The sequence below is a fragment of the Kocuria sp. CH-021 genome, from assembly GCF_049716185.1.
GTDB classification, from domain to species: Bacteria; Actinomycetota; Actinomycetes; order Actinomycetales; family Micrococcaceae; genus Kocuria; species Kocuria cellulosilytica.
In genome coordinates this window covers 57,672-113,553 of the sequence record NZ_JBNAFK010000007.1, presented here as the reverse complement: position 1 = coordinate 113,553, position 55,882 = coordinate 57,672, and the positions used below count along the sequence as shown (strand labels likewise).

Below are 55,882 nucleotides of genomic sequence, written 5' to 3'. Positions count from 1 at the left end.
CGTCGGGGTCCCCGGTGGCCGCCGCGGCGGCCTTGACGAGGGCGCCGCCGGCGATCAGCGACTCCTTGTTCGCCAGCGCGAGCTTGTGCCCGGCCCGCAGCGCCGCCAGCGTGGGCGCGAGCCCGATGGAGCCGGTGATGCCGTTGAGGACCAGGTCCGCGCCGGGGTGGGCGGCGGCCGCGGACGCCGCGGCGGGCCCGTGCTCGATCTCGGGGCGGTAGTCCCCCGCCCCGGCGGCCGCGGCCCGCTCCGCGATCAGCCGGGCCAGCCGGGCGGCGTCCTGGCCGGTGCCGCTCGTGGCCACGAGCGCGGCGCGGGTCTCGACGGCCTGCTCGGCCAGCAGCTCGAGGTGGTTCCGCCCGGCGGCGAGGGCGACCACGGTGAACGGGGCCCGGCCCTCGAGCTCGCGGGCCGCCCGCACGACGTCGAGGGCCTGGGTGCCGATCGAGCCGGTCGAGCCGAGGACGCTGATCCTGCGGGGACCGGCGGCGACCAGGGCCGCCAGCTCGGGCGTCTGCCGGGTGCGGGGCGAGGAGGCGGGGGGCGTCATGGCCCCAGTATCCCCCGGATCACCCCGCGGGCCCGCCCCGGGCGCGGACGCCGGCCCGGGCTCGGACGCCACGAGGCCCCGTCCACCGGGAACGGTGGACGGGGCCTCGGGGACCGGTGGGGCCGGGTCAGTGCGTGCGGCCCTTGCGGCCGGTGACCGCGCCCCAGATGAAGAGCACGATGAGCGCTCCCACGACGGCCGTGATGATGGTGCCGATGTCGAACACGGACTCCAGGTCGCCGATGCCGATCAGCGACCCCAGGAAGCCTCCGAGGAGGGCTCCGACGATGCCGAGGACCATGGTGACGAGAATGCCGCCGCCCTGGTTGCCCGGCATGATGAGCTTGGCGAGAGCACCGGCGATGAGGCCGAGGACGATCCAGCTGATGATTCCCATGATTGCTCCTTATCCGTCCCGGGAGGGACTTTCATTGTAAGCAACCGGCGAGTTCCCCAGGAATACCCTGAGCCGGCTTCGTCGCCAACCCTAGCGGACGCTCAGCCTCCTGTCCTTTTACTTCAGTGAATACGCGGGTGTCCGCCGGACACGGACCGGCCCGCCGGAAGCCGAGGCTTCGGGCGGGCCGGGGATCGTCCCAGGTGGGAGCGGAGATCGCGTCAGTGCGCGACGGGCTTCTCCGCACCGATGCCTGTGAGGGAGCGCACCTCCATCTCGGACTGCTTGACCGGGTCCTCGAGACGGCGCTCCGTCATGGAGCCGATGAAGCCGAGGAGGAAGGAGGCCGGGATCGAGACGATGCCCGGGTTCTGCAGCGGGAACCACGCGAAGTCGGCGGTCGGGATCATCGACGTCTCGGTGCCGGACATGACCGGGGAGAAGACGATGAGGCCCACGGAGATGATCAGGCCGCCGTACATGGACCAGACCGCGCCGCGGGTGGTGAAGCGGCGCCAGTACAGGGAGTACAGGATGGTCGGCAGGTTCGCCGAGGCCGCGACCGCGAAGGCGAGCGCCACGAGGAACGCGACGTTCTGGCCCTGCGCGCCGATGCCGCCCGCGATGGAGACGAGGCCGATGACCACCACGGTGGTCTTGGCGACCTTCAGCTCCTTGCGGGGGTCCGAGTCGCCCTTCTTGATGACGCTGGTGTAGATGTCGTGCGCGAAGGACGCCGAGGCGGTGATGGCCAGGCCGGCGACGACCGCGAGGATCGTGGCGAAGGCCACGGCCGCGATGATGCCCATCAGCAGCGAGCCGCCGAGCTCGAACGCCAGCAGCGGGGCCGCGGAGTTCACGCCGCCGGGGGCCGCCTGGATCCGCTCGGCGCCGATGAGGGCCGCCGCGCCGAAGCCCAGGATCAGGGTGAAGAGGTAGAACAGGCCGATCAGCGAGATGGCCCAGACCACGGAGGTGCGGGCCTCCTTGGCGGTCGGCACCGTGTAGAAGCGCATCAGCACGTGGGGCAGGCCCGCGGCGCCGAAGACGAGGGCCAGGCCCAGGGAGATGAAGTCCAGCTTGCTGGTCTCGCTCACGCCGTACTTCAGGCCCGGCTCGAGGATGGCCGGGTTGCCGGAGACGGCGACGGCGTCACCGAGCAGGGACGAGAAGTTGAAGCCGTACAGCGCCAGGATCCAGACGGTCATGACCGCCACGCCGGAGACCAGGAGCACGGCCTTGATGATCTGCACGTAGGTGGTGCCCTTCATGCCGCCCACGAGGACGTAGACGATCATGAGCACGCCCACGACCACGATCACGAGGGACTGCCCGGCCCGGGAGCCGATGCCCAGCAGCAGGGACACCAGGGCGCCGGCGCCGGCCATCTGCGCCAGCAGGTAGAACGCGGACACGGCGAGGGTGGAGATGGACGCCGCCACGCGCACGGGGCGCTGGCGCAGCCGGAAGGACAGCACGTCCGCCATCGTGAACTTGCCGGTGTTGCGCAGGAGCTCCGCGATCAGCAGCAGCGCCACGAGCCAGGCCACGAGGAAGCCGATCGAGTACAGGAACCCGTCGTAGCCCTGGATGGCGATCGCGCCCACGATGCCCAGGAAGGACGCCGCCGAGAGGTAGTCGCCGGCGATGGCCAGGCCGTTCTGGGTGCCGCTGAAGCCGCGGCCGCCGGCGTAGTAGTCGGCCGCCGTGGCCGTGGACTTCGAGGCCCGCAGGACGATGACCATCGTGACGACGACGAACGCGCCGAAGATGGAGATGTTGATCCAGGGCGTGCCGACCGTCTCCGTGGTGCCGGCCGCCATGGGCACGAGCGCGGAGTGCAGAGGATTCATCGATCAGTTCTCCTGTCCGTGGGCGCCGCCGGGGAGGTCGAGAGCGGGCTCGAGGCGCTCCCGGATGGCCGTGGCTTTCGGGTCCAGCTTGCGGTTGGCGAAGGACACGTAGGCGCCCGTGATCGCGAAGGTCGTGACGAACTGGAGCAGGCCCAGGACGACGCCGAGGTTGACGTTGCCGATGACCTGGATGGCGAACAGCTGCGGCACGTACATGGCGAGCACCACGTACAGCAGGTACCAGACCAGGAACACGACGGCGAGCGGGAAGACGAAACCGCGGTGGGCTTTCCGCAGCTCCTGGAACTCTGGCGACCGCTGGGCCGCGGGGAAGTCGACGTCGGCGACGAGGTCGTCGGCGTCGATGGGTGGCTGGTTGGCCATGGGCTACCTCCTCATGTGATGTGGCCCACACTAGGCCGTTGTATGCACAGGAGCAAGACGCTACGCCCAAAAGTTCCTATTCAGCGGCAAAACATGACATGCATCGGCGTTTCTGGACGTTGCCTGGTCCAGCATGTATACACAGGACCGCTGGACGGCTCGGTTCAGCGGACGGCCAGGAGCAGCTGGACGGCGCGGTCCAGGAAGGCGTCCACCTGCTGCTCCTCGTAGCTGCGCTCGCCCTGCGCGGGCGGGAAGACGGCCCGCCGCAGCTCGGCCGGCTCCAGGGGGGCCGCGCCCGCGAGCCGGGCGCCGAGGCGCTCGCACAGGACGTCCACGTGCGCCGCGGAGTAGCCCTGGGCCCGGGGCCGGGAGGGGCGCCGGAAGCGCTGGGTGCGCGGGCGGTCGAGGCGGTTCCGGAGCAGCCGCGCCAGGGCGTCGACGTGCTCCTGCCAGGCCTCGGGGCCCCGGGCGCGCAGGCACTGCTCGCGCTCCGCCGCGGCGAGCGCGTCCTCGGCGGCCTCCAGGAGCTCGTCCACGGCCTCCGGCCGGTAGCCGCCCCGGGCGGCGGCAAAGACGACCGCGCGGACCTGGGTGCTCGTCAGGGCCCGGGGATCCTCTCCGGCGGCGGGCCCGTCCGGGGCGGACCCATCCGGGGCGAACCCGTCCGGGGCGCCTCCGAGGGCCGCTCGCACGCCGGCCAGGACGTCGTCGACCTGCTCGACGTCGTAGCCCCGTTCGGCCGGGCTGCACCGGGGGATGCGGGCGGTGGGAGGCCGGGCTCCCGGGGGTTCGGAGGGCATGTGCTGCGGGTCCTGGATGCCCGGCTCAGGCGCCCGCGGCGAACAGCTCGAAGAGCAGGTACCCGGCGGGGACGGCGAAGAGGATGGAGTCGATCCGGTCCATCACTCCCCCGTGGCCGGGCAGCAGGGTGCCCATGTCCTTGATCCCCAGCTCCCGCTTGACCATGGACTCGGAGAAGTCGCCGAGGGTGGCGGCCAGAACGAGGACCGCGGCCAGCACGGCGCCCTCCCACCAGGCGTGGTCGAGCAGCAGGACGGCGCACAGCACGCCGATGACCACCGAGCCGCCGAGCGAACCGGCGAAGCCCTCCCAGGACTTCTTGGGACTGATCCGCGGCGCCATGGGGTGGCGGCCCCAGACCACTCCCACGGCGTAGCCGCACGTGTCGGAGCCGATGGCCAGCAGGATCACGGTGAGCACCTTCAGCGGGCCCGCCTCGGTGTGGTAGAGCAGCAGGGCGATGCTGAGCAGGAAGCCAACCCACACCAGGGCGAAGACCGAGCCCATGATCGACAGGACCATGCCGTCCCGGTCCCCCAGGGCCCGCCACACGATGACGAGCGTCAGTCCCACGATCACGGCCATCATGAGCGCCTCGCCCCCGCCGGCGAAGGCGGCGACCGGCATCAGCACGCCCGCCGTCACCGCCGGCACGCGCGGGATCGCGATGTCGCGGTAGCGCAGCGACCGGCCGACCTCCCAGACCCCGATCCCCGCGGCCGTCCCGGCGAAGAGCGCCAGGACGAGGGGCTGGACGAACAGCCCGACGAGGAGGGTCCCGATGAGCACCGCGGCGACGCCCACGGCCGCCGGCAGGTTCCGCCCGGCGCGGGAGGGCGCGGTGTGCCGGCGTCCCGGGGCCGGCACGGCGCCGTCCGGGACGGGCTCGGCCCGGGTCCGCGAGGAGAAGGCCCCCCCGGCGGTGCCGGGGGAAGCCTTCGTCTCCTGGTGCGGTCGTCGCTGGTGCGGCATCAGACCTGCAGCAGCTCGGCTTCCTTGTTCTTGAGCATCTCGTCGATCTGGTCGATGTGCTTCTTGGTGGAGGCGTCGAGGTCCTTCTCGGCGCGCTTGCCCTCGTCCTCGCCGATGTCGCCGTCCTTGACGGCCTTCTCGATCAGGTCCTTGGCGTGCCGGCGGATGTTCCGCACGGAGACGCGCGCCTCCTCGGCCTTGTGCCCCACGACCTTGACGTACTCCTTGCGCCGCTCCTGCGTCAGCTCCGGCATGACCACCCGGATGACGTTGCCGTCGTTGGCGGGGTTCGCCCCGATGTCCGAGTTGCGCAGCGCCTTCTCGATGTCGTTCAGGGCGGAGCGGTCGTACGGCGTGATGAGCAGGGTGCGGGCCTCGGGGTTCTGGAAGGAGGCCAGCTGCTGGAGCGGGGTGGGAGTGCCGTAGTACTCGACCAGCACGCCCGAGAAGAGGGAGGGGTTGGCCCGGCCCGTGCGGACCGCGGCGAAGTCCTCCTTGGCGCCGTCCACGGCCTTGCCCATCTTGGTCTTCGCTTCGGACATGGTCTCTGAGATCACGTAGGGGCTCCTTCGTCGTGTCGCACGGAGTCCTCCGCGCGGGGTCGGTCCGGCCGGTCGCTGCGCGGTGACCGCGCGGCCCGGCCGTGCTGGCCCCAGTCTAACCGGGGGCCGTCCCGCACCGGCTCACGCGGTGACGAGGGTGCCGATCTGCTCCCCGAGGATGGCGCGGGTGACGTTGCCCTCGCCCTCCATGCCGAACACGCGCATCGTCACGTCGTTGTCGCGGCACAGGCTGAAGGCGGTCTGGTCCATGACCCGGATGTCGCGGGCCAGGGCTTCGCCGTAGGTGAGGGTGGACAGCCGCTGGGCGTCCGGGTTCGTGCGGGGGTCCGCGGTGTAGACGCCGTCCACCCCGTTCTTCGCCATGAGCACCTCGTCCGCGTGCACCTCGAGGGCGCGCTGGGCGGCGACGGTGTCGGTCGAGAAGTAGGGCAGCCCGGCGCCGGCGCCGAAGATCACGACGCGGTCCTTCTCCATGTGGCGGATGGCCCGGCGGGGGATGTAGACCTCGGCCACCTGCTCCATCTTGATCGCGGACTGCACCCGGGTGTCCACTCCGCACTGCTCGAGGAAGTCCTGCAGCGCCAGGCAGTTCATGACGGTGCCGAGCATCCCCATGTAGTCCGCCCGGGACCGGTCCATGCCGGCCTGGGAGAGCTCCGCGCCGCGGAAGAAGTTGCCGCCCCCCACCACGACGGCGGTCTCGACCTGGCCCACGGTGGCGGCGATCTGCTCGGCGATGTCGCGGACCACGCGCGTGTCCACCCCGATGGAGCCGCCGCCGAACACCTCGCCCGAGAGCTTGAGGAGCACCCGGCGGCGGGTGGGGGCGACCCGGGGGTCCCTGCTCAGGCGCAGGGCCTCGTCCTTGATCTCGGAGGCAGAAGTGGTGGGCATGGTTCCTCCCGGCGACGACGGAGCTGCGTGGACTGCTCGACCCCGCGAGGGTGCAGCTGGCTCGGGGCCGGGCCTCCCTCAGCATACAGAACACGTCCGCCCGCCGACGTCGCCCCGAGGGGCGCTGGGAGCGTCGCCGCAGGTCGGAGCGGGAACGACGAAGGAGGCGCCCCTGCGGTGCAGGGGCGCCTCCTCGGCTCGGGCGCGGGGCGCCCTGACGGGACCAGTCAGGCGCCGACGCGGAAGCGGGCGAAGGCCGTGGCGGTCGCACCGGCCTCCTCGAGCACCTTGCCGACGGTCTTCTTCGAGTCCTTGGCGAAGTCCTGGTCGAGCAGGACGACGTCCTTGAAGTAGCCCTTGAGCCGGCCGTTGATGATGTTCGGCAGGATCTTCTCCGGCTTGCCCTCGGCGCGGGCGGTCTCCTCGGCCACGCGCTTCTCCGACTCGACGGTCTCGGCGGGCACGTCCTCCTGGGAGAGGAACGTCGGGGACAGCGCGGCGATGTGCACGGCGACGTCGTGGGCGACCTGGCCCGCGTCGGCGCCGGCGACGGCCAGCAGCACGCCGACCTGGGCCGGGAGGTCCTTGGAGGTCTTGTGCAGGTAGACGGCCACGTTCTCGCCCTCGACCCGGGCGATGCGGCGGACGACGACCTTCTCGCCGAGCAGCGCACCGGTCTCGGTGACGAGCTCGGAGACGGCCTTGCCGTCGACCTGGGCGTCCAGGAGGGCCTCGAGCGTGGTGGCGTCGGCGGCCACGGCGGCGTCGAGCACCTTGTTGCCGAACTCGACGAACGGGGCGGACTTCGCCACGAAGTCGGTCTCGGAGTTGACCTCGACCATGTACCCGACGGTGCCCTCGACGCGCGCGGCGACGAGGCCCTCGGCCGTGGCCCGGCCCTCGCGCTTGGTGACGCCCTTGAGGCCCTTGACGCGGATGATCTCCTGGGCCTTCTGGAGGTCGCCGTCGGCCTCGTCGAGCGCCTTCTTGACGTCGAGCATGCCCGCGCCGGTGCGCTCGCGCAGGGCCTTGATCTCAGCGGCGGTGTAGTTCGCCATGGAAACTCCTCACGTAGTCGGTGGTGCCGGGCGGGGCGGGCGCGGGCCCCGCCCCGCCCGCCCCCGGGGGGGGCCGCGCCCCCCCCCGGGGGGGGGGGGGGGGGGGGGGGGGGGGGGGGGGGCCCCCCCCCCCCCCCCCGGCCCCGGGCGGGGACGGCGCCCCGACCGGGGGGAACGAACGGTGGACGGAGACTACTCGGCGGCGGTCTCGGTCTCGGCCGGGGCGGCGGCCTCGGCGGGGGCCTCGGTCGCGGCGGCGGTCTCGGCGGGAGCGGCGGTCTCGGCCGGGGCCTCGGCCGCGGCGGTCTGCTCGGCGGCGTGCTGCTCGAGCAGCTCGCGCTCCCACTCGGCCATCGGCTCGGCGGCCTGGTCGGCGCCGCCGGACTTCTTGTTGTGGCGCTCCATGAGGCCCTCGGCCACGGCGTCGGCGATCACGCGGGTCAGCAGGTTGACGGAGCGGATGGCGTCGTCGTTGCCCGGGATCGGGAAGGCGACCTCGTCGGGGTCGCAGTTGGTGTCGAGGATCGCGACGACGGGGATGCCCAGCTTCTGGGCCTCGTCCACCGCGAGGTGCTCCTTCTTGGTGTCCACGATCCAGATCAGGGACGGGGCCTTGGTCAGGTTGCGGATGCCGCCGAGGGTGCGCTCCAGCTTCTCCTTCTCACGGCGCAGGAGCAGGAGCTCCTTCTTCGTGTACTGCGAGCCGGCGACGTCGTCGAAGTCGATCTCCTCGAGCTCCTTCATGCGCTCGATGCGCTTGGAGACCGTGGCGAAGTTGGTGAGCATGCCGCCGAGCCAGCGGTGGTTCACGTAGGGCATGCCCACGCGGGTGGCCTGCTCGGCGATGGCCTCCTGGGCCTGCTTCTTGGTGCCGACGAAGAGGATGGTGCCGCCGTGGGCCACGGTGGTCTTCACGGCCTCGTAGGCGCGGTCGATGAAGGACAGCGACTGCTGGAGGTCGATGATGTAGATGCCGTTGCGCTCGGTGAAGATGAAGCGCTTCATCTTCGGGTTCCAGCGGCGGGTCTGGTGGCCGAAGTGCACGCCGCTGTCGAGGAGCTGGCGCATGGTAACGACAGACATGTCGTCTCCTTGTTCTCGTGCGGGAGGGCGTGCGACGACGCCCGGCCCGCGGGTACGGTTCTCGGCTGCGTCCGGCGGACGAGCCCCTGGCGCAGCGGTGGGCGGACCCTGCGGGTCCGTCTCCCGGCCGCCGTGCCGCACCCCGCCGGGACGGGGAACGCGGACCGGGGCGGCCGGGCCGGGACGGGAGGTCCCGGCGGCGCTGCGCGCGAAGTCAGCTGCTCGCCACCGCGCCGCCGGCTCCGGCGTCGGGGCCGGGTCCGGGGAGGTCGCGAAGGCACGCCACGGAGGGCGCGGCAGAGCACACTGCGGGCCCCAGTGTACTACAGGGCCTCGTCCGTCCTGCACATCCCCGGGGGCCGGCGATCGCGCTCGGGATGCGTCCACAGCACGGGGCCGGAGCCGCCCGCCGCCCGGGGCGCGGGCCGACAGTGGGAGCATGCTCCTCCGACGCGACCGGCCCCTCCGGGCCTCCCGCCCTGCACGTCCGGGACACCCCTGGACGGTGCGGGCCGCGGCGCTGGGGCTCGTGCTCGCCCTCGGGGCCGCCGCCCCCTCCCCCGGCTCGGCGGCGCCGGGGTGGACGTGGCCGCTGGCGCCGCGACCGGCCGTGGTGGGCGACTGGGTCCCGCCCGCCCAGCGGTGGGCGCGGGGTCACCGGGGAGTGGACCTCGGGGCCGCCCCGGGCGCGACCGTGCGCGCCCCCGCGGCGGGGACGGTGAGCTTCGTGGGGTTCGTGGTGGACCGGCCCGTGCTGACGCTCGACCACGGCCGGGGCGTGCGCTCGAGCTTCGAGCCCGTCGAGTCGGACCTCGCCGCCGGGGACCGGGTGCGCCGCGGGCAGGCGGTGGGCGTGCTGGGCGGCCGCGACCACTGCGGTGCGGGCACCTGTCTGCACTGGGGCGTGCGCCGGGACGGCGACTACGTCAATCCGCTCGGGTTCGTCGGCGCGCTCGGCCCGTCGGTGCTGCTGCCCGTGCCCGAGGAGCGGCGGCGGGCGGCCGCTCAGCCCTCGCCGCCCTGCACGTCCTCGACGCCCTGCTCGACCTCCTGCTGGAGCTGGTCGGCGCCCTCCTGCAGCTGACCGGCGCCCTCCTCCACCTCCTGCTGGACCTGGTCGGCCCCCTCCTGGAGCTGGTCGGCGCCCTGCTCGAGCTCCTGCTGGACCTGGTCGGCGCCCTGCTCGACGTCCTCGGCGGTGGTGTCGCAGCCGGTCAGCGCGGCGGCCCCCAGGGCGGCGACGGACAGGAGGCTCCACGTCGTGCGGCGGCTCATCTCGGGGTCCTTACGGTGGGCGGAACTCGGATCGGACCACCAGTGCACCACATCCGCGGCGGACGCGCACCCGGTGGCGGCGTGGTCCGGCGGGAGCGTCCCCGCCACCGGGAGAACAACGGTGACAGGGACGGGGAGTAGGGCCGGTGGGGCTTGAACCCACGACCGAAGGATTATGAGTCCTCTGCTCTGACCAGCTGAGCTACGGCCCCGCGCCGGGCCGGGCCCGGCGGCGCAGCACCACGTTACCGCACGAGCGAGGCGAGCCGGCTGCGCAGCCGCCCCGGGCCTGCGGCGCGGGCGCGCACCGGTTCCGGGTACTGCCCGCGGTAGAGCCGCAGAAACGTCTCGAGGGTCCGCGGGAAGCTGTGCTGGGCGACCTTGCGGCGGCTCTCCCGGCCCATCCGTGCGCGCTCCTCGGGCGGGGCGCCCAGGACGAGGGCGAGCTTGCGCGCCAGGTCCTGCGCGTCGCCGGGGGCGAAGAGCCAGCCGTTGACCCCGTCCTCGGCCAGGTGCGGCAGGGCCCGCGCGTTCGCCAGGACGACGGGCCGCGACGCCGCCATGGCCTCGAGCGTCACCAGGGACTGCAGCTCCGCGGTGCCCGGCTGGCAGAACACGTCCGCCCGGAGGTAGGCCGCGCGCAGCTCATCGTCGGGAACGTAGCCCAGGAAGCGGACCCGCTGGGCGACCCCGAGGGCCCTCGCCAGCTTCTCGAGCGCGGACCGCTGCTCGCCGTCGCCCACGAGCTCCAGGTGGGCGTCGAGCTCGGCGGGCAGCAGCGAGAGGGCCTCGATGAGCACGTCGACGTTCTTCTCGACCGCCAGCCGGCCGGTGAACAGGACCGTCGGGGGCGCGCCCCGCTCCCGCTGCTCGCCGTCGTGGGCCTCGTAGTCGGCGATCCGGATGCCGTTGGACACGGCGAGCACGGTGCCGGGGAAGCCGTTGCGGCGCATGGTCTCGACCGCGAGCGGGGTGGGCGCGGTCACCACGTCGCAGGCGCCGAACACCCGCACCATGTCCCGCCACGACACCGCGCGGTACCGGTCCAGCACCCACGCGGGGAACGGCAGGAACGGTTCCAGGTTCTCGGGCACGAAGTGGTTGGTGGCCACGGTGCGGATGCCCCGGCGCCGGGCCTCCCGCACCAGCATCCGGCCGATGATGTAGTGGTTCTGGACGTGGACGACGTCGGGGCGGACCTCGTCGAGCACCCGGCGGATCTCCCCGGCGACCTGCCACGGGAAGCACAGGCGGAAGTACGGGTGGGTGAACGCCCGGTGGGAGCGCAGGCGGTGCTCCAGCACGCCGTCGTCCTCCGCCCGGCAGGACGGCCCCGGCTCGGGGCGGGCGCACAGCACGTGTACCCGGTGGCCCCGCTCGTGCAGGCCGCGGGCGAGACGGTGGCCGAACTGCGCGGCCCCGTTGACGTCCGGCGGATAGGTCTCGGCGCCCAGGAGGACGGTGAGGGGGCGGTCGGCGGTCGTGGTGTCGGCGCTCAAGCGTGTCTTCCCGGTCGGTCGTGTGCTGGGCGGTCCGGTGCTGCAGGATGCGGTGCCGGAGGGTGCGGGGCCGCGGGGCCCGGGGCGGGCTGTGCGGCGTCCCGCCGTGCGAGCTCGGCGCGGCGCTCGAGCACCTCCGGGTGGTGCTGCGAGAGCACGGCGACCCCGACTATAGCAACGGCGCCGGCCCCGGCCATGAGGACCCCGACCGGGACGGAGAAGCCGGGCGCCGCCTCTCCCAGGACCAGCAGTCCCAGGAGCACGCCCACCATCGGGTCGATCACGGTCAGCCCGGCGATCACGAGGTCCGGCGGCCCCGCCGCGAACGCCGTCTGCACGAACCACCCGCCCAGCACGGCCGCGAGCACCGCGGTGGCCACCGCCAGCCAGTTGACGTCGTCCAGGGGCGTCCCCGCGCTGCCCTGGATGCGGATGAGCGTCAGCCGCACCAGCACCGCCACGAAGCCGTAGAGGATGCCGGCCCCCACCACGTAGAAGGTCCCGCCCAGACTGCGGCCGAACATGGCCGCGGAGACCCCGAGGACACAGGTCAGCACCACGAGCATGACCACCACGGTGTGCTCGGCCCACTGCGAGATGCCCTGGGCGGGATCGGTCGCCGCCACCGCGCAGGTCACGAAGACCGCCCCGCCGGCGGTGCACAGACCGATGGCCGCCCAGGTCCGCCGGTTGATCCGCAGCCGGCGGTGCCGGGCGTGCAGCAGCGTGGTGATGACCAGGGCCACGACGCCGATCGGCTGGACCACCGTCACGGTGGCCAGCCCGAGCGCGGTGACGTTGAGGGCCGTGCCGGCGCCCAGCAGGCCCAGCCCGAGCAGCCAGCGGGGACGGCGCAGCAGGACCCCGATGCTGCGCAGGCCCAGCCGCCCGTGCGCGACGTCGGCCACGGCGCTGCCCTGCTGCTGCGTCCCCATGGCCAGGCACACGGCCGAGAGCAGCGCCAGGACCACGGCCAGCCACTGGCTCACGGGGCCCTCCGATCTGTCGTCACGCCCGGGAGTCTATCGAGCCGGCCCGCCCGTCCGGTCCGCAGCGCGTGGACGCCCGGTGAACGCACGGGGAAGGCCCGGAAGCCTGTGGCTTCCGGGCCTTCGACCGGTGCGCTCGTCCACGGGCGGCCCGTGGACGGCGACGTCACCGGAACAGCTTGCGCAGGAAGACGACGAACGCGCTCCCCGCCACGGCCAGCACCGTGAGCGGCTGCCACCGCTCGCCGATCCCGGCCTGCCCGGCGCCGGCCCGCGAGCCGGACTTCGCCCCGCCCTGGGCGAGCAGGCCCTTGACGTCCTTCGGCGTGGTCTTCACGGTGCGGCTGGTGCGGTCCACGAAGCCCTTGGTGGTGGACTGGATGGTCTCCGCGCGGCCCTGGACGTCGTCGCGCAGCGTCTTGAGGTGCTCGCGGCGCAGCTTGAGCCGGTGCCGCAGCTGCTCCTCGGTGGGCGCCGGGGGCTTCTGCCGGGCCGGGTCCTGGGCGGCCTCGCGCTTCTCCTGCTCCTTGCGCTCGCGGGCCAGCTGCTCCTCGCGCTGGACGCGGCTCTCGGTGTAGGCGGACCCCTCCTTGACCACGCCGAGGTCGTACTTCGTCCCGAAGACCGCCTTGCGCGGCACGAGCGGCAGGGCCTTCTTGATGGTCGACACCCCGATGAGCGCCGCGACGGCCAGGATGATCAGGAACAGCACGGCGAGCAGCAGGGCGGCCAGCCAGGCGGGCATGACCTGCGCCAGCCCGGCGATCGCCGCACCGACGAGGGCGATCGTGGCCAGCAGCAGGAACACCAGGCCGACGACGACGAAGGCCGCTCCCTTGCCCAGCGTCTTCGCCTTCTCCGTGAGCTCGAGCTTGGCGAGCTGGGCCTCGTCCTTGAGCTGCTTGGGCAGCAGCCGGGCGAAGACCTTCACGACGTCGAGGATCGACGCCGATCCCGGATCGGAGTGCTCCGACCTGGTTCCTGACGTCCCGCCCGTGCTGGGGCCTACCGAATGACTCATGCCCGCCTCCGTTGATGATGTGAAAAGTACGTGGACTGAGCACCAAACTACCATCGGGGACGCCGGGGGCGGGCGAGCACCGGGCCGTGAAGCGGCCTGCGGGGACGCACGGGAGGGCCCGTCCGGAATTCCGGACGGGCCCTCCCGTCAGTGCGCCAGGACCGGTGTCAGTGCTTCTTGTACTTGCGGTGGTCCTTGTCCTTGTCCTTGTCCTTGTCGTCGTGCTTGTCCTTGCCGTGATCCTTGTCGTGGCCCTTGTCCTTGTCCCAGTGCCGGTCCTTGTCCTCGTCCTGCTCGAAGTAGACCTTCACGTACCGCTTCTCGCAGACCTTGTCCGACTTCCCGGTCCGGTCCACCTTCCGGGCGTCCTTGTAGTAGTCCCACCAGTCGCCGCCGTGGCACTTCTCCTTGGCCTTGGACGCCGCCTCCTTGAGAGTCTGGTCCTCATAGGTCTTCGACTTCCAGTACCCGTGGTGCCGGTACTTGACGACGACATCCACCTCGCCGTTCTTGCGCTCGTCGTACCGGCCGTGGCCCTTGTCGTCTTTTTTGTGCCGGTCGCCGCCGCCGTCAGCGAGTGCCGGCGATGCTCCCCCGAACAACAGTCCCGCCACTGCGACGCTGGCTACCATCTTTTCCAGAGTTTTCACTGTGTTCCCCCTTGGTGTATCTGGTGAGATGAGCGTAATTCGCTTCTGACAAGGGACTCAATAGCAAACGGTGACGATCCGGGCGCGGTACGGTCACGCTTCGGCACTACTTCTCGGTCAACATGGAAGCAGGTCCGGCACCCGGCGGCCCCTGACTCCGAGCTGCCGCCCCGCTCGGGCATTCCCGCCCTGTGGGCGGCGCTGTGCTCCGCGGCTCTGCCGAGGTGTCCCGCCCTGGAACGAACCGCTGCTGCGACCGACCCCGGTCGTGGAAACGGCACTCGAAGCGGCAGTTCACCGCCGAGACCCCGAGGCCGGGGACGACGCGCCCCTGCGGACGTGCGAAGCATGCCGGCCGTGACCGCCTCGGCGAAGCCTGCCTGCAGGGCGTCTCCGCCTGGAAGGATCGGCATGGCGGCCGGCCGCTGAGGGCAGGCCCACGGACCCGGCGGAGAGCTCGTAGGCCGGATTGCCACCGAACGTCGTCCGCGCCGGGACCTCGGCTCCCTTCATCAAGAAGGAGTCAGCCTCGATGCACGCTCCGTCGCCGATCGTGACGCCGTAGTGGATGAAGGCGTTCACCCCGACGGTGCATCCCGGACCGAGGGTGATGCCTTCGAGCTTGAAGGCGCCGTCCTCCATGGAGTGGCACTGGACGAGCGCCCGCGCGTTCAGCGTGCACCCGTCACCGACGGTGACGATGGTCTTTTCGGGGAAGAAGCACCCGTCGTCGAAGACCCGCTTGCCCATCCGCACACCGAGCAGCCGCCAGACCACGGGCTTGAACGGTGTGCCGTTGAAGACCTCGACGACTCCCTCGACGATGAACTTCCAGAAGCGCTCGTGCCGCCAGAAGCGTGCGTCGTAGATGGAGCAGAACAGTGGGTCGAGCCGACGGAATCCGAGGGAGGCACGCTCGATCAGGATGAGGAACCCGAGGGTGAAGGCGAACAGGACGACGAATGCCCCGCTGACCGCCAGGACGTCGTACAGGGAGTGCAGCGCGACGGCGTAGGAGGCGACCAGCAGCGCGACGGCGACGAGGATCCACCGGCTGAGCAGGAAGAGCAGCAGTGTCACGGCGTTGTGCTTGTTCTTGCCCCGGAGGCCGGCCCGAAGATCCGCACCAGTCGTCCTGTCCCGGATTTCGATGTCCCGGCGCACGGAACGAGGAATCTCGAAGGGCGGGGAGCCCAGGAGACCGACACCCTGGCGGACCGGGCCGTCCAACGGGACCATGGCCTTGGTGCCGAGCAGACAGTTGTCGCCGGTCCTACCGCCGGAGGGATAGTGGATGTTGTTCCCGAAATAGTTCTTCGAGCCCACCGACGCGGGCGCGATCCTGAACGAGCTGCTGGAGTACTCCGCGTTCATGACGGAGAGCCCGTCGGCGATCATCGTGCCGCTGCCGATGGTGACCAGGAAGGGGTTCTCGTGCTTCTGCGCCACACCGAAGTTGGACCCGGTCTGCACGAGCCCTGGTTGTTTGTACCCCAGTAGGCGCAGGTAGTGCACGATCAGCGAGCTGTCCCCGGTCAGCAGCATGTAGAAGCGCACGTTGGTGAGCCGGGCAACGGCGCGTTGGAGGACGTAGTGCACCCCGTACAGCGGATAGACCCGGTCCGGATGGAGGAACAGGTTCAGCACCCGGGGCACGACGGCGACCGCGACGAGGCCGGTCACGGTCGTCCCGAAGAACAGGACGAACGACACCACGGTCAGATGCAGGAAGAAGGCCGGCTCCGTGTGGTCGAGGTGGCCGGTCGACAGGTAGCTCGGCAGCAGCAGGGCGAGAAGGCCCAGACCGATGACAGAGACGAAGAAGACCCGGTTGATGACGGTGAAGACGCTGTACGCAATGCGCCGGAGGGTGCTGCAGACCGCGGGGTCGACGGCGCGGTAGTCCGTGTCGGTCGGCTCGGCCGGCGACCCGTGCCAGCGCTGCCCTTGGGGCACGGCCTGGTGGGCATGCAGGGCCGAGACGTGGCCGAGCTGGGCGTCGTCGCCGATGGACGTGCCGATGTCCAGAACGGAGGCCTCGCCGACCAGGACGTTGCGGCCGATCGTGACGGGGCCGGTCTGGATCATCCCGCGGTGCGCCCGGTAGCAGTTGAAGATTGTGTCCTTGCGGATGACGGTGTCGTCACCGATGGACAGGAGGTCCGTGCAGGCCGGCACGACGGGCGACAGGATGACGGTCCGCTTCCCGACCTTCGCTCCCAGGGCCCTCAGGTACAGGGGGTAGACGGGGGTGCCGACGAACATGCCCATGGGATTGGCGCGTATCAGGGTCTTGACCACCCAGAACCTGAGATAGCGCGCTGTCCAGAGGGGAAATTCCTCGGTCTTCCACCTCCCGATCAACAACCACTTGGCCACGACGGGCAGCAGGATCGTCAGAAGAAGGACCAGGAAGCCGAAGAGGAACGAACGCCACAGCACGCCGAGGATCCCCTGGCCGCTCGACGCGAAGAGATAGCCCTCCAGCAGGAGGAAGGAGGCCCAGAACGTCGAGAGGAGGAAGAACAGCGCCTGCACCGCCCCGCACACGGCGTACCGGAGGGCGCTCACCTGCGCAGGCATCTCGGCGGCGTCGGACGGGGACGCGACCGCGCTCGAACCGCCGGCACGACCATCCCCGAGGACTGTGGCCAAGGCAGTCACGGTCGGGTTGAGATAGATGTCACGCATCGCCACGCTCGGCACGCGCTCGTCCTTGCGAAGGCGTCCGCAGAACTGCGCCATCAGCATGGAGTTGGCGCCGAGGTCGTTGAAGAAGTGCGCCGCGGCGGAGACCTTCTCCACCCGGAGGGTCGCAGACAGTGTCTCAGCGAGAATCTGCTCCATCCCGGAGCCTGGGGCGACGTACTCGTCACTGCTGCTCGTGGTCCGGGGTCCTCGCGGAGCCGGGAGATTCTTCCGGTCGACCTTGTCACTGGGCAGCGTGGGCATCCGGTCCAGCCGCTCGAGGTAGGCCGGCACCATGTAACCGGGCAGTCGCTCCCGGAGGTGCTCGCGGATCGTCTGGGCCCGCAGCTCGTCGACGTCGTGGCGAAGGGTGTAGTAGCCGACGAGCTCCGGGCACCCGGGCTCCGGCTCATAGGTGTTGACCACGGCCTGGACGATGCCGGGCACACGGAGGAGCACGGACTCGATCTCGCTCAGCTCGATGCGGTAGCCCCGCACCTTGACCTGGGTGTCGATGCGGCCGTGGTACTCGATCTCCCCGTCCTCGTTGAGCCTGCCCAGGTCCCCGGTCCGGTAGATCCGGCCGGACGGGTTGTCGGGGATGCCGAGGAAGTCGGGGATGAACGCCTTGGCCGTGAGATCGTCCCGGTTGACGTACCCTCTGGCGAGACCGATGCCCGCCAGGCCGATCTCCCCGAGCTCACCACGAGGAAGGACCCGTGCGCTCTCAGGATCCAGGATGACGGCGGAGTACGTCGGCAGGGGTTCCCCCAGTGTGACCGCGCGATCCGGGTGGGCCACCGCCATGGTGGCTGTGACCGTCGCTTCGGTGGGACCGTAGACGTTGAGGAAGCGACGCCCGGGCCGGTGCCACCGGACGATCAGGTCCCGGGGGCAGGCCTCGCCGGAGACCAGGAGGAAGTTCAGGCCGGGAAGGTCGTCCTCGATGGTCGACAGCAGTGTCGGGACGCAGCACATCGCCGTCACCCGCATCTCGGTCAGGAATTCAGCCAGCTCGGCCCCGAGCAGTGCGGCACCACGGGGCTTCGGAACGAGCGTCGCCCCGACCATCCACGGAACCCAGATCTCCTCGACGGAGAAGTCGAAGGCGATGGTCATGCCCTGATACATGCGGTGGTGTGGCTGGACCCCGTAGACGTCGGCGGCCACACGGACGAAGTTGCAGATGCTGGCGTGCTCGACGGCCACCCCCTTGGGGCGGCCCGTGGAGCCGGAGGTGTAGATGATGTAGGCCAGGTCGTCCTGGCCCGCCGTGCCCTGCACGGGAGGGACACGGGCGGAGTCCTGAGCGTCGATCCACGTCTGCTCACGGTCCAGGCACAGAAGGGGTGCGATGGCCTCCGGGAGGACGGCCTCCAAGCTCGCCAGCGTGAGCACCCGTGAGACTCCGGCGTCCTCGACGATGTACGCGATCCGGTCCGGGGGAAAGCCGGGATCGAGGGGCACGTAGGCCGCGTGGATCTTCAGTACCGCAAGCATGGCCGTGTAGGCGGGCACAGCATGGTCGAAGAGCAGGGCGATCCGGTCGCCCGGGCCTGCACCGAGTGCCAGCAGGTGGCGGGCCAGGCGGTTCGCCCGGGCGTCGAGCTCGGTGTAGCTCAGACGCATCTCGTCCGTGACCACGGCGAGGCGGCCCTCCCGACCTTCGTTCTCGACGCGGTCGCAGACGGCCTCGAAGAGCTGCTCCAGCCGACTCTCCCGTCGACCGACGACGTGCTCGTCGCCCAGGGGGGACACGAGCACTGGACCGACGCCCGTCGGCAACGGGGCCGACGGTGCCAGTTCACATCGCTGCGATCTGCTGTCAACATTCGAACTCATGTGGCTCCCCCAGCGCATTTCAAAGAAAGCCGTGACGTGAATGCAACAATGCCCAGCTTCACGGCTTCGAGCGACCCTCTGAAACCTCCGGAATTCCCCTGCCGGAGTGGTCGGACAGAAATCAGCGTAACCCCGCGAATGCAAACACTGGAGACTGTGCTGCGATGTTTCTCCAAGTCAGAGAGGTGCCAACGCAAATACTGCATGGTGATGGAGGCGTCATGCACAGTGACAACGATTTGTCGGTAATCTTCGGAAATCCCTGGGCAGTAGCATTTGCAAGTGACTAAGGTCTGTGCCATGTCGAGGGAATTCAATAACCGTCCGGTAAATACAGAATGATGTCCTGGGGCGTCGCGCGGTCCGCCCGACCGGAGCCCTGTCCGGCCGTGGCCGGTTCCCCGCATTCCCATCTCGACCGGACACCCCCTGCCTGGTGCAGGCCTGCACCAGCATGCGACCGACGAGCCTTCGGCCCGACCATGGAGCGACTCGATGACCGTCTCGCTCACTTTTCATTCATCGGGAGTCATCACCATGTCCACCACGATCTTCGAGACCCTCGAGTCGGACGTCCGCAGCTACTGCCGCAACTGGCCGGCGGTCTTCGAGACCGCTCGCGGCTCCCGGCTGCACGCCGAGGACGGCGGGGCCTACCTGGACTTCTTCTCCGGCGCCGGAGCGCTGAACTACGGGCACAACGATCCGGACCTGAAGCGTGCGCTGCTGGAGTACCTGGCGGCCGACGGCGTCGTCCATTCCTTGGACACCTACACCACGGCGAAACGGCGTTTCCTCTCCGCGTTCGAGAAGCATGTGCTGCGACCGCGCGGCCTGAACCACAAGGTCCAGTTCACCGGCCCCACAGGGACCAACAGCGTGGAGGCCGCCCTCAAACTGGCACGGCTGAACACCGGGCGCACCGGCGTCTCAGCGTTCACGAACGCCTTCCACGGCATGACCCTGGGGTCCCTGTCGGTCACCGGCAACGCCATGAAGCGCAACGGCGCAGGAGTGCCGCTGCCGTTCGCCACCACCGCACCGTACGACGGCTATCTCGAGGACCCGTCGTGGGGGCTGTCCTGGCTGGCCAGGACGTGGGGGGACTCCAGCTCCGGGGTGGAACGTCCCGCCGCCGTCATCGTCGAGACCGTTCAGGGCGAGGGCGGCCTGAACGCCGCCCGTGCCGGGTGGTTGCGCGAACTCGAGGCTCTCTGCCGGGAGCACGAGGTCCTGCTGATCGTCGACGACGTCCAGGCAGGCTGTGGGCGCACCGGCACCTTCTTCAGCTTCGAGGAGGCCGGCATCACCCCGGACATCGTGTGCCTGTCGAAGTCCATCTCGGGCTACGGGCTGCCCATGGCGCTGGTCCTCCTGCGTCCTGAGCTGGACGTCTGGCAGCCCGGCCAGCACAACGGGACCTTCCGCGGCAACAACGCCGCCTTCGTCACCGGCACCGCCGCTCTCGAGAAGTACTGGGCCGACGGCGGCGTCTTCCAGCGCTCCGTCGTCGAGCGCGGGAAGCAGCTCGGGGACGGCCTCGCGAGGCTCGCGGCGCTGGTGGAGGGCGCGACCTGCCGCGGAAGGGGCCTGCTGGCAGGTGTCCACTTCCCCGATCCGGAGCTGGCAGAACGGATCGCCGGGGCCGCCTACGAACGGCACCTGCTCGTCGAGACCTCGGGGGCGCGGTCCGAGGTCCTCAAGGCCATGCCCGCCCTGACCATCTCCCGGGAGGAGCTCGACGAGGGTCTCGAGATCCTGATGGAGGCCGCGCGTGCAGTGCTCGCCGACCGCCGTCCGCTCGCCCCCGCACGGATGAAGGAGCGGGAGACGCTGCCCAGCGCCGGCCGCCGCTGAGCCTCGGTCCGAACCACGGGACGTGTCGCCGATGCGGTCCCGGTCCTAGCTGCGCTCCCCTCCGGAGGACATGGCCAGGGACCGCCGGCGTGCGCCCTTCGCCACGGCGCCGACCGCCCGCTCCAGCGGTCCCTGTCCCAGTGCTCGCCGCCATGCCACCGCGAACAGGACCGCCGCCACCAGCTGGATCGTGAACCACAGGTAGGGCCGGTCGTAGTGGACCTCGAAGGACAGCGCGACCAGGTGGGCGGTGTACAGGGACAGGGTCATCGACCCCATCGCCGAGAGCGGCAGCAGCCAGGCGCCGACCGCCCGGGAGAGCAGCAGGAATAAGCTCAGTACCGCCAAGCCTGTCCCCAAGCTCGCGGCAAGAGCCAAGGGCGTATTCGTGTGCGGCGACGCGATCGCCAGCCACCACCACGTGTCTGTGGGCAAGGAATCCGACCAGATCAGCACATCAGCCACTTCCTGTTCACCCATCGACGAGGCTTCCACCAGCTGTCCGTAGCCACCGACGACGTAGAGGAGCAGAGCGGAGGCGCCTCTCGCGCAGGCTGCCATGGCCACGCCGACCACCAGCAGACGGACCTGGATCGATCGGCTCCCGAGATCGAGGCGTCCCAGTCCCATGCCGACCAGCAGATACGCCAGGTAGGCCAGGGCCGGGTAAGTTCCGGTCAGCAACAACTGGGCGGTCGTCGCCATCGGTTGGGTCACAAGATCCCCGAAGGCGGGGTTCCCGGAGACGAAGTCGGGCAGTTCATCGCTCAACAACTGCATGAGCACAGGCGCCGTGACCAGGAAGACCGCCGCCGAGCCGAAGAGCGTTGTCGGGCCCGAGCGCAGGAAGGGGGCGGCCAGCAGGAAGAACACGCCGTAGTAGATCAGGATGTTGTCCACCGGCAGGTGGTCGGACAACAAGGACCCGATGCCCAGCCCGAGCACGGCGATCAGCACGGCCCGCACCACGACCGCAAGCCGGTCCGCGGCCAGCTCCCGGCCCCCGTGTGGATGTGTCCCCCCGGAGGCCAGGACCAGGCCCACACCGGCCAGCAGCGCGAACAGCGCCGCCGAGTCACCGTAGAAGAGGATGTAGGACCAGGTCGGCTCCATGCTCTCATGATCGGAGTACGGCAATATGTGCACGGACATGAGACCGACCAGCGCCAGTCCGCGGGCAGCATCGACACCCGTCAAGCGCTTCGGCGGCTTCCCGGCGGGATCCCGCTTCGGGAGAGTGTCCTTTCCGACAGTGCAGTTCCGCCAACGCATGCTTCCCCCTTGTGCACCGGACGCCGTCCGGGATCTCGGCGCTTCCGGAGCCGCCCCGGACCCAGCATGCGGAGCGGACTTCGGTCCCCGCTAGGAAGAACCTTTGAACTCCATAGTTTTTTCGTGACAGCAGAGGCCCGTCCCGTGGCGGGGTGTCCACCGAAGAGCGGGCATTACTTTCGCGACTGGATGCGAGTCAATGGAAGTGAGCTTGATCCGAGCTCCCGCCGGAAGGACCACGCCATGACCACCATCCCCCACGCCCGTCCCGCAGAGTCCCTCGTGCGCACCGGTGTCGCCGGAGCGCTGGCCGCCCGGGGCGTCACCGTCACGTCCGTCGAGATGCTCTTCGACGGCCGGGAGTGGGCCGTGGCCGTGTCCTCCCACCCCGAGGCGATGTCGGAGACCGAGGTCCGCGTGGCGGTCTGGACCGCCGTCCTCAACTACACGGCGGTCTTCGACGTGCCCGCCCCCACGGACGGGGTCCGGATCAGCCTCCTGGGCTGAGGACCGCCCGCACCGGCAGGACGTCGGCGGCACGAGAAAGGCCCTCACCGGCGTTCGACGCGGTGAGGGCCTTCTGAATGGCTCCCCCGACTGGACTCGAACCAGTAACCCTTCGATTAACAGTCGAATGCTCTGCCAATTGAGCTACGGGGGACCGTGCACGCACGCGTGCAACGAGCCATCACTTTACCGTTCCCGCCGGGCTTCGACAAATCCGGGTGGTGCGGCGGGTCAGTCCTGGCGGAGGCCCCGCCGCTGCATCTCCAGTTCCAGCAGCTCCCGCTGGAGCTGCTGGTAGCGCTCGCGCTGCCCGGTGGGGTCGGTGCGCTGGAGCTCCGCCAGCCGGTCCGACTTCCGCCGGTTGATCTGCAGCTCGAAGAGGCGGTTGAGGATGTCCGCGGTGTAGCGCTCCAGCTGCTGCTGGGTGGTGGCGGGCAGCGGCGTCACGGCGAGCTCGGCGAGGTAGCCGTGCAGGGGCTCGGGGAGGTGGCCGCGCACCGCGTCCACCCAGACCTGACCGCCCGGCACGGCGGACCCGTCCCCGAGGAGCCCGGCGCGGGCGGCCAGGACCGCGTCGTGCACGGCCCCGTGCACGGGGTAGCGGAAGGCGCTGAGGCCGAACTCCTCCCAATGCCGCTCGAGCATCAGGTCCGGGCACTGGATCACGGTCTCGAGCGCCTCGCGCTCCATCCGCGCCACGGGCTCGCGGGGGTCGGGCAGCTCGACCGGGGCGGGCCCGGACGCCTCGGGCTCCACCGGCCGGTGCGGCGACGGACGCCCCTCCTGCCGGTCGCGGCCCGCGGAGTCGACGGCGCGCTGGACCTCCGCCGGCTCGAGGCCGAGCCAGCCCGCCAGCTGCCGCGCGTAGGCCGGGCGCAGGGAGCGGTCCCGGATCCGCGCCACGATGGGGGCGCAGGCCCGCATCGCGCGGATCCGGCCCTCGATGGTGTCCAGGTCGAAGTTCTTCAGCGTCGCCCGGATCGCGAACTCGAACAGCGGCCGGCGGTTCTCCACGAGCTCGGCCACGGCGGCGTCCCCGCGGGCGAGCCGGAGGTCGCACGGGTCCATCCCGTGGGGCTCGACCGCCACGTAGGTCTGCGCCACGAACTTCTGGTCCTCCTCGAACGCGCGCAGGGCGGCCTTCTGCCCGGCGGCGTCGCCGTCGAAGGTGAAGACCACCTCTCCCCCGCCGCCGTCGTCGGAGAGGAATCGCCGGACGATCTTGATGTGCTCGGCCCCGAAGGCGGTCCCGCACGTGGCCACCGCCGTGGTCACGCCGGCGAGGTGGCAGGCCATGACGTCGGTGTAGCCCTCGACGACGACGAGGCGCCGCTGCTTGGCGATCTCCCGCTTCGCGAGGTCGATGCCGTAGAGCACCTGGGACTTCTTGTACAGGGCGGTCTCGGGGGTGTTGAGGTACTTGGGGCCCGGGTCGTCGTCGTGGAGCTTCCGGGCGCCGAAGCCGATGACCTCGCCGGCGACCGCCCGGATGGGCCACACGAGCCGGCCGCGGAACCGGTCGTAGAGGCCGCGGTTGCCCTCGGAGAACATGCCGGTGAGCTTGAGCTCCTGGTCCGTGAAGCCGCGGTCCCGCAGGTGCTTGAGCAGGTGGTCCCAGCCTCGGGGCGCGTAGCCCACGCCGTAGCGCCGGGCCGCCTCGCCGTCGAAGCCCCGCTCGCCCAGGAACTGCTGGGCGGGGGCCGCCTGGCGGGTGTAGAGGTTGCGCTGGAAGAACTCCGCGGCGACCTTGTGCGCGTCGAGCAGGCGCTGGCGGCGCCCGACCTCCTCCTTGTTCGGCCCGGAGCCCTGCTCGTAGTGCAGCTCGTAGCCCACCCGCGCCGCGAGCTTCTCCACGGTCTCCGAGAACGTGGTGTGGTCCATGGTCATCAGGAAGGAGATGACGTCCCCGGACTCGTCGCAGCCGAAGCAGTGGTAGGTCCCCATCTGGGGCCGCACGTGGAAGGACGGGGTGCGCTCGTCGTGGAACGGGCAGAGGCCCTTCCAGGAGCCGATGCCGGCGCTCTTGAGGGTGACGTAGCCGTCGACGATCTCCTTGATGTCGGTGCGCGCCCGCACCTCGTCGATGTCCTCGCGTCTGATCAGTCCTGCCACAGGGACAGTCTAGGGGCGCGGCCCGACGCCCGAGGGCCGCCCGACCCGGGCGGTGGAGCACCGCGCGGACCGGCCGGCCCCCGGAGCGGGCACCGCCGGCGGGTGCTCAGTGGGAGCTCAGCGAGAACTCTCCCGGAGGTCCTGCCGGGTTCTGCTGCCGGTCAGGGCGAGCCCGCCCAGGGCGCCCACCGCGGCGAAGGCGAAGAAGCCCCACGGATAGGCCAGGCCGGCCGTGAGCAGGGTGCCGCCGACGACCGGGCCCGAGATCGCCCCGAGCCGGCCCACCCCGGCGGACATGCCCAGCGCCGTGGCCCGCACCCGCGGCGGGTGGTTGGCGGCGGTGAACGCGTAGACGAGCACCTGGGAGGAGAACACGAAGCAGCCGGTGACGAGGATCAGCACGTAGATGCCGAGCAGCGGCAGCCTGATCGCCAGGGACGCGAGCAGCACCGCCGAGCCGAGGAACCATATGATGCCCGCCACGCGCGGGGTGATCCGGTCGGCCACCCGCCCGGCGACGGTCAGCCCGGCGATGGCGCCCACGTTGAGGATCAGCAGGAAGCCGAGGGAGTTGCCGAGGTCGTAGTCCGCGGCGCGCATGATCTGCGGCAGCCAGGTGTTGAGCCCGTACACCAGCAGCAGCCCCATGAAGGAGGCGACCCAGATCGCGATCGAGTTCCGGCGCCAGCCGGCGGAGAGCAGCATCGTGGCGCCGACCTGCTCGGCCTGCTCCTCGGCGGTGTGGTGCTCGAGGCGCACCCCGTAGTGCTCGGCCACGGCCCGGGCCTCCGCCAGGCGCCCCTTGGACGCGAGGAAGGAGGGGGACTCCGGGAGGAACACGAGCATGAGGGGCACGAGCACGAGGGCCGGCAGGGAGCCCAGGACGAACATCTCCTGCCAGCCGAACTGGCGGACGACGACGATGGCGATCGCCGCGGTGAGCACCGCGCCGACGTGGTAGCCGGTCATCACGAGCGTCGTGGCGTTGGAGCCCCGGCCGAGGCGGGCGAACTCGGTGACCATCGCGATGGCGGTGGGCAGGCACCCGCCCAGGCCCAGGCCCGCGAGGAAGCGCAGGAGGCCGAAGACGAACACGCTCGGCGAGAACGCCGCGGCGAAGGTCAGCAGCGAGAACAGGACCACGGCCCCGATGAGCATCTTGCGGCGCCCGAGCCGGTCGGTCAGGTAGCCCATGGTCAGGGCGCCGATCATCATGCCCACGAGGCCGGCGGTGGCCACGGCCGTGCCCTGGGCGGTGGTCATGCCCAGCTCGTCGTTCTCGAGCATGGACGGCAGGACCGCCCCGAGCACCACGGCGTCGAAGCCGTCGAGCAGCACGGCGATCCAGCACAGCGGTGCCACCCACGCCCGGGAGCGCAGGATCGGCCGGGCGCCCGGAGTCGAGGCGGACGCCGGCGGCGGGGTGGATCCGGTGGAGTTTCCCATGGCAGTCATCCCTTGGTGAGGTGGAGCACAAACGCGCCGAGTCTAGGGAGCGGCACCGTGTGCGGCCCAGTTCACAGTCATTGAACGGGATCCGGTGCCGCTCCGGGCCGGCGGGTCACCAGAGCGGCTTGTCCCCCACGCGCCAGTGGGTGCCCCGGATCCGGTCGTGCAGGGACACCGCGGAGAGGTCGGTGAGGGACGCGATCTGGTCCACGACGAGCCGCAGCCGGGCGGCCTCGGTGCCGGGTCCCTCGCCCAGGTCGTGCCAGTCCGCGGCGAACGCGGGCGAGAGGTGCCGGCCGTCCGAGTCCATCAGGGCGCCCACCAGGATCGAGAGCACCTCCTGCTGGTTGTCGTAGATCGGCTGGGCGTCGCGCACCGTGATGACGTAGGTCGTGGCGATGCCCTTGAGCACGCCGATCTCCTCCGTAGTCTCCTCCGGCACCACGAGCTGGGCGTCGTAGCGGGTCAGCGGGTCCTCGCCGTAGATGTCCCGGGTAGCGCCCACCGCGGACATCGCGAAGCGGCCGATGAGCTGGCTGGTCATGTTCTTGAGCCGGGCGAGGTCCTTGCGGGACCCGTCCATCTCCCGGACCCACAGGGACGAGTCCTCGAGGCGGGTCAGCGCGGCGTCGAGGGACTCGGGCGCGGCCTCGGGCAGGTACCAGCGCCGGGTGAGCTCGAGCACCCGGTCCCGCTGGGTGGTGTCGGCGAGCCAGCCCAGCTGCACGAGCCCCGAGGCGATCGCGTCCTCGACGTCGTGCACGGAGTAGGAGATGTCGTCCGAGAGGTCCATGACCTGGGCCTCGAGGCACTTGGTGCGCGCCGGGGCGCCGTCGCGCAGCCACGCGAACACCGGCAGGTCGTCCGTGTAGACCCCGAACTTCGGGGACCGGGTCCCGTCGGCGCGCAGCGGCGCCTCGTGGGCCTCCCACGGGTACTTGCACACCGCGTCCAGCACGGCACGGGTGAGGTTCAGGCCGGCGGGCCCGCCGTCGTCGTCGAGCACCTTGGGTTCGAGCCGGGTCAGCAGGCGCAGGGTCTGCGCGTTGCCCTCGAAGCCGCCGATGTGCTGGGTCAGCCGGTGCAGGGCGGACTCCCCGTTGTGCCCGAACGGCGGGTGGCCGAGGTCGTGGGAGAGGCAGGCGGCGTCGACGACGTCGGGGTCGCAGCCGAGCATCCGGCCCAGCTCCCGGCCGATCTGGGCGACCTCGAGGGAGTGGGTCAGGCGGTTGCGCACGAAGTCGTCGGTGTCCGGGGAGACGACCTGCGTCTTGGCGGCCAGCCGGCGCAGCCCCGAGGAGTGCAGGATCCGGGCGCGGTCCCGCTCGAAGTCGGAGCGGTACTTGTTGTGGTGGTCCTCCGCCACCCAGCGCGCGACGTCGCGGGCCTCGTAGCCCGGGGCGGGTGCGCCGGTGCGGTCGATCTCGATGGACGTGTGGGACATGCCCGGTCCTTTCCGTGTCGTGGGGGCCGGCTCAGCCGCCGGAGACGTCGAGCTCCGCCGCGACCAGCCCGAGGCGCTCGGCGTCCCCCAGCTCGCGGGAGTCGAGCCAGCCGTGCGGGAGCTGGGCCCGCTTCGGCGTTCCGGCCCGGCCCCGGGGACCCTCGACGGCGTCCCCGGGGTAGCCCTGGTCGAGGTCGAGCTCGGCGAGCAGCTCACGCAGGGTCGCGAGGTCGGGCACCTGGGCCATCCGGGCGCGCAGGGCCCCGCCCACGGGGTAGCCCTTGAAGTACCAGGCGACGTGCTTGCGGATCTCGCGCAGGCCCTTGGCCTCGTCGCCGAAGGTCTCGACGAGCAGCTCCGCGTGGCGGTGGATCGTGCGGGCGACGTCGGCCACCCCGGGGCGGAAGCGGTCGGGGCGGCCCTCGAACGCGGCCTGCAGGTCCCCGAAGAGCCAGGGCCGGCCCTGGCAGCCGCGGCCGATCACGACGCCGTCCACACCAGTCTGCTCGACCATCCGCACGGCGTCCTCGGCGCTCCAGATGTCCCCGTTGCCGAGCACGGGCACGTCCGGCAGGGCCTCGCGCAGCTGCGCGATCGCGTCCCAGTCGGCGGTGCCGGAGTAGTGCTGCTCGAGGGTGCGCCCGTGCAGGGAGACCGCCGCCACGCCGCTGTCGCGGGCGATCCGGCCGGCCTCCAGGAAGGTCAGGTGCTCGTCGTCGATGCCCTTGCGCATCTTGATCGTCACGGGGACGTCCCCCCGGGAGGCCTCCTCGACGGCCGTGCGCACGATGGCGGTGAACAGATCGGTCTTCCAGGGCAGGGCGGAGCCGCCGCCGCGCTTGGTGACCTTGGGCACGGGGCAGCCGAAGTTGAGGTCGATGTGGTCGGCCCGGTCCTCCTCCACGACCATCCGCACGGCCTGGCCGACGTGCACGGCGTCGACGCCGTAGATCTGGATGGAGCGGGGCGTCTCGTCCGGGTCGTGGTCGATGATCCGCATCGACTCGGGCCGCCGCTCCACGAGGGCGCGGGCGGTGACCATCTCCGTGACGTAGAGGCCGCCGCCGTACTCGCGGCACAGCCGGCGGAAGGCCTTGTTGGTCACCCCGGCCATGGGGGCCAGCACCACGGGGACGTCGATCGTGAGGTCGCCCAGGTGCAGCGGCGGCAGGTCGAGCCGGGCGGGCTGGTTCTCGGTAGAGGTGTCCACACCGGGGAATTCTCTCACGGACGGGGACAGGGACGGGGACGGGTCCCGGGGCGCACCCCGGGACCCTGTGCACGCCGGACGCCGTCCGGCACTCCGCCGGGCCGCTCAGTCCCCGGGCTCGGCGAGGACCACGGAGGTCTCCACGACCGAGGCGGCACCGGCCGCCAGGAGGTTCTCGACGACGGCGGTCAGCGGCTCCATGGACCCGTCCACCTGGAACTGCACGGGGTGGTGGTGGGCCAGCAGCGCGAGCAGCTGCTCTAGCGCGGGACCCGCCGCGGCGTCCCCCGGCGTCCAGCCGAGCATGACGTGGGCGGGCTCGTCCGGGGCCTCCTCCGGGGCCCGGGCGCCGGGGGTCGCGTCGAGCTCGACGGGCCGGTAGCTCACGGCGAACGCGGAGATCCTCCCGCGCTCACCGGGGCCCACGCCGTTGCGCAGCACGAGCGCGCCGTAGGCGTGCGCGGCGTCGGAGAGGAACAGCTGGTTGACCCGCCCCACCGGCAGGTCCGCCGGCTCGTCCCAGGCGTGCACGGAGCGGTAGAACGCCCACAGGGCCCGGGTGAGCTCCACCGAGCCGGTGGCCAGGTCCTCGACGGCCTGCGCCGGCGTCCCGTCGGGCTGCTCCCGCAGGGGCTGGAGGGGCAGCGCCCCGGCCGCCACGCGGACCACCCGCGACTCCTGGACGGGCTCCAGCCCGGCGGCGCGGGCGAAGCCCTCGCCGGCCGAGCCCGGCGCCGCCTTCGTGCGCAGGGCCTGCACGCCCGAGGGCGCGCCCGCCGCCTCGGTGCGCAGCCGCTCCAGCAGCGCCCGCCCGAGTCCTTCGCCGCGGCGGTCGGGGGCGACCTCGACGTAGGCCCACAGCCGGGACGGGTGCAGCGCCGACTCGTAGACCGTGCCGGCGCCGATCGGCACGCCGGAGTCCTCGGCCACGACGGTGCGGGACCACGGGGCGTCGTCGTCGGGGCGCAGGGTCGCGCGGAAGGCCGCGGCCTGGGGCGTCTCCGGGTCGGGCCAGACCTCGAGCAGCCGCAGGTCGTCCCCGTCCCGCCAGGGCCGCAGCCCCGGACCGGTCAGTGCGCCGCTCATCAGCGGACGAGCTTCCCGGCGAGGTAGGACTTCACCTGGTCGAGGGCCACGCGCTCCTGGGTCATCGCGTCCCGCTCGCGGATGGTCACGGCCTGGTCCTCGAGGGTGTCGAAGTCCACCGTGATGCAGAACGGGGTGCCGATCTCGTCCTGGCGGCGGTAGCGGCGCCCGATCGCCCCGGAGTCGTCGAAGTCGATGTTCCAGCTCCGGCGCAGCTCCGCGGCCAGGTCCTTCGCCTTGGGCGAGAGGTCCTCGTTGCGGGACAGCGGCAGCACCGCGGCCTTGACCGGGGCCAGGCGCGGGTCCAGCTTCAGGACCGTGCGCTTGTCCACCCCGCCCTTGGAGTTGGGGGCCTCGTCCTCGGTGTAGGCATCCACGAGGAAGGCCATCATCGACCGGGTCAGGCCGAAGGACGGCTCGATCACGTACGGGACGTAGCGCTCGTTGGTCTGCTGGTCGAAGTAGCTGAGGTCCGTGTTCGAGTGCTCGTTGTGCACGCCGAGGTCGTAGTCGGTCCGGTTCGCCACGCCCATGAGCTCGCCCCACGGGTTGCCCTGGAAGCCGAACCGGTACTCGATGTCGATGGTGCCGGCGGAGTAGTGCGCCCGGTCGTCCTCGGGGACGTCGTAGCGGCGCATGTGGTCCGGGTCGATGCCCAGGTCGGTGAACCAGTTCCAGCAGGCCTCGACCCACTCGTCGAACCAGTGCCCGGCCTCGGACGGGTGGGTGAAGTACTCGATCTCCATCTGCTCGAACTCGCGCGTGCGGAAGATGAAGTTGCCGGGGGTGATCTCGTTGCGGAAGGCCTTGCCGATCTGGCCGATGCCGAACGGCGGCTTCTTGCGGGCCGCCGTGACCACGTTGTTGAAGTTCACGAAGATGCCCTGCGCGGTCTCGGGCCGGAGGTAGTGCAGGCCCTCCTGGTTGTCGACCGGGCCGAGGAAGGTCTTGAGCAGCCCGGAGAACTGCTGCGGGTCGGTCCACTGGCCCTTGGTGCCGCAGTTGGGGCACGGGATCTCGGCCATGCCGTTCTCGGGGGCGCGGCCCTTCTTCTCCTCGAAGGCCTCGATCAGGTGGTCCTGGCGGGCGCGCTTGTGGCAGGAGGTGCACTCCACGAGCGGGTCGGTGAAGGTCGCCACGTGCCCCGAGGCCTCCCACACGGCCTTCGGGAGGATGATGGAGGAGTCGAGGCCCACCATGTCCTCGCGCCCGCGCACGAAGGTCTGCCACCACTCGTGCTTGATGTTCTCCTTGAGCTCCGCGCCGAGGGGCCCGTAGTCCCAGGCCGAGCGGGAACCGCCGTAGATCTCACCCGCCTGGAACACGAATCCGCGGCGCTTGGCCAGCGAGATGACGTTGTCCAGCGTGGACTTGGGGGCCATGTGGGTCTCCTCCAGGGTCTCGCCCGACCGCCGGCTGCGGACGCGCGTGGTGGGTGGTCCGGCCCGGCGGCGCGCCGGGCGGGAACGGGCCGTCGACGGCCCGCACGAACGAGGACGCCGCAGGCGACGTCCTGCGACCAGCGTAGCCAATTCCCGCGGTGCCCGCCGACGCCCGGGACCGGGACCGTGCCGACACGGCTCGCCCCCGGGACGCCGCCGGCATCGGACCGGAGCGGCTCAGGGTGGGTCCGCCCAGGCCTTCTCCGGCCAGGAGGCGACGGCCAGTCCCACCAGGGTCAGCAATGTCCCGACCACGGTCAGAGGTGCGACGACGGCGCCCGGGGCCGGCACGAGCAGATCGATCGCGAGTCCCCCCAGCAGCATCCCGATGACCAGGCCGAGACTGATCTGCAGCACACCGATCGACCGAGCGAGGACGGCGCTCGCCCCCACGACCACCGCGCCCAGCAGACCACCGGCCCACAGCCACGGCGGCCCGGGCCACGTCCACGGGGGCGGGGCCGTCACGGCGCGGTGGACCGCCGTCGCCGCACCGAGACCGACCGCCGCGGCGAGGAAGTTGGTGAGCACCGGAGTGACGGGGGTACCTGCGGCGGCCCCGATCCTCCCGTTCATGGCGGTCTGCACCGGCATCAGCGTTCCGGCCAGGAGCGGCAGCAGCACGAGCGCCGTGATGCCCCGGCGGCCGAGGCCAGACGTGGTGACACAGCCAGCAGGACCGCCGCCACGACCATGGCCGTGCCCAGCACGCGGAGTCCCGTCACCCGCCGGACCCCGCCCGGCCCGATACCCCAGCGGTCCACCGCGAGCCCGCCCAAGGACTGCCCCATCACCGCGAGCAGCAGGACGGAGACCCCCAGCGTGTCGGCCGTTCGCGTCTGGGCGAAGACGAACAGCGCACCGATGAGACCGGCCAGCAGGAACCACCACGACACGCGCCCCTCCCTGAGCTGCCGGACGAGCCTTCGGAGGCCGTGCCGGTTTGTGGCGCTGAGCACGCTGACCGCCGTCACTGCTGTCACCCCCACGACGACGGCCGCGAACGCCGCCGCCACGGGATCGCCCAGCCGCGTGCCCAGCGCGCCGTTGAGTCGCGATTGAAGGGCCAGAACGGAACCTGCGAGAACGGCCAGGACAGGGCCGAGCGCGTTCGCGACCGATGACGGGGTGGAGTCGGGCACAGGCCCAGCGTAGGTCCCCGGGCGTCCCGATGGCTGGGACAATGGGGCCATGACGACTTCCGAGCAGCCCAGCGGCCCCGACGAACTGCCCATCCGCAACGACATGATCCGGCTGGGCCAGGCGCTCAAGCTGGCGAACCTCGCCGAGGACGGGGCGCACGCCCGGGGCCTCGTGGAGGACGGTCAGGTCTCGGTCAACGGCGAGGTCGAGACGCGGCGCGGCCGGCAGCTGCACCCGGGGGACGTCGTCACCGCCGGCGGCGCCTCGGTGCGGATCACCGCGGGGGGCTGACCCGGCGGTCCGGTCCGCGCAGCACCACCTGGGTGAGGTACTCGCGCACGTGCCCGACCTCCTGCGGGCTGATCCCGTGGCCCACCCCGGTGTAGTGCACCTTCATGACGTCGGCGTGGTCCAGCGCCCACTCGGCCGTGGAGTCCACGAGCTCCTGCGGGATCACCGGGTCCTGCGGGTCCCGGCCCCAGAACATCCGCAGCGGCTGCTCCCGCAGGCGGTCGTCGGCGAAGAGGGGGTGCTCCCCGGGCACCACGAACCCGGAGAGCCCGACCACCGCGGCGATCTCTCCGGGCATGTGGCGGGCGAGGGACGTGGCCATGGCCATGCCCTGCGAGAACCCGAGCAGCGTGATGCTGGGGTGGTCGGCGGCCAGTGACCGCAGCCACGCCGCGACCGGCTCGACGGCCTCGGCCACGCGGTCGAGGGAGAAGCTGAGGTCCGCGGCGAGGGGGAACCACTGGTAGCCGAACTGGAGGGGCTGAGGGGCGCGCAGGGACGCCACGCTGAACTCGTCCGGCAGCGCCGGGACGAGGCCCATGAGGTCCTGCTCGTGCGAGCCGTAGCCGTGCAGGAGGACCAGCAGCGGGGTGCCGGGGCGGGCGTCGGCGTCCTTGCTCCAGACGGCGAAGGGGGTGTCGGTCCCGGTGGGGACGGTGGCGTCGGTCATGCCCCCAGTGTGCCATCCGTGCCCGGGCGGGACGGGCGCGGGCCCGGCGCGGTCCGGTGGACCCGCGCCGGGCCCGGTGGTAGACCGGGGGCATGACCGACACGACCGCAGGACCCCCGGACACCGGCGCGCGCGCCCACCCGTGGCGGCGCATGGTGGCGATCGGCGACTCCTTCACGGAGGGCATCGGGGACCCGGACCCCGGGTCCCCGGGCGGGCACCGCGGCTGGGCGGACCGTGTCGCGGAGGAGCTCGACCACCTCTCCCCCGGCCTGTCCTACGCCAACCTGGCGATCCGCGGCCGGCTCTTCCGCCAGATCGTCGACGAACAGGTGGCGCCCGCCCTGGAGCTGTCCCCGGACCTCGTGACGATCTGCGCGGGCGGCAACGACATGCTGCGCCCGGGCGGTGACCCGGACGCGATCGCCGAGGAGATGGACGACGTCGTCGGCCGGCTCGGGGCGGACGGGGCCACGGTCGTGCTGATCGACGGCCCGGACATCGGCGCCACGCCCGTGCTGCGGGGGATCCGGGGCCGGATCGCGGTCTACAACGAGAACGTGCGCGTGGTCGCGTCCCGGCACGACGCCGTGCTGGTGGACCTGTGGGGGCTGCGGGAGCTCGCGGACCCGGCGATGTGGGACCCGGACCGGCTGCACTTCTCGCCCCTGGGCCACCACCGGATCGCGGTCGAGGTCCTCGACACCCTGGGCCTCGAGCACGGCCTGGTGCCCGAGGTCGTGCCCGACCGCCCGCCCTCGTCCTGGCGGCAGGCCCGGGGCGAGGACCTCGTCTGGGCCCACCGCTACCTGCGGCCGTGGGTGGCCCGCCGCATCCGGCGCACGAGCTCCGGGGCCCAGGTCCGGCCCAAGCGCCCGCACTTCGGCACCGCCACCGTGCCCGGGGGCGGGCTCGCGCCCGGCGACGGGACCGCGGAGGGCTGAGGACCCGGTCCGGCCGAGGTCCCTGCCCCGGCTCAGGGCTCGCGCAGCACGGTCTCCAGGAGCAGCTTCCCCAGCTGGGGCGTCTCGATGAGGAAGCCGTCGTGGCCGGAGGGCGAGGTCAGGGTGTGCCGCCGGACGTCCCCGGGCAGCGCGGCGGCCAGGACGTCCGACTCGCGGGGCAGGTAGAGCCGGTCGGAGTCCACGGCCGCCACGAGCCACTCGCACGAGGTCACCGACAGCGCCTCCTCGAGCGTGCCGCGACCCCGGGCCACGTCGTGCGACATGAGCGTCTCGTTGACCGCCAGGTAGCTGTTGGCGTCGAAGCGCCCGGCGAGCTTGGACGCCTGGTGGTCGAGGTAGCTCTCCACCTGGTAGCGCCCCCGGCCGCCGGGGTGGGTGCCGATGACGTGCTCGTCGGCCTGCGGCGAGCGCCCGAACCGGTGGTGCAGCTCGTCGGCGGAGCGGTACGTGATGTGGGCGATCCGCCGGGCCAGGCCCAGGCCCGTGACGGGCAGCGGACCGTCGTAGTAGTCCCCGCCGCGGAAGTGGGGGTCCTGGCGGATCGCGAGGTTCTGCGCCTGGCCCCAGGCGAGCTGCTCGGCGCTGGACTGGGCGCACGCGGCGACCACCGCGCACGCCCGGACCCGGTCGGGGTAGGTCACGGCCCACTCCAGGGCCCGGGCACCGCCCATGGAGCCGCCGATGACCAGGCGCCAGGAGCCGATCCCGAGGGCGTCGGCCAGCGCCGCCTCGGCGTGCACAGAGTCCCGGACCGTGACGAGCGGGAAGCGGGAGCCCCACGGGCGGCCCTCCGGGTCCACGTCCGGCGGCGCGGGGGCCGCCGGACCCGTGGACCCGTAGCAGCCGCCCACGATGTTGGTGCAGACCACGAACCAGCGGTCCGTGTCGATGGCAGCGCCGGGGCCGACCAGGCCCTCCCACCAGCCGCCGCTCTGCGCGGCGCGCCGCTCCGCCTCGGAGGCGCCGTGGCGGGCCCGGCCGGCCGCCACGTGGGTGTCCCCGGTGAGCGCGTGCTCGACGAGCACCGCGTTGGACCCGTCCGGGGCCAGGGTCCCCCAGGTCTCGTAGGCGATCCGGACCTCGGGCAGCCGGAAGCCCGACTCGAGCTCCAGCTCGCCGATCGCGGCCACGCGCGGCACCCCGTCCTCGCGGACGGCGGTCCCGGCGCCGGCACCCCCCACGACGGTCACGGTCACTCCTGCCCTCCGTGCGCGGCCGCGACGAAGCCCTGCTCCAGGTCCGCCAGGATGTCCTCGATGTGCTCCAGGCCCACGGACAGGCGCACGAAGCCGGGCTCCACCCCGGCGGCCAGCTGCTCCTCGGGCAGGAGCTGGCTGTGCGTGGTGGACGCCGGGTGGATGACGAGGGAGCGGACGTCGCCGATGTTCGCGACGTTCGAGTGCAGGGTCAGGGCGTCCACGAAGGCGGCCCCGGCCTCGCGGCCGCCCTCGAGCACGAAGCCCAGGATCGACCCGGCGCCCCGGGGCGCGTACTTCTGCGCCCGCCCGTGCCACGGGGAGGACTCCAGCCCGGCCCAGGACACCGAGCGCACGTCCTCGCGCGCCTCGAGCCAGCGGGCCACCTCCCCGGCGTTGGCCACGTGCCGCTCCATCCGCAGGGACAGCGTCTCGATGCCCTGCTCGATGAGGAACGCGTTGAACGGGGAGATCGCGGAGCCGAGGTCGCGCAGCAGCTGCACCCGAGCCTTGAGGATGTAGGACAGGTTGACGCCGAAGGGTCCCTCCGCCCCCAGGTCCCGGGCGTAGACGAGCCCCGCGTAGGACTCGTCCGGCTGGTTGAAGCCGGGGAAGCGCTCCGGGTAGCGGCCGAAGTCGAAGGCCCCGGAGTCCACGATCACCCCGCCGATCGCCGTGCCGTGCCCTCCGAGGAACTTCGTGGCCGAGTGCACCACGACGTCCGCGCCCCAGCGGAAGGGCTGGACCAGGTACGGGGTCGCCACGGTGTTGTCCACGATGAGCGGCACCTCGGAGTCGTGCGCGATCCCGGAGACCGTCTCGATGTCGAGGACGTCGTTGCGCGGGTTCGGGATGGTCTCCGCGAAGAAGGCCTTGGTGTTCGGCCGCACCGCCCGCCGCCACTCCTCGGGGTCGTCCGGGTCGGTCACGAAGGTGGTCTCGACGCCGAGCTTGGGCAGCGTGTACTTGAACAGGTTGTAGGTCCCGCCGTAGAGGCTGGGGCTGGCCACGATGTGGTCGCCGGTGCCGGCCACGTTGAGCACCGCGAACGTCGTGGCCGACTGCCCCGCGCTGAGCATCAGGGCGCCCACGCCGCCCTCCAGGGCGGCGATCCGGTTCTCCACGACCTCCGTGGTCGGGTTGCCGATCCGCGTGTAGATCGGCCCGAGCTCGGCGAGGGCGAAGCGGTCGGCCGCGGCCTGGGCGTCCGGGAAGACGAAGGACGTGGTCTGGTGGATGGGCAGGGCCCGGGAGCCGGTGACCGGGTCGGGGCTCTGCCCCGCGTGGATCTGCCGGGTCTCGAACGCCCAGCCCCCCGGGTTCTCGGGAGTGGGCCGCTCGGCGGTGGAGCGGTCGGTGCTGGAAGCGGTGGTCTCGGACATGCCGTGGGACTCCTTGCGGGTGTCAGGGGTCCCGTCCCGGCCGAGGCGGTGCGGCCGGGAGCGGCCGGGCACCGGGGACCCGCGCTTGCTCGCTCGCCGGTCGCGAGGAGCCTGGTCTTCACCCAGGGCACCCCACCGCGGTGGAGGGTTGCCGGCCAGCTAGCTGGGGCTTGGACGCTGGCGCTCATGACCTGGACAGCATTCTCCGGATCCGGACGACACGGCGTCAAGCCGGGCCCGGGCGTGACACCCGGCGGCGGGCGCCGGGCGCACCGCACCGGGTGCCCCGCGGACCGATTTGGAGACGAAACTCACACGGTGCCACGATGAGCCCATGAGAGTCGACCACGTGTCCTACGCCTGCCGCCCGGAGGGCCTGGCGGCCACCACCGAGCGCATCGCCGACCAGCTCGGGATCGAGCCGGTCAAGGGCGGGGTGCACCCCCGTTTCGGCACCCGCAACATGATCCTCCCCCTCACGAACCACCAGTACGTCGAGGTCGTCGAGGTCCTCGAGCACCCGGCCGCGGTGAAGGCGCCGTTCGGCCAGGCCGTGCGCGCCCGCTCCGAGGCGGGCGGGGGCTGGCTGGGCTGGGTCGTGGAGGTCGACGACCTCGCCCCCTTCGAGCAGCGCCTGGGCCGGTCCTCCGTCCCCGGCTGCCGGGTGTTCCCGGACGGCCGGTGCCTCGAGTGGCGTCAGATCGGCGTGAAGGGCCTCATCGCCGACCCCCAGCTGCCGTTCATGGTGCACTTCGAGTCCGACCCCGAGATGCACCCCTCGCAGGCGCGGATCACGGACGTCGGGCTCGCGGGGATGTGCATCGCCGGGGCCCCGGACCGGGTCACCGAGTGGCTGGGCGCCCCCGTGGAGACCGCGCTCGAGGACCTGGAGGTCGACTGGCGCTATCCGGAGGGCACCCCCGGGGTGCTCTCCGTCACCTTCAGCACCCCGGACGGCCCCGTCACCATCTGAGCCCCGGGGCCACCGGACGGGCCCGGCCCCCGGGCGTCAGCCCAGCAGCCGGGCGGCGCCGAGGAAGCCCACGGCGTCCAGCAGGAAGTGCGCGACGACGAGGGGCATCACCCGGCCGGTGCGCCGGTAGAGCTCCGCGAAGACCAGGCCCATGACCACGTTGCCGAGGAACGGCCCGATCCCCTGGTAGAGGTGGTAGCTGCCGCGGAACAGGGCCGTGACCACCAGCACCACCGGCCAGTTCCACCCGATGCGGGTGAGCCGGTCGGTCAGGAACGCGACCACCACGACCTCCTCGACCAGGGCGTGGCGCACGGCCGAGAGCAGCAGCACGGGAACCGTCCACCAGTGCTCAGCGAGCCCGGACGTGCTGACCTGCGCCGTGACGCCCAGGGCCCGGCCCGCGCCGTAGAGCACCAGCGTCCCCAGCCCCATGAGCACGAAGAGCACGGTGCCCAGGCCGAGGTCCGGGACGGGCATGCGGGCGTCGAGGCCGATCCGCCGGCGGACCGTGCCCAGCGCTCCGGCGGAGCCGGCCAGCAGGTACAGGGCCAGCAGCACCGGCACCAGGTCCAGGCCGATGCCGGTGAGCTGGCGCAGCAGGTCGAAGAGAGGCTGCCGGCTCAGCGGCGGGTTCATCGTGGCCTGCGCCTCGGACAGCGGTCCGCGGGCGAGGTCCTCGGCGAGGGAGAGCACCGCGTAGAGGGCCGAGGCGCCCAGGGACACCCCGAGCACGAGGAGCACCTGCAGCCACAGGTCGGCGCGGGTGGACCCGAAGGCCGGCGGGCGGGGGTGCAGGTGGGCGGGGGTGCTCATCCGGCCATTGTGGCACCGGGCCGGGCGGGCACCCGGGACGGGCGGCTCCCGAGCCGCGCGGCCCGCACCACCCGCCCCGTCCGCTGCCGGGACGTCTTCCCTAGGATGGGGACCATGACTGTCCTTCCCCCGCAGATCCGTCAGCAGCCCGTCGAGCGAGCCTTCCACGGCCACGTGTTCTCCGACCCGTACGAGTGGATGCGGGACAAGGACTCCCCCGAGGTGCTGACCCACCTCGCCGCGGAGAACGAGTACGCGGAGTCCGCCACCGCCCACCTCACGGGGCTGCGGGAGACGATCTTCGGGGAGATCAGGGACCGCACCCAGGAGACCGACCTGTCCGTGCCCAGCCGGCGCGGCGCCTGGTGGTACTTCGCCCGCACGGTGGAGGGCGGCGCGCACCAGGTGTTCTGCCGGGTCCCGGCGGTGAGCACCGGGGACGTGATCGCCGACTGGACCCCGCCCGTCGTCGAGCCCGGCACCCCCATGACCGGGGAGCAGATCCTCCTCGACGCCAACGCGGAGGCCGCCGAGCACGAGTTCTACTCCCTCGGCAGCTTCGACGTCTCCGAGGACGGGGAGCTGCTGGCCTGGGCCGAGGACGTCACCGGCGACGAGCGCTTCACCCTGCGGGTCCGGGACCTCACCACGGGCGCGCTGCTCGCCGACGAGATCCCCGGGACCTTCTACGGCTCCTTCCTCACCCCGGACGCCCGCGCCGTGTACTACACGGTGGTGGACGAGTCCTGGCGCCCGCACCAGCTGCGCCGGCACGAGCTGGGCACCCCGGTGGCCGAGGACGTCGTCGTCCACGAGGAGGCCGACCCCGGTCTGTGGCTCGGGGCGGGCCTGTCCGCGGACCGCCGCTGGATCGTGGTCGAGGCGATGTGCTCCGAGTTCTCCGAGCAGCTCGTCCAGCCGGTCGCGGACCCGGCGGCGCCGCTGCAGGTGGTGCTGCCCCGCACCGACCGCGTGCTCTACGAGGCGGAGCCCCTGCTGCTGGACGGGCGGGAGCAGATCCTGCTGACCCACGACCACGACGCCCCGAACTCCCGGATCTCCCTCATGGACCCGGCCGACCTCGGCCGCCCGATCGCGGAGATCGCCCTGCGCGACGTCGTGCCGGCCTCGGAGACCGTCCGGGTCAACGGCTGCGCCGTGACGGCCACCCACCTGGTGGTCTCCGTCCGGGCGGACACCACGCTGCGGGTCCGGCTGCTCCCGCTCGCCGGCCTGGGCACGGCCGCCCAGGCCGACCCCGTGGAGCCGGCCTTCGCCGAGGAGCTCTACACCGCGAGCGTCTCCGCCGCCGAGCACGACGCCCCCGTGGTGCGACTCTCCTACACGTCCTTCACGACGCCCCCGCGCGTCTACGACGTCTTCGTGGCGGGCGCCACGGGGGACGACGACGCCCTGCCCGCCGAGCCGCTGCTGCGCCGCGAGGCCACGGTGCTCGGCGGCTACGACCCCGCCGACTACACGGTCGAGCGGGACTGGGCCGCCGCGGCGGACGGCACCCGCATCCCCGTCTCCCTGATCCGCCGGGCGGACCTCGACCGCGACGTGCCGGCGCCGGTGCTGCAGTACGCCTACGGCTCCTACGAGCACAGCACCGACCCCGCGTTCTCGGTCTCTCGGCTGTCCCTGCTGGACCGCGGCGTGGTGTGGGCCGTGGCGCACGTGCGCGGCGGCGGGGAGCTCGGCCGGACCTGGTACGAGCACGGCAAGAAGCTGCACAAGACGAACACGTTCACCGACTACGTGGCGGTCACCGACCACCTCGCCGCCCGCCCGGACGTCGACGAGCGGCGGATCCTGGTGATGGGGGGCTCCGCCGGCGGCCTGCTGGTGGGCGCGGTGCTCAACCTCGCCCCCGAGAAGTACTGCGGCGCCCTGGCCGCGGTGCCGTTCGTGGACCCGCTGACGTCCATCCTCGACCCGAGCCTGCCGCTCACGGCGCTCGAGTGGGAGGAGTGGGGCAACCCCATCGAGGACGCGCACGTCTACCGCTACATGCGCGACTACTCCCCCTACGAGAACGTCCGCGCCCTGCCCTATCCCCCGATCCTCGCCGTGACGAGCCTCAACGACACCCGGGTGCTCTACGTGGAGCCCGCCAAGTGGGTGGCCGCGCTGCGCGGTGCCTCGACCTCCGGCGAACCGGTGCTGCTGCGCTGCGAGATGGCCGGGGGCCACGGCGGAGCCTCCGGCCGGTACTCCCAGTGGAAGGACACGGCCTGGGAGTACGCCTGGGTGCTGGACCGGATGGGGCTCGCCGGGGTCTGACCGCGCCGTTCCGCCCCGCCCGCGGGAGCGGCGGCCGGGGCACGGACCGCCCGCTCCGCCGGGAGGGATGGCTCGTGGCGGCATAGACTGCGGGGCATGGGGAACGACCTGCCCGTCCAGCACTCCCTCCTCGCCACGGGCGTGACCGTGTCCTGGGTCGCCACGGGCCCGGCCGGAGCGACACCGGTCGTCCTGCTCCACGGCTGGGGCGAGTCCCACCGGGAGTTCTCCCGGCTGCTCCCCCTGCTGCCCGCCACCGTGCGTGCCGTCGCCCCGGACCAGCGCGGCCACGGGGAGGCCGACCGGCCGCAGGACGGCTACGGGCTGCCGGACCTCGCCGCGGACGTGGTGGCGCTGCTGGACGCCCTGGGCCTGACGTCGGCCGTCCTGCTGGGCTCGTCCAGCGGCGGGTACGTCGCCCAGCAGGTCGCTCTCCACCATCCGCACCGGGTGCTCGGCCTCGTCCTGGTGGGCTCGCCCCGCTCCCTGCAGGGCCCTGCGCCGTTCGCCGACGAGGTGGAGGGGCTCAGCGACCCCGTCGACCCCGCCTGGGTCCGGGAGTTCCTGGGCTGGTTCCCGACCGTCCAGCCGGTTCCGCAGTGGTACGTCGAGGAGAGCATCAGGCACGGCGCGGCCGTCCCCGCCCGCGTGCGGCAGCGCTCCCTCGAGGGCCTGACCACCGCCCGTCCTCCGACCGACGCCGGGACGATCGCCGTCCCCACCCTGGTCCTCTGGGGAGCGTGCGACGGTCTGCTCTCCCGGGAGCACACGGATGCGCTGGTCGCGGCGATCCCGGGCGCTCGGCTGGTCGTCTACGAGGACACCGGTCACCTGGTGATGTGGGAGCGGCCGGAGCGGGTCGCCGCCGACCTCGTGGCGTTCCTGGACGACCTCGGCCGCTGACGGAGACGCCCGGCAGAACCGTGCCCGGCGTGCACGTGCAGCTGCGGTTCCCGCGCCGCTGCCGGAGGGACCCCCGCTCGGCTCAGCGACGAAGTCGGAGCGGGTCCAGGGCGGCGGCGGTCTCCCGGGAGCACCACGGGCCCACCGTCCCGTCGAGGAGCAGGTCCGCGGCGGCCCGGGCCATGGCGTCGCTGGTCTGGAAGCCGTAGCCGCCCTGGCCCGCGAGCCACAGCAGCCCGGGCACGGCGACGTCGAAGCCGCACACGGGCACGCCGTCCGGGGCCTCGGTGCGCAGCCCGGTCCAGGCCCGCTCGATCCCGGTGACGCCCAGGGAGGTGGTGGCGTTGAGCCGCGCCACGAGGTCCTCGACGTCCTCGAGCACCGGCTGGGCGTCGCAGGGCTCGCTGGGCACGGCCTCGGACGGGGAGACGAGCGCGCCCTCCCCGGCCCGCCGGTAGTACCAGCCGTGGTCCGCGGCCACGACCATGGGGTGGTCCGCGGCCAGCGGCTTCGCCAGCCGCACGAGGGCCGCGGTGCGCCGCAGCGGGCGCAGGCCCAGCGGGGCGGCGCCGAACAGGCCCGCCACCTCGTCCGCCCAGGCGCCCGCCGCGACCACGACCTGCCGGGCCCGCAGCCGGTGGGCACCGGCCGTGACCTGCCAGCCGGCGTCGTCGGGCTCCGCCGCGGTCACCGGGGCGCCGGTGAGCAGCCGCGCGCCCGCCGCCGCGGCGCGGTCGCGGTGCCACGCGACGAGGGCCCGGGCGTCGGTGCGCACGGAGGTGCTGTCGAGGCGCCCGGCCTCGACCGCGTCCGCCGGGGAGCAGGCCAGCTCGGGGCACAGCTCCACGAGCTCCGCGCGGGACAGCGCCCGGGTCCCCGGGGCCGCCTCGGCCTGCAGCCGCTCCTCGGTGCCCACGAGGACCATCCGGCTGGGCCAGGCCAGGGGCCGGGGCGGGGTGGGGTGCGGGTCGAGCAGCCGGGCCACGGTGGCCCCGGTCAGCTCCCGGACGGGCGCCGGTCCGTAGCTGGGGATCAGCTGCTCGGCCGAGCGCCCGGAGGTGTGGTGGGCCAGGTCGGGCTCGGCCTCCACGAGGGCGATCCCCTCCCCGCTCCCCCGCCGGTCCGCCAGCTCCGAGGCCAGGGACAGTCCGGCGATGCCGCCGCCGATGATGAGCACGTCGCATGCACGGTCCATGTGCCCATGCTCGCACGCCGTGCGGCGGGGCCGCCTCCGCGGCCCCGGCCGCACGGCGAGGGGCCGCCTCCGGCCGGAGTGCCTGTGCGGCTCCGGCCCGAGGCGGCCCCTGGCGGTGTGCGGGCGAGCGGGCCCGCCGCGGGTCAGCCCTGCACGCCGAGCTTCTCCAGGATCAGCTCCCGCACCCGGCCGGCGTCGGCCTGGCCGCGGGTGGCCTTCATGACCGGGCCGATGAGGGCCCCGACGGCCTGGACCTTGCCGGCCCGGACCTTCGCCACGACGTCGGGCATCTGCGCCATGGCGTCGTCGATCGCCGCGGTCAGCACGGAGTCGTCGGAGACCACCGCCAGCCCGCGCTGCTCGACGACCTCCGCGGGCGATCCCTCGCCGTCCAGGACGTGGCCGAGGACCTTCTTGGCGAGCTTGTCGTTGATCTTCCCGGCCTCGATGAGCCCGTTGAGCTCGACGACGTGCTGCGGGGTGACCCCGAGCTCGGCGATCTCCACCTCCCGCTGCTTGGCCAGGCGGGCGATCTCGCCCATCCACCACTTGCGGGCCGCGGCCGGGGCGGCGCCGGCGGCGACGGTCTGCTCGATCTCGTCGAGGACCCCGGCGTTGACGACGTCCCGGAACTCCTCGTCGGAGAACCCCCAGTCGGCCTTCAGCCGCTTGCGGCGCTCGGCCGGAGGCTCCGGCAGCTCCGCCCGCAGCCGCTCGATCCACTCGTGGTCGGTCACGACCGGCACGAGGTCGGGCTCGGGGAAGTAGCGGTAGTCGTCGGCATCGGACTTCGGGCGCCCGCTGGTGGTGGAACGGGTGTCCTCGTGCCAGTGCCGGGTCTCCTGCACGATCGTGCCGCCGGAGTCGAGGACCGCCGCGTGGCGCTGGATCTCGAAGCGCACCGCGCGCTCCACGGCGCGCAGGGAGTTCACGTTCTTGGTCTCCGAACGGGTGCCGAACGTGGCCCCGCCCTTGGGCATGAGGGACACGTTGGCGTCGCAGCGGACGTTGCCGCGCTCCATCCTCGCGTCCGAGATGCCGAGGTTCTTCACGATCTCCCGGATCAGGGTCACGTACACCCGGGCCAGCTCGGGTGCCCGGGAGCCGGCGCCCACGATGGGCTTCGTGACGATCTCGATGAGCGGGACCCCGGCGCGGTTGTAGTCGACCAGGGAGAAGTCGGCGCCCTGGATGCGCCCGGCGGCGCCGCCCATGTGCGTGAGCTTGCCGGCGTCCTCCTCCATGTGGGCGCGCTCGATCTCGACCGTGAACACGGTCCCGTCCTCCAGCTCGACGTCGACGGAGCCGTTCTCGGCGATCGGCTCGTCGTACTGGGAGGTCTGGAAGTTCTTGGGGGTGTCCGGGTAGAAGTAGTTCTTCCGGGCGAAGTGCGAGACCGGGCGGATCTCGCAGCCCAGGGCGAGGCCGAGCTTGATCGCCGACTCCACGGCCACCCGGTTCACCACGGGGAGCACGCCGGGCAGGCCGAGCGAGACCGGGGTGACGTTGGTGTTGGGCTCGTCCCCGAAGACGTTGGGGGCGGCGTCGAACATCTTGGTCCGGGTGTTGAGCTCCACGTGGACCTCGAAGCCCAGGACGGGGTCGTACTTCTCCATGGCCTCGTCGAAGGACAGGACCTCTTCGGTGCTCCGGTTCATCAGCGGGCTCCTCCCCGGACGGGTGCGGACAGATCGGACGCGGCGGGGGCGCCGGCCAGGTCCCGGACCAGGGCGGCGGTGTCCGGCAGGTCCTGCCAGAGCGGCCCGCCCCAGCGCTGCTCGAGCAGGGCCTCCAGGCCGGCGCCGGCGCGGTAGAGCCGGGCGTCCTGGCGGGCGGGGGCCATGAACTGGATGCCCACCGGCAGCCCGTCCTCGGGCGCGAGGCCGCCGGGGACGGAGATCGCGGGGACCCCCGCCAGGTTGGTGGGGATGGTGGCGATGTCGTTGAGGTACATCTGCATGGGGTCGGCGGACTCGTCCACGGCGCCGCGCTCGAACGCGGTGGTCGGGGCCGTCGGGGAGACGAGCACGTCCACCTGCTCGAACGCGGCCGCGAAGTCCCGCTGCACGAGGGTGCGGACCTTCTGCGCCGAGCCGTAGTAGGCGTCGTAGTAGCCCGCGGACAGGGCGTAGGTGCCCAGGATGATGCGGCGCTTGACCTCCGCGCCGAAGCCCGCGGCCCGCGTGGCGCCCATCACGCGCTCGATGGTCAGGGGCCCGTCCTCGGGCAGCACGCGGTGGCCGAAGCGCACGCCGTCGTACTTGGCGAGGTTCGAGGAGACCTCGGAGGACATGATGAGGTAGTAGGCGCCCAGGGCGTACTTGAAGTGGGGGGTCTCGACCTCCACGACCTCGGCGCCCGCGGAGCGCAGCAGCTCCACGGCCTCCTGGAAGCGCTGCTGGACGCCGGGCTGGAAGCCCTCGCCCGTGAGCTCCTTGACGACGCCCACGCGCAGGCCGGCCAGCCCGCCCTCGGCGGCGCCGGCCCGTGCCTGGGCGGCGAGGTCGCCGACCGGGCCGGGCAGGGACGTCGAGTCCCGCTGGTCGTGCCCGCCGATCACCTCGTGCAGCAGCGCGGCGTCCAGCACCGTGCGCGCCACGGGGCCCACCTGGTCGAGCGAGGAGGCCATGGCGATCACGCCGTAGCGCGAGACCCCTCCGTAGGTCGGCTTGACCCCGACCGAACCGGTCAGGGCCGCCGGCTGGCGGATGGACCCGCCGGTGTCGGTGCCCAGGGCCAGCGGCGCCTGGAACGCGGTCACGGCCGCGGCGGACCCGCCGCCGGAGCCGCCCGGGATCCGGGACAGGTCCCACGGGTTGGCCGTGTCGCCGAAGGCGGAGTGCTCGTTGGAGGAGCCCATGGCGAACTCGTCGAGGTTCGTCTTGCCCAGCATCGGCATCCGGGCGGCGCGCAGCTTCCGGGTCACGGTGGCGTCGTACGGGCTCATCCAGCCCTCGAGCATCCGCGAGGCGGCGGTGGTGGGCTGGCCCTCGGTGACGATGAGGTCCTTGACCGCGATCGGCACGCCGGCGAGCTCGGGCAGCTCCTCGCCGCGGGCCCGGGCGGCGTCCACCTCGGCGGCCACGGACAGGGCCTCCTCGGCGTTGACGTGCAGGAAGGCGTTGAGCCCGGTCTTCCCGCGGCTGCGGTCGGCGGGGTCGGCGGGGGCGCCGTCGGTCTCCCGGATGCGGTCCAGGTGGGCCCGGACGGCGTCCACGGAGGTGATCTCCCCGGCTGCGAGCTGCCGGGCGAGCTCGGCGGCCGAGAGGCCGACGACGCCCTGGGGGGTTCCGGTGCTGGTCATGCGACTACTCCTCGTCCAGGATGGCGGGCACCTTGAACTTGCCCTCGGCGGCGTCGGGCGCGTTGCGCAGCGACTCCTCGGCGGTGAGGGTCTCCCCCACGACGTCCTCGCGGAAGACGTTCTGCAGCGGGATGGGGTGGCTCGTGGCCGGGACGTCCGGTCCGGCGGCCTCGCTGACGGACGCCACCGAGTCGACGACGAGGTCCAGCTCCGTCGCCATGGACCGCAGCTCCTCCTCGGTCATCTCGATGTGCGCGAGCTTCGCCAGGTGGGCGACCTGCTCGCGGGTGATCGCAGACATGCGCGCTCCTGCTCGTGATCGGGGGTGGTTTCCGGTCCAGTCTAGCCGCGCGGCGCCGCCCGCCCGTGCGGGTGGGAGCCTCCTCGAGGGGCATACCCTGGAAGCACGCACGCCCACCACACAGGAGCACCCGGACATGGCCAAGAGCACCCCCGCCCGCACGAAGAAGGACCGCGGCGCCAAGACCCGGCGCCCCGGCGCCCGGCCCGGCCGGGCCGCGCGCGCGACGTCCGCCACGGACGCCGCCAACGCGTGGCGCCAGCGGGTCAGCAAGGACGCCGCCGCGACGATCGACACGATCGTGGCCCACGTCCAGGCCGTGGCCGAGCAGCAGCTGGGCCGGCACGGGGCGTTCCCCGCCTTCCTCGTGACCGCCCGCAAGGACGGCGAGTACGAGCTCGACAGCCTGCCGGCCGAGCAGGCCGAGGAGCTGAGCCCCGAGGCCGCCCTCGAGGCCCTGCGGGCGAGGGCGGTGGAGCTGCGCGACGACGTCCTCTGCGCCGCGGTCGCCTTCCCGGTGACCCTGCCGGACCGGTCCGGGCAGACCGCCGTGGCCATGGAGACGCAGCACCGGGAGGGCGAGTCCCTGCTGGTGATCCAGCCCTACCGGGTCAAGGGCGCGGAGCGCTCGGTGAGCTTCGGCGACGCCGCGGTCGAGCCCGCCGACCCGTGGCTGTGGACCTGAGCGCACCCGCCGCGCCTCCCCCGGCGCTCGCCGGGCACGCGAAAGGGCCCCTCCGGTCGGAGGGGCCCTTTCGGGTGCCCGCTGCGCGGCACGGCCGCGCGGGAGAGATCCGGGTGGGGATCAGACGGCGGGGACGGTGAGCACCTGGCCCGGGAAGATCAGGTTCGGGTCGGCGATGACGTCCGCGTTGGCCTCGTAGAGGTCCTCCCAGTTCTCGATGCCGAGCTTGTCGGCGATCGAGCCGAGGGTGTCGCCGGCGACCACGGTGTAGGTCTCGCCGGACACGGCGGCCGGGGCCACGGGGGCGGCCGGGGCCACGTACTCGACGACGGGGGCCTGGGCGGCGGCCGGGGCGGGAGCCGGAGTCGGAGCGGCGGCCGGCGCGGGGGCGGCCACCGGGGCGGGGGCCGGGGCCGGGGCCTCGATCGGGGCCGGGGCCTGGACGGACTGCGTGGTCACGGAGGCGGTGCCCATCGGGTCGGCGGAGGGGTTGGCGGAGCCGGTGAGGCCCAGCTTCGCGGAGCAGGCGGGCCACGCGCCCCAGCCCTGGCCGTCGAGGACGTTCTCGGCCACGGCGATCTGCTGCTCACGGGAGGCGTCCTGCGGGGCGCCCTGGCCGCCGAAGGCGGCCCAGGTGGAGGGGGTGAACTGCAGGCCACCGGAGAAGCCGTTGCCGGTGGCGGTGTCCCAGGCGCCGCCGGACTCGCACTGGGCGAGGGCGTCCCAGGTGGAGGCGGGGGCGGCGTTGGCCGGGAGGGCCATGGCGCCCACGGCGGTTCCGCCGAGGATCAGGGCGGCGGCACCGCGACGGACGTTGCGACGAACAGCGAAAGCGTTGGTCATGATGCTCCCTGAGGCCACCTGCGCTCGTTTCCGTCCCCGGATGTCTTCGCGCCGTCGTCTACCCGTGAAGGTGTTGTGGGTAAGTGCTTACAGGTGTCTGCCCTATAGACGACGTGCGGTGTTACGGCAGCACCTAGCATGATCTGGTGGCGTGCCGGACATCGGAGCCCAGGCACACCGGATCCCCGGAGGAATCCTCGGGGAAGCTGTTTATCACGATAGCGTAACGATTTTCGTTGCGCTACCCCTTCCGGGCCGTCGTGAGGTATCACACACGATCGGCCGGTACGGGGTGCCGGTCCGTGATCGGGGCCGGCGGACGGAACTCGCGTTCCGGAAGCGGAGGACATGCCTCGGGAAGAACGCTTCGAAGATCACGCTATGGCAACTTTTTGATCTCGGTCAAGTTACGAGAGGCATCTCACACCGGGGCGGGGCCGCGCCCGGTCCCCGGTCTCAGCCGGGGATGCCGCGCTCGCGGGCCGTGATCCAGGCCGCGAGCCGCTCGGCCGCCGGCACCTCGCCCGCCGCCGGGGAGGGCAGCTCCGGCCGGCTCACCAGCGCGCCGGCCTCCTCGGCGATGAGCGCACCGGCGGCCCAGTCGTGCTCGTGCAGGCCCTGCTCGCCGTACCCGTCCAGGGTCCCGTCCGCGACCATGCACAGGTCCAGGGCGGCCGAGCCCAGGCGCCGCAGGTCCGCGTACTGCCGCATGGTGGTCAGGAACCCCGGGATCTGGCGCTCGCGCCGGTCGGCGTCGAAGGAGAAGCCCGTGCCGTAGATCCGGCCCGCCCGGCCCGGCACGGGTCCCTCCAGCCGGCGGGACGTCCCGTCCGCCTCCACCCAGGCCCCGGCGCCGCGCACCGCGAAGTAGGTCCGGCCCAGGGCCGGGGCGTTGACGGCGCCCACGAGCCAGTTGCCCTCGGCGTCGGCGGCGGCCACGGACGTGCAGTAGTAGACGATGCCGCGGATGAAGTTGGTGGTGCCGTCGAGCGGGTCCACCGACCAGCGGATCCCGGAGGGGTGCTCCGGCCGGTGCGTGCCGGACTCCTCCCCGGTGACCGTGTCGTGCGGGCGCCGGTCCAGGATGGTGCGCAGCACGGCCTGCTCGGCGGCCACGTCGAAGCGGGTGACCCAGTCGCCCTCGCCGGACTTGCCGGTGACGCCCAGCCGCTCGGCGTCGCGGCCCCGCAGGACCTCCGCCCCGGCCTCGGCCGCCGCCAGGGCCAGCTCGAGCAGCTCCTCCAGGTGGGCGCCGGTGGGGCCGAGGCCCTCCAGCGCGTCGTCGTGCCGTCCCATGCTCAGGCCCCGTCCTCGTCGTCCGTGCTGTTTCCGGTGCTGTCGGCGGTGCTGTTCACCGTGCTGTCGGCAGTGCTGTCCGCCGCGCCGCCGTCGCCCGTCGCGGCGCCCTCCGGCGTGCCCCCGGCCGCGCCGGCGAACGCCTCCGGCCCCTCGGCGAGGAGCCGTTCGAAGCCGGCCTCGTCGAGCACGGGCACGCCGAGCTGCTCGGCCTTGTCCAGCTTGGTGCCGGCGCTCTCGCCCGCCACCAGGAAGTGCGTCTTCTTCGACACGGAGCCCGAGGCCTTCCCCCCGCGCACCAGCACCGCCTCCTTCGCGGAGTCGCGGCTGAAGCGCTCGAGGGTGCCCGTGATGACCACGGTGGTGCCCTCGAGGGTCCGGGGCACGGACTCGTCCACCTCGTCCTCCATGCGCACGCCCGCCGCCGCCCAGCGCTCCACGATCTCGCAGCGCCACGGCTCGGCGAACCACTCGGTCAGGGCCGCGGCGATCACGGGTCCCACGCCGTCGGCCTGGGCCAGCGTCTCCTCGTCGGCGTCGCGGATGGCCGGCAGCGAGCCGAACGCGGTGGCCAGGGACCGGGCCGCGGTCGGGCCCACGTGCCGGACGGACAGGGCCACGAGCACGCGCCACAGGGGCTGCGCCTTGGCCTTCTCGAGCTCCTCGAACAGCTTGCGGGTGGTGGCCGTGGGCTCGGACGGCTTCCTGGCCGTGCCCTTCGTCCAGAAGTACGGCACCAGCTCGGTCTCGCCCGTGGGCGTGCCGCGCGACCGCTTCTCCCGCCGGATCCGGACCTCGCGCAGGTCCTCGGGCGTGAGGTCGAAGAGGAACGCCTCGCTGGTCAGCGGCGGGTCCTCCGGCTCGTCGGGCCGGGTCAGGGCGAGGGCGGCCTCGTAGCCGAGCGCCTCGATGTCGAACGCGCCGCGGCCGGCGGCGTGGAAGACCCGCTCGCGCAGCTGGGACGGGCAGCTGCGGGCGTTGGGGCAGCGGATGTCGACGTCGCCCTCCTTCGCCGGGCGCAGCTCCGTGCCGCAGGACGGGCAGCGGGTGGGCATCACGAACTCCCGCTCCGTGCCGTCCCGCAGCGCCACCACGGGGCCCACGATCTCGGGGATCACGTCCCCGGCCTTGCGCAGCACCACGGTGTCGCCGATGAGCACGCCCTTGGCCTTCACCACGTCCTGGTTGTGCAGCGTGGCCATCTCCACCGTGGACCCGGCGACCCGCACCGGCTCCATGAGCCCGTAGGGGGTGACCCGCCCGGTGCGGCCCACGTTGACCAGGATGTCCTTGAGCTTCGTGTGCACCTCCTCCGGCGGGTACTTGTAGGCCACGGACCAGCGGGGCACCCGCGAGGTGTGCCCCAGCCGGAACTGGGTGCGGCGGTCGTCGACCTTGACCACGATGCCGTCGATCTCGTGGATGAGGTCGTGGCGGCGGCGGCCGAACTCCTCGATGAACGCGAGGACGTCCTCCGTGGACGGCAGCACCCTGTAGTACGGGCTGACCGGCAGACCCCACCGCTCGAGCAGCCCGTAGACCTCGGACTGGGTGTCGGCGTGCAGGCCCGTGGCGGCGCCCACCCCGTGCACGTACATGGACAGCCGGCGCCGGGCCGTGACCTCCGGGTCCTTCTGCCGCAGCGAGCCCGCCGCGGCGTTGCGGGGGTTGGCGAAGGGCGCGCGCCCCTCGGCCACGATCGCCTCGTTGAGCGAGCGGAAGTCGCTGGAGGAGATGAACACCTCGCCGCGGATCTCGACCTCCTCGGGGACGTCCTCGCCGGTGAGCGTGCCGGGGATGCTCGCGATGGTGCGCACGTTGTGCGTGACGTCCTCGCCCGTGGTGCCGTCGCCCCGGGTCGCGGCGCGCACGAGCTCGCCGTCGCGGTAGAGCAGGTTCACGGCCAGGCCGTCGATCTTCAGCTCGGTGAGCCACGCCGAGCCGGGGGCGTCCGGCAGCGCCTCGATCGAGGCGGTGGTCTTCTCCAGCCAGGCGGTCAGCTCGTCGATCGAGAAGACGTCCTCGAGGGAGTACATCCGCGCGAGGTGGGTCACCGGCGTGAACGCCGCGGAGACCTCGCCGCCGACCTCCTGCGTGGGCGAGTCGTTGGCCACGAGCTCCGGGTTCAGCGCCTCGATCTCCTCGAGCCGCCGGTAGAGCTCGTCGTACTCGGCGTCCGAGACGGTCGGCGCGTCCTCGACGTAGTAGGCGGTCCGGGCCGCGCGCACCCGGTCCACGAGCTCCGCGTACTGCTCCTTGAGGTCCTCGCTGGGCGGGGCGGGGTTGAGGTCCTGGCCGGTGGCGTCGACGGGTCGGGCGTCTGTCCTCTGCTGTGGGCTCACCCGACCATTGTGGCCCACGCGCCGGACGTGGTCCGCGCTCCGCCCCGCCGCGGCGGGTCAGCCGTCCAGCCGGGCCACCGTGCCCGTGAAGTGCGGGCGCCGGCGCCGCGGGTCCCAGCCGGCGTAGCGCGAGCCCCGCCAGCCGGCGCCCCGCCCGTCGTCGGCGATCGCGACCGCGACCGTGCCGGGGAGCAGGACCGGGGCCGCGAACTCCACCGTCCAGCGGAAGGGTGTCCCCGGCGGCACCCCGACCTCCGCCAGGGCGCGCGAGGCCGAGTACATGCCGTGGGCGATGGCCCCCTTCAGACCCAGCGCCCGGGCGGTGGGCCCGGAGAGGTGGATCGGGTTCCAGTCCCCGCTGACCGCGGCGTAGTCCCGCCCGGTGCCGGCCGTCAGCCGCCAGTGCCCGGTCGGGGCCGGCGGCACGAACTCCTCGCGCGCAGCGTCGTCGGCCGTCCCGGGCACGTGCACGCCCTTGGCGAGGTAGCTCGAGCGGCCCGTCCACACGGGCTCGCCGTCCGCCCGCGCCAGACGGGCGACGACGTCGACCAGCGCACCGGAGCGGTGCGGGCGCAGCCGCTCGGCGGAGGCGGTGATCGTGAGGTCCTCCCCCACCGTCACGGCCCCGCGGTGCTCGACCTCGTTGGCCAGGTGCACCATGCCGAGGACCGGCAGCGGGAAGTCGGGGCGGGTCAGCACGCTCATCGCCACGGGGAACGCCAGGGCGTGCAGGTACCCGGAGAAGGCCTGCGTGCCACCGGGGCCCTCGCGCGGCGGCGCGCCGACCGTGCGGCAGAACGCCTCGTGCCCGGCCGCGTCCACCACCACGGCCTCGACCACGTGCGCCACCGCGGGCAGGGCCCCCGGGGCGGCGCCGGCGCCGCCGGGGCGTGCGGGCCGCCGGCCCGGCAGCCGGCCGGTGAGCCCGCGCGGCAGCAGGCCGCCGGCCGCGGCCGCCGCGGCGCGGGCGTAGAGCCCCCCGAGGGAGGGGACCTCGTCGAGGACCACGGTCTCGTACCGGTCGCCGGCCATGCTCACGCCCCCACCAGGTTCTGGCCGCACACGCGCAGCGTCTGCCCGTTGATGCCGCCGGCGGCGTCCGAGGCGAGGAAGAGCACGGCCTGGGCCACGTCCTCCGGCAGCCCGCCCTGCTGCAGGGAGTTCAGCCGGCGGGCGACCTGGCGGCGGGCCGCCGGGATCCGGGCGGTCATCTCCGTCTCGATGAACCCGGGGGCCACCGCGTTGATGCTGCCGCCGCGCCGCGCCAGCAGGGGCGCGGCGGCGGCGACCATCCCGATCACCCCGGCCTTGGAGGCGGCGTAGTTGGTCTGCCCGCGGTTGCCGGCCACGCCGCTCGTGGAGGCCAGGGAGACGATCCGCGGCGCCGGGCCCAGGCCCTCCCCGGCCAGGAGCTGCTCGTTCATCCGCAGCTGCGACTCGAGGTTCACGGCGAGCACCGAGGACCAGCGGGACTCGTCCATGTTGGCCAGCAGCTTGTCCCGGGTGATCCCGGCGTTGTGCACCACCACGTCCAGGCGGCCGAAGCGCTCCCGGGCGAGCCCGAGGATCCGCTCCCCGGCGTGCTCGTCCGTGACGTCGAGCTGCAGGGCCACGGCGTGGATCCCGTTGGCGAGCGCGGCCAGCGGCTCGCCCGCGGCGGGGACGTCGACGACGACGACGTGGGCGCCGGCGCCGGCGAGCGTGCGGGCGATCTGCGCGCCGATGCCGCGGGCCGCGCCGGTGACGGCGGCGACCCTGCCCCGCAGGGGGGCCTCCCAGTCGGCGGGCAGGGCCCCGGCGTCGTCGCCGACCGTCACGAACTGTCCCGAGACGAAGGCGCTGCGCCCGGAGAGCAGGAACCGCAGGGCGCCCAGCACGCTCGGGGCCCCGGGGTCGACGCCCTCGGCGAGCAGGACGCCGTTGGCGGTGGCCCCGCCGCGCATCTCCTGGGCGGTGGAGCGCAGGAGGCCGACGACCGCCTGGCGGGCCGCGGCGACGGCCGGGTCGAGCGGCTCCGCCGCCGCGGGCGTCGCCGAGGCCGCGCCCGTGCCGATGCCCGGCGCGGGCCGGGACACGGTGACCACCCGGCCGCCGGGGGCCAGCGAGCGCAGCACCCCGCCCAGGCCGAGCGCGGGCTCGGCCAGGTCCGCGGGCCGGGTGAGCTCGGTCAGGGCGAGGACCACGGCCCCGAACCGGTGGACGTCGTCGGGGTGGCGCCGGACGTCCAGGTCCCAGCCGAGCAGGGCCGTGGCGATCCGGTCGGCCTCCTCCCCCCGGCCCAGCACGAGGACGGGGCCGGGCACGAGCGGGTCCCCGGGACGGTGGCGGCGCAGCCGGGCGGGGGCTGGCAGCCCGAGCTGCCGGGCGAGCCTGCCGCCGGGGCCGGTGCTGACGAGGTCGAGATAGGTGTCTGCCATGGAAGAGGTCCTTGCTGTGGGGGTCGGCGGGGACGTCGGCGGGCGGGGGCTCAGCGGGCCTCGAGGACGGCGGTGACGCCCAGGCCGCCGGCGGCGCAGACCGAGATGAGCCCGCGGGCCGGGCGCCCGGTCTCGTCGGCGCGCTCGCGCAGCAGCTTGGCGAGGGTGCCGACGATGCGCCCGCCGGTCGCGGCAAAGGGGTGCCCGGCCGCGAGCGAGGAGCCCGTGACGTTGAGCCGGCTCCGGTCCACGGTGCCGAAGGCGCCGTCCAGGCCCAGCCGCTCGCGGCCGAACTGCTCGTCCTCCCACGCGGCGAGGGTCGAGAGCACGGTCGCGGCGAAGGCCTCGTGGATCTCGACGAAGTCGAAGTCGTCGAGGGCCAGGCCCTGGCGCGCCAGCAGGCGGGGCACGGCGTAGGCGCCGGCCATCAGCAGGCCCTCGTCGCCGTGCACGAAGTCGACGGCGGCCGCCTCGACGTCCACGACGTCGGCGAGCACGGGCAGGGAGTGCTCCGCGGCCCAGTCCTCGGAGGCGAGCAGCACGGTCGAGGCGCCGTCGGTGAGGGGCGTGGAGTTGCCCGCCGTCATCGTGGCCTCGGCGTCGAGGGACTTCCCGAACACCGGCTTGAGCCCGGCGAGCTTCTCCACGGAGCTGTCCGGGCGGAGGTTGTTGTCCCGGGACAGCCCGCGGAAGGGGGTGACGAGGTCGTCGAAGAACCCGCGCTCGTAGGCGGCGGCCAGGTTCCGGTGGCTCGCGGCGGCGAACTCGTCCTGGGCCTCGCGGGGAATGCCCCAGCGGGCGGTGGTGAGGGCCTGGTGCTCGCCCATGGACAGCCCCGTGCGCGGTTCCCCCGTGCCGGGGGCCACCGGCTTGAGGTCGGCCGGGCGCAGGCGCGCGAGGGCCTTGAGCTTCTGCGGGGTGCTCTTGGCCCGGTTGAGCTCGAGCAGGCCGCGGCGCAGCCGCTCGCTCACCACCACGGGCGCGTCCGAGGCGGAGTCGACGCCGCCGGCCACGGCCGAGTCGATCTGGCCGAGCCGGATCTTGTTGACCAGCGTGGAGACGGCCTCCATGCCCGTGGCGCAGGCCTGCTGCACGTCGAAGGCGGGGGTGCGGGGGTCGAGGACCGAGCCGAGCACGGACTCGCGCGTGAGGTTGAAGTCCTTGGGGTGCTTGAGCACGGCGCCGGCGGCGACCTCGCCGATCCGCTCCCCGGCGAGGCCGTAGCGGGCGGCCAGGCCGTCGAGGGCGGCGGTCAGCATGTCCTGGTTGCCGGCGTTGGCGTAGGCGCCGTGCGCGCGGGCGAAGGGGATGCGGTTGGCGCCGACCACGACGGCACGGCGGGCCACGCCGGTGCGCCCGGCGCCGCTGGGGGTCGTGTGCTCCGCGGTGGGCTCGACGGTCTGCTCGGGGGTGGACTCGCTCACAGGAAACTCCTCGGTGGTGTTGTGATGCTGCTCACGTCACGGACGACAATACCTGATACCGTGGGTATCGTGAAACAGGTCGACGACACAGACTCCGCCGCCCCGGACGGCCCGTCCGCCCCGGACGGCCGCTCCTCCCGCTGGGCCCGGCACCGCGCCCAGCGGCGGACCGAGCTCATCCGCACGGCGCGCAGCGCCGTGGACGAGCTCGGCGCGCAGGCCTCCATGGAGGAGATCGCCACCGCGTGCCGGACGTCCAAGTCCGTCTACTACCGGTACTTCGGGGACAAGGCGGGACTGCAGCGCGCGGTCGGCGAGTACACCGTGACGCGGATGCGCGACCGGCTCGAGGAGGCGGCCCGCGCGGCCGGCTCCTTCGAGGACTCGGTCGAGGCGATGGTCGCGGAGTACCTGCTCAGCATCGAGCGCTCGGCGTCGGTGTACCGCTTCGTCGTGGCCCTCTCCCCCGACCCCGGGCGCTCCCGGCACGAGCGCCACCGGACCGAGCGCACCCGCGGGGAGCGCTCCGGCAAGGAGGACGCCCCGGCC

Annotated in this window: 49 protein-coding genes, 2 tRNA genes and 1 riboswitch (2 of these 52 only partly in view); of the genes, 10 read left to right on the top strand and 41 right to left on the bottom strand. The window is 72.7% G+C overall.

Annotated features, from left to right (window positions below):
* The 10 genes from dxr to rpsB all read right to left on the bottom strand — a co-directional run.
* A protein-coding gene (gene dxr, locus ACPYN7_RS07215) for a 1-deoxy-D-xylulose-5-phosphate reductoisomerase (protein ID WP_424347181.1) crosses the window boundary here: on the bottom strand, positions 1–550 show its 5' end (the start). It extends 725 nt beyond the left edge of the window; 550 of the gene's 1,275 nt are visible here — the first part of the coding sequence; the start codon lies at positions 548–550; its stop codon lies beyond the left edge, outside the window.
* A 127-nt stretch (positions 551–677) separates the two neighbouring features.
* Complete coding sequence (locus tag ACPYN7_RS07210) at positions 678–947, bottom strand: GlsB/YeaQ/YmgE family stress response membrane protein (protein ID WP_058873483.1); 270 nt, start codon at positions 945–947, stop codon at positions 678–680.
* A gap of 221 nt (positions 948–1,168) precedes the next feature.
* Positions 1,169–2,800 carry a solute symporter family protein gene (locus tag ACPYN7_RS07205; protein WP_424347180.1) on the bottom strand — a complete coding sequence of 544 codons (1,632 nt, stop codon included), beginning with the start codon at positions 2,798–2,800 and terminating at the stop codon, positions 1,169–1,171.
* Between the two features lie 3 nt (positions 2,801–2,803).
* On the bottom strand, positions 2,804–3,184 hold the full coding sequence (locus ACPYN7_RS07200) for a DUF485 domain-containing protein (RefSeq protein WP_058873481.1): 381 nt from the start codon (positions 3,182–3,184) through the stop codon (positions 2,804–2,806).
* A 164-nt stretch (positions 3,185–3,348) separates the two neighbouring features.
* A complete protein-coding gene (locus ACPYN7_RS07195; RefSeq protein ID WP_424347179.1) occupies positions 3,349–3,987 on the bottom strand; it encodes a DivIVA domain-containing protein in 639 nt (212 codons plus the stop codon).
* Between the two features lie 25 nt (positions 3,988–4,012).
* On the bottom strand, positions 4,013–4,960 hold the full coding sequence (locus ACPYN7_RS07190) for a phosphatidate cytidylyltransferase (protein ID WP_058873479.1): 948 nt from the start codon (positions 4,958–4,960) through the stop codon (positions 4,013–4,015).
* Positions 4,960–5,517, bottom strand: coding sequence for a ribosome recycling factor (gene frr, locus ACPYN7_RS07185; RefSeq protein ID WP_058873478.1), 558 nt, complete (start codon positions 5,515–5,517; stop codon positions 4,960–4,962). The genes ACPYN7_RS07190 and frr overlap by 1 nt, the downstream gene beginning before the upstream one ends.
* A 126-nt stretch (positions 5,518–5,643) precedes the next feature.
* A complete protein-coding gene (gene pyrH / locus ACPYN7_RS07180) occupies positions 5,644–6,417 on the bottom strand; it encodes a UMP kinase (protein WP_231738297.1) in 774 nt (257 codons plus the stop codon).
* A 227-nt stretch (positions 6,418–6,644) separates the two neighbouring features.
* Positions 6,645–7,475, bottom strand: a complete 831-nt coding sequence (tsf, locus tag ACPYN7_RS07175) for a translation elongation factor Ts (protein WP_058873477.1) — start codon at positions 7,473–7,475, stop codon at positions 6,645–6,647.
* A gap of 192 nt (positions 7,476–7,667) precedes the next feature.
* A complete protein-coding gene (gene rpsB, locus ACPYN7_RS07170; protein ID WP_424347178.1) occupies positions 7,668–8,558 on the bottom strand; it encodes a 30S ribosomal protein S2 in 891 nt (296 codons plus the stop codon).
* Between the two features lie 439 nt (positions 8,559–8,997).
* Between rpsB and ACPYN7_RS07165 the strand changes: the two genes are divergently transcribed.
* A complete protein-coding gene (locus ACPYN7_RS07165) occupies positions 8,998–9,642 on the top strand; it encodes a M23 family metallopeptidase (RefSeq protein WP_424347177.1) in 645 nt (214 codons plus the stop codon).
* Here the strand turns inward: ACPYN7_RS07165 and ACPYN7_RS07160 are convergent.
* From ACPYN7_RS07160 to ACPYN7_RS07130, 7 genes are all read right to left on the bottom strand, one after another.
* The gene (locus tag ACPYN7_RS07160) at positions 9,564–9,833 is read right to left on the bottom strand and encodes a hypothetical protein (protein ID WP_058873475.1); all 270 of its coding nucleotides are present in this window, start codon (positions 9,831–9,833) and stop codon (positions 9,564–9,566) included. The two genes, ACPYN7_RS07165 and ACPYN7_RS07160, sit on opposite strands and share 79 nt — an antisense overlap.
* Positions 9,834–9,971: 138 nt before the next feature.
* A tRNA-Ile gene (locus ACPYN7_RS07155) sits at positions 9,972–10,045 on the bottom strand.
* 33 nt (positions 10,046–10,078) lie between these two features.
* Positions 10,079–11,332 (bottom strand): glycosyltransferase, encoded by a 1,254-nt coding sequence (locus tag ACPYN7_RS07150; RefSeq protein WP_424347176.1) that lies wholly within the window; start codon positions 11,330–11,332, stop codon positions 10,079–10,081.
* Positions 11,329–12,321, bottom strand: a complete 993-nt coding sequence (locus ACPYN7_RS07145; protein ID WP_424347175.1) for a DMT family transporter — start codon at positions 12,319–12,321, stop codon at positions 11,329–11,331. Before ACPYN7_RS07145 ends, ACPYN7_RS07150 begins: the two co-directional genes overlap by 4 nt.
* A gap of 166 nt (positions 12,322–12,487) precedes the next feature.
* Complete coding sequence (locus ACPYN7_RS07140; protein WP_424347174.1) at positions 12,488–13,342, bottom strand: phage holin family protein; 855 nt, start codon at positions 13,340–13,342, stop codon at positions 12,488–12,490.
* Positions 13,343–13,509: 167 nt separating this feature from the next.
* Positions 13,510–13,974 carry a hypothetical protein gene (locus ACPYN7_RS07135; RefSeq protein ID WP_424347173.1) on the bottom strand — a complete coding sequence of 155 codons (465 nt, stop codon included), beginning with the start codon at positions 13,972–13,974 and terminating at the stop codon, positions 13,510–13,512.
* Positions 13,975–14,286: 312 nt separating this feature from the next.
* Positions 14,287–18,444: a Pls/PosA family non-ribosomal peptide synthetase gene (locus ACPYN7_RS07130; RefSeq protein ID WP_424347172.1), complete on the bottom strand. Its 4,158-nt coding sequence runs from the start codon at positions 18,442–18,444 to the stop codon at positions 14,287–14,289.
* A 573-nt stretch (positions 18,445–19,017) separates the two neighbouring features.
* Between ACPYN7_RS07130 and ectB the strand changes: the two genes are divergently transcribed.
* On the top strand, positions 19,018–20,379 hold the full coding sequence (gene ectB, locus ACPYN7_RS07125) for a diaminobutyrate--2-oxoglutarate transaminase (RefSeq protein ID WP_424347171.1): 1,362 nt from the start codon (positions 19,018–19,020) through the stop codon (positions 20,377–20,379).
* Positions 20,380–20,424: 45 nt separating this feature from the next.
* On the opposite strand, the gene ACPYN7_RS07120 is transcribed toward ectB, so the two are convergent.
* Positions 20,425–21,651: a heparan-alpha-glucosaminide N-acetyltransferase domain-containing protein gene (locus tag ACPYN7_RS07120; RefSeq protein ID WP_424347170.1), complete on the bottom strand. Its 1,227-nt coding sequence runs from the start codon at positions 21,649–21,651 to the stop codon at positions 20,425–20,427.
* Between the two features lie 243 nt (positions 21,652–21,894).
* On the opposite strand from ACPYN7_RS07120, the gene ACPYN7_RS07115 reads away from it, so the two are divergent.
* Positions 21,895–22,158 carry a hypothetical protein gene (locus ACPYN7_RS07115; protein ID WP_424347169.1) on the top strand — a complete coding sequence of 88 codons (264 nt, stop codon included), beginning with the start codon at positions 21,895–21,897 and terminating at the stop codon, positions 22,156–22,158.
* A gap of 78 nt (positions 22,159–22,236) precedes the next feature.
* Here the strand turns inward: ACPYN7_RS07115 and ACPYN7_RS07110 are convergent.
* The 9 genes from ACPYN7_RS07110 to ACPYN7_RS07070 all read right to left on the bottom strand — a co-directional run bounded on the left by ACPYN7_RS07110 (position 22,237) and on the right by ACPYN7_RS07070 (position 32,043).
* Positions 22,237–22,312, bottom strand: a tRNA-Asn gene (locus tag ACPYN7_RS07110).
* 77 nt (positions 22,313–22,389) lie between these two features.
* A complete protein-coding gene (gene dnaG, locus ACPYN7_RS07105) occupies positions 22,390–24,270 on the bottom strand; it encodes a DNA primase (RefSeq protein ID WP_058873468.1) in 1,881 nt (626 codons plus the stop codon).
* Between the two features lie 117 nt (positions 24,271–24,387).
* Complete coding sequence (locus ACPYN7_RS07100; protein WP_424347168.1) at positions 24,388–25,716, bottom strand: MFS transporter; 1,329 nt, start codon at positions 25,714–25,716, stop codon at positions 24,388–24,390.
* A gap of 115 nt (positions 25,717–25,831) precedes the next feature.
* Positions 25,832–27,163: a deoxyguanosinetriphosphate triphosphohydrolase gene (locus ACPYN7_RS07095; protein WP_424347167.1), complete on the bottom strand. Its 1,332-nt coding sequence runs from the start codon at positions 27,161–27,163 to the stop codon at positions 25,832–25,834.
* 31 nt (positions 27,164–27,194) lie between these two features.
* Positions 27,195–28,373 (bottom strand): tRNA dihydrouridine synthase DusB, encoded by a 1,179-nt coding sequence (gene dusB / locus ACPYN7_RS07090; RefSeq protein ID WP_058873466.1) that lies wholly within the window; start codon positions 28,371–28,373, stop codon positions 27,195–27,197.
* 105 nt (positions 28,374–28,478) lie between these two features.
* Positions 28,479–29,459: a GNAT family N-acetyltransferase gene (locus tag ACPYN7_RS07085; protein ID WP_424347166.1), complete on the bottom strand. Its 981-nt coding sequence runs from the start codon at positions 29,457–29,459 to the stop codon at positions 28,479–28,481.
* Positions 29,459–30,841: a glycine--tRNA ligase gene (locus tag ACPYN7_RS07080; protein WP_424347165.1), complete on the bottom strand. Its 1,383-nt coding sequence runs from the start codon at positions 30,839–30,841 to the stop codon at positions 29,459–29,461. The genes ACPYN7_RS07085 and ACPYN7_RS07080 overlap by 1 nt, the downstream gene beginning before the upstream one ends.
* Before the next feature lie 237 nt (positions 30,842–31,078).
* Complete coding sequence (locus ACPYN7_RS07075) at positions 31,079–31,495, bottom strand: DMT family transporter (protein WP_424347164.1); 417 nt, start codon at positions 31,493–31,495, stop codon at positions 31,079–31,081.
* Complete coding sequence (locus ACPYN7_RS07070; protein ID WP_424347163.1) at positions 31,495–32,043, bottom strand: DMT family transporter; 549 nt, start codon at positions 32,041–32,043, stop codon at positions 31,495–31,497. The genes ACPYN7_RS07075 and ACPYN7_RS07070 overlap by 1 nt, the downstream gene beginning before the upstream one ends.
* Before the next feature lie 49 nt (positions 32,044–32,092).
* On the opposite strand from ACPYN7_RS07070, the gene ACPYN7_RS07065 reads away from it, so the two are divergent.
* Positions 32,093–32,335 carry an RNA-binding S4 domain-containing protein gene (locus tag ACPYN7_RS07065; RefSeq protein ID WP_058873463.1) on the top strand — a complete coding sequence of 81 codons (243 nt, stop codon included), beginning with the start codon at positions 32,093–32,095 and terminating at the stop codon, positions 32,333–32,335.
* Here ACPYN7_RS07065 and ACPYN7_RS07060 read toward each other — a convergent pair.
* Positions 32,319–33,005, bottom strand: a complete 687-nt coding sequence (locus tag ACPYN7_RS07060) for an alpha/beta hydrolase (protein WP_058873462.1) — start codon at positions 33,003–33,005, stop codon at positions 32,319–32,321. The genes ACPYN7_RS07065 and ACPYN7_RS07060 overlap by 17 nt on opposite strands.
* Before the next feature lie 92 nt (positions 33,006–33,097).
* On the opposite strand from ACPYN7_RS07060, the gene ACPYN7_RS07055 reads away from it, so the two are divergent.
* Positions 33,098–33,949: an SGNH/GDSL hydrolase family protein gene (locus ACPYN7_RS07055; protein WP_058873461.1), complete on the top strand. Its 852-nt coding sequence runs from the start codon at positions 33,098–33,100 to the stop codon at positions 33,947–33,949.
* Positions 33,950–33,981: 32 nt separating this feature from the next.
* Here the strand turns inward: ACPYN7_RS07055 and metX are convergent, their stop codons facing one another.
* Positions 33,982–35,166 carry a homoserine O-acetyltransferase MetX gene (metX, locus tag ACPYN7_RS07050; protein WP_424347162.1) on the bottom strand — a complete coding sequence of 395 codons (1,185 nt, stop codon included), beginning with the start codon at positions 35,164–35,166 and terminating at the stop codon, positions 33,982–33,984.
* Complete coding sequence (locus ACPYN7_RS07045) at positions 35,163–36,548, bottom strand: bifunctional o-acetylhomoserine/o-acetylserine sulfhydrylase (protein ID WP_424347161.1); 1,386 nt, start codon at positions 36,546–36,548, stop codon at positions 35,163–35,165. The genes metX and ACPYN7_RS07045 overlap by 4 nt, the downstream gene beginning before the upstream one ends.
* A 76-nt stretch (positions 36,549–36,624) precedes the next feature.
* A riboswitch (SAM riboswitch) is annotated at positions 36,625–36,740 on the bottom strand.
* 142 nt (positions 36,741–36,882) lie between these two features.
* Between ACPYN7_RS07045 and ACPYN7_RS07040 the strand changes: the two genes are divergently transcribed.
* On the top strand, positions 36,883–37,521 hold the full coding sequence (locus ACPYN7_RS07040; RefSeq protein WP_058873459.1) for a VOC family protein: 639 nt from the start codon (positions 36,883–36,885) through the stop codon (positions 37,519–37,521).
* Between the two features lie 36 nt (positions 37,522–37,557).
* On the opposite strand, the gene ACPYN7_RS07035 is transcribed toward ACPYN7_RS07040, so the two are convergent.
* A complete protein-coding gene (locus ACPYN7_RS07035) occupies positions 37,558–38,337 on the bottom strand; it encodes a CPBP family intramembrane glutamic endopeptidase (protein WP_058873458.1) in 780 nt (259 codons plus the stop codon).
* 114 nt (positions 38,338–38,451) lie between these two features.
* Between ACPYN7_RS07035 and ACPYN7_RS07030 the strand changes: the two genes are divergently transcribed.
* Complete coding sequence (locus ACPYN7_RS07030) at positions 38,452–40,623, top strand: S9 family peptidase (protein WP_424347160.1); 2,172 nt, start codon at positions 38,452–38,454, stop codon at positions 40,621–40,623.
* 96 nt (positions 40,624–40,719) lie between these two features.
* Positions 40,720–41,526 (top strand): alpha/beta fold hydrolase, encoded by an 807-nt coding sequence (locus tag ACPYN7_RS07025; RefSeq protein ID WP_424347159.1) that lies wholly within the window; start codon positions 40,720–40,722, stop codon positions 41,524–41,526.
* An 82-nt stretch (positions 41,527–41,608) separates the two neighbouring features.
* Here ACPYN7_RS07025 and ACPYN7_RS07020 read toward each other — a convergent pair whose 3' ends face one another.
* The 4 genes from ACPYN7_RS07020 to gatC form a co-directional block, all read right to left on the bottom strand.
* Positions 41,609–42,721, bottom strand: a complete 1,113-nt coding sequence (locus ACPYN7_RS07020) for an NAD(P)/FAD-dependent oxidoreductase (RefSeq protein ID WP_424347158.1) — start codon at positions 42,719–42,721, stop codon at positions 41,609–41,611.
* Between the two features lie 143 nt (positions 42,722–42,864).
* A complete protein-coding gene (gatB, locus tag ACPYN7_RS07015; protein WP_424347157.1) occupies positions 42,865–44,379 on the bottom strand; it encodes an Asp-tRNA(Asn)/Glu-tRNA(Gln) amidotransferase subunit GatB in 1,515 nt (504 codons plus the stop codon).
* Positions 44,379–46,025 (bottom strand): Asp-tRNA(Asn)/Glu-tRNA(Gln) amidotransferase subunit GatA, encoded by a 1,647-nt coding sequence (gene gatA, locus ACPYN7_RS07010; RefSeq protein WP_424347156.1) that lies wholly within the window; start codon positions 46,023–46,025, stop codon positions 44,379–44,381. The genes gatB and gatA overlap by 1 nt, the downstream gene beginning before the upstream one ends.
* A gap of 4 nt (positions 46,026–46,029) precedes the next feature.
* Entirely contained in the window at positions 46,030–46,326 is a 297-nt protein-coding gene (gene gatC, locus ACPYN7_RS07005) for an Asp-tRNA(Asn)/Glu-tRNA(Gln) amidotransferase subunit GatC (RefSeq protein ID WP_058873452.1), read from the bottom strand.
* A 136-nt stretch (positions 46,327–46,462) separates the two neighbouring features.
* Between gatC and ACPYN7_RS07000 the strand changes: the two genes are divergently transcribed.
* The gene (locus ACPYN7_RS07000) at positions 46,463–47,011 is read left to right on the top strand and encodes a hypothetical protein (RefSeq protein ID WP_424347155.1); all 549 of its coding nucleotides are present in this window, start codon (positions 46,463–46,465) and stop codon (positions 47,009–47,011) included.
* A gap of 120 nt (positions 47,012–47,131) precedes the next feature.
* Here the strand turns inward: ACPYN7_RS07000 and ACPYN7_RS06995 are convergent, their stop codons facing one another.
* From ACPYN7_RS06995 to ACPYN7_RS06970, 6 genes are all read right to left on the bottom strand, one after another.
* Complete coding sequence (locus tag ACPYN7_RS06995) at positions 47,132–47,854, bottom strand: transglycosylase family protein (RefSeq protein ID WP_424347154.1); 723 nt, start codon at positions 47,852–47,854, stop codon at positions 47,132–47,134.
* 456 nt (positions 47,855–48,310) lie between these two features.
* The gene (locus ACPYN7_RS06990) at positions 48,311–49,150 is read right to left on the bottom strand and encodes an inositol monophosphatase family protein (RefSeq protein WP_424347153.1); all 840 of its coding nucleotides are present in this window, start codon (positions 49,148–49,150) and stop codon (positions 48,311–48,313) included.
* Positions 49,151–49,152: 2 nt separating this feature from the next.
* Positions 49,153–51,492 (bottom strand): NAD-dependent DNA ligase LigA, encoded by a 2,340-nt coding sequence (ligA, locus tag ACPYN7_RS06985; protein ID WP_424347152.1) that lies wholly within the window; start codon positions 51,490–51,492, stop codon positions 49,153–49,155.
* Between the two features lie 57 nt (positions 51,493–51,549).
* Positions 51,550–52,524 (bottom strand): MaoC/PaaZ C-terminal domain-containing protein, encoded by a 975-nt coding sequence (locus ACPYN7_RS06980; RefSeq protein ID WP_424347222.1) that lies wholly within the window; start codon positions 52,522–52,524, stop codon positions 51,550–51,552.
* Positions 52,525–52,526: 2 nt separating this feature from the next.
* On the bottom strand, positions 52,527–53,909 hold the full coding sequence (locus tag ACPYN7_RS06975) for a 3-oxoacyl-ACP reductase (RefSeq protein ID WP_424347151.1): 1,383 nt from the start codon (positions 53,907–53,909) through the stop codon (positions 52,527–52,529).
* A gap of 50 nt (positions 53,910–53,959) precedes the next feature.
* Positions 53,960–55,333 carry an acetyl-CoA C-acetyltransferase gene (locus tag ACPYN7_RS06970; RefSeq protein ID WP_424347150.1) on the bottom strand — a complete coding sequence of 458 codons (1,374 nt, stop codon included), beginning with the start codon at positions 55,331–55,333 and terminating at the stop codon, positions 53,960–53,962.
* Between the two features lie 69 nt (positions 55,334–55,402).
* Here ACPYN7_RS06970 and ACPYN7_RS06965 point away from each other — a divergent pair, with 69 nt between their 5' ends.
* Positions 55,403–55,882: the 5' portion of a TetR/AcrR family transcriptional regulator gene (locus ACPYN7_RS06965; RefSeq protein ID WP_424347149.1), read on the top strand. The gene runs 294 nt beyond the window's last position; 480 of the gene's 774 nt are visible here — the first part of the coding sequence; it begins with the start codon at positions 55,403–55,405; its stop codon lies beyond the right edge, outside the window.

What these genes read in the sequence shown, in the direction of transcription:
- ACPYN7_RS07210 (WP_058873483.1), bottom strand. Translation starts at nt 947, where the DNA reads ATGGGAATCATCAGCTGGATCGTCCTCGGCCTCATCGCCGGTGCTCTC.
- ACPYN7_RS07205 (WP_424347180.1), bottom strand. Translation starts at nt 2,800, where the DNA reads ATGAATCCTCTGCACTCCGCGCTCGTGCCCATGGCGGCCGGCACCACG.
- ACPYN7_RS07200 (WP_058873481.1), bottom strand. Translation starts at nt 3,184, where the DNA reads ATGGCCAACCAGCCACCCATCGACGCCGACGACCTCGTCGCCGACGTC.
- ACPYN7_RS07195 (WP_424347179.1), bottom strand. Translation starts at nt 3,987, where the DNA reads ATGCCCTCCGAACCCCCGGGAGCCCGGCCTCCCACCGCCCGCATCCCC.
- ACPYN7_RS07190 (WP_058873479.1), bottom strand. Translation starts at nt 4,960, where the DNA reads ATGCCGCACCAGCGACGACCGCACCAGGAGACGAAGGCTTCCCCCGGC.
- pyrH (WP_231738297.1), bottom strand. Translation starts at nt 6,417, where the DNA reads ATGCCCACCACTTCTGCCTCCGAGATCAAGGACGAGGCCCTGCGCCTG.
- tsf (WP_058873477.1), bottom strand. Translation starts at nt 7,475, where the DNA reads ATGGCGAACTACACCGCCGCTGAGATCAAGGCCCTGCGCGAGCGCACC.
- rpsB (WP_424347178.1), bottom strand. Translation starts at nt 8,558, where the DNA reads ATGTCTGTCGTTACCATGCGCCAGCTCCTCGACAGCGGCGTGCACTTC.
- ACPYN7_RS07165 (WP_424347177.1), top strand. Translation starts at nt 8,998, where the DNA reads ATGCTCCTCCGACGCGACCGGCCCCTCCGGGCCTCCCGCCCTGCACGT.
- ACPYN7_RS07160 (WP_058873475.1), bottom strand. Translation starts at nt 9,833, where the DNA reads ATGAGCCGCCGCACGACGTGGAGCCTCCTGTCCGTCGCCGCCCTGGGG.
- ACPYN7_RS07140 (WP_424347174.1), bottom strand. Translation starts at nt 13,342, where the DNA reads ATGAGTCATTCGGTAGGCCCCAGCACGGGCGGGACGTCAGGAACCAGG.
- ACPYN7_RS07135 (WP_424347173.1), bottom strand. Translation starts at nt 13,974, where the DNA reads ATGGTAGCCAGCGTCGCAGTGGCGGGACTGTTGTTCGGGGGAGCATCG.
- ectB (WP_424347171.1), top strand. Translation starts at nt 19,018, where the DNA reads ATGACCGTCTCGCTCACTTTTCATTCATCGGGAGTCATCACCATGTCC.
- ACPYN7_RS07120 (WP_424347170.1), bottom strand. Translation starts at nt 21,651, where the DNA reads ATGCGTTGGCGGAACTGCACTGTCGGAAAGGACACTCTCCCGAAGCGG.
- ACPYN7_RS07115 (WP_424347169.1), top strand. Translation starts at nt 21,895, where the DNA reads ATGACCACCATCCCCCACGCCCGTCCCGCAGAGTCCCTCGTGCGCACC.
- ACPYN7_RS07100 (WP_424347168.1), bottom strand. Translation starts at nt 25,716, where the DNA reads ATGGGAAACTCCACCGGATCCACCCCGCCGCCGGCGTCCGCCTCGACT.
- ACPYN7_RS07095 (WP_424347167.1), bottom strand. Translation starts at nt 27,163, where the DNA reads ATGTCCCACACGTCCATCGAGATCGACCGCACCGGCGCACCCGCCCCG.
- ACPYN7_RS07085 (WP_424347166.1), bottom strand. Translation starts at nt 29,459, where the DNA reads ATGAGCGGCGCACTGACCGGTCCGGGGCTGCGGCCCTGGCGGGACGGG.
- ACPYN7_RS07080 (WP_424347165.1), bottom strand. Translation starts at nt 30,841, where the DNA reads ATGGCCCCCAAGTCCACGCTGGACAACGTCATCTCGCTGGCCAAGCGC.
- ACPYN7_RS07075 (WP_424347164.1), bottom strand. Translation starts at nt 31,495, where the DNA reads ATGCCGGTGCAGACCGCCATGAACGGGAGGATCGGGGCCGCCGCAGGT.
- ACPYN7_RS07065 (WP_058873463.1), top strand. Translation starts at nt 32,093, where the DNA reads ATGACGACTTCCGAGCAGCCCAGCGGCCCCGACGAACTGCCCATCCGC.
- ACPYN7_RS07060 (WP_058873462.1), bottom strand. Translation starts at nt 33,005, where the DNA reads ATGACCGACGCCACCGTCCCCACCGGGACCGACACCCCCTTCGCCGTC.
- ACPYN7_RS07055 (WP_058873461.1), top strand. Translation starts at nt 33,098, where the DNA reads ATGACCGACACGACCGCAGGACCCCCGGACACCGGCGCGCGCGCCCAC.
- ACPYN7_RS07045 (WP_424347161.1), bottom strand. Translation starts at nt 36,548, where the DNA reads ATGTCCGAGACCACCGCTTCCAGCACCGACCGCTCCACCGCCGAGCGG.
- ACPYN7_RS07040 (WP_058873459.1), top strand. Translation starts at nt 36,883, where the DNA reads ATGAGAGTCGACCACGTGTCCTACGCCTGCCGCCCGGAGGGCCTGGCG.
- ACPYN7_RS07035 (WP_058873458.1), bottom strand. Translation starts at nt 38,337, where the DNA reads ATGAGCACCCCCGCCCACCTGCACCCCCGCCCGCCGGCCTTCGGGTCC.
- ACPYN7_RS07030 (WP_424347160.1), top strand. Translation starts at nt 38,452, where the DNA reads ATGACTGTCCTTCCCCCGCAGATCCGTCAGCAGCCCGTCGAGCGAGCC.
- ACPYN7_RS07025 (WP_424347159.1), top strand. Translation starts at nt 40,720, where the DNA reads ATGGGGAACGACCTGCCCGTCCAGCACTCCCTCCTCGCCACGGGCGTG.
- ACPYN7_RS07020 (WP_424347158.1), bottom strand. Translation starts at nt 42,721, where the DNA reads ATGGACCGTGCATGCGACGTGCTCATCATCGGCGGCGGCATCGCCGGA.
- gatB (WP_424347157.1), bottom strand. Translation starts at nt 44,379, where the DNA reads ATGAACCGGAGCACCGAAGAGGTCCTGTCCTTCGACGAGGCCATGGAG.
- gatA (WP_424347156.1), bottom strand. Translation starts at nt 46,025, where the DNA reads ATGACCAGCACCGGAACCCCCCAGGGCGTCGTCGGCCTCTCGGCCGCC.
- gatC (WP_058873452.1), bottom strand. Translation starts at nt 46,326, where the DNA reads ATGTCTGCGATCACCCGCGAGCAGGTCGCCCACCTGGCGAAGCTCGCG.
- ACPYN7_RS07000 (WP_424347155.1), top strand. Translation starts at nt 46,463, where the DNA reads ATGGCCAAGAGCACCCCCGCCCGCACGAAGAAGGACCGCGGCGCCAAG.
- ACPYN7_RS06995 (WP_424347154.1), bottom strand. Translation starts at nt 47,854, where the DNA reads ATGACCAACGCTTTCGCTGTTCGTCGCAACGTCCGTCGCGGTGCCGCC.
- ACPYN7_RS06990 (WP_424347153.1), bottom strand. Translation starts at nt 49,150, where the DNA reads ATGGGACGGCACGACGACGCGCTGGAGGGCCTCGGCCCCACCGGCGCC.
- ACPYN7_RS06980 (WP_424347222.1), bottom strand. Translation starts at nt 52,524, where the DNA reads ATGGCCGGCGACCGGTACGAGACCGTGGTCCTCGACGAGGTCCCCTCC.
- ACPYN7_RS06975 (WP_424347151.1), bottom strand. Translation starts at nt 53,909, where the DNA reads ATGGCAGACACCTATCTCGACCTCGTCAGCACCGGCCCCGGCGGCAGG.